We start from the raw sequence: 42,504 nt of genomic DNA on the forward strand, positions 1-42,504 counted from the left end.
ATAAAAAGGATTAAAGACAAGTAGAACGTTACCAAATAGCATTTAGGACGTAGTTGTGTTGAATTTTTGCAAGAAAGGGAATTAAAACTTAAAATCTAAAAAACAATCCGTTGGTAATGACCATTTCCTTACTAAATAGCTTTTTTACACAGTTATTACTATACCACGGATTAAAAGACAAATCGAAAGCTTCAGTTGCTAAAAACTTAGGAGTAAACCCGTATTTTGTGGACGACTACGTAAACGCAGCTCGTAACTACCCGATGCGAAAAGTATCTCAAATTATTGCTTTATTACGTGATGCCGATGTAAAAAGCAAAGGAGTAGGAGCCAACCAAACCCATGCCGATATTTTAAAAGAATTATTGTTTAAGATGTTGCATTAACGGTCTCGGCTATGGGTAGTCGCGTGAGTTAGTACTTAACTTCGTAAGTATAACCAAACTGAAAATCCTCGTGGATTTTCAGTTGTATGTCAGTGTAAGCAATTACTTATAGCCATTGTTATGCTTTCGGTTTTTACGCATCAAGTTTATTTACCATTATTTGATATAAATTTAAAAATTCGTCTTCATTTCCGTCATCCCAAGTTAGTTTTAATTCGTCAAATGTTAAATTGGGATATTGTTTTTCAGCTACACTTTTCCCTCCAAGTCTCGCTCTAATTTGAGAATCTGGATGATTTTTACATAAATTTTTAGCGTGTTCAAAATCTCCATAGGCTAATGCACTACCAGGAACAAGTCTTTCTAAGGCTGTTGGATGAATATAATTTTCCAATAGACGTTTTTTAGTTACCAAAAAATCTACATTGTTAGTTAATCCATAATTTGTTAAAGCTGTATAATTTGGTGATATCTGTGCTGCGCTTTCTTTATCACTATCTAAAAATATAAAGAAAGGTTTCCCTAATTTAGTGAAAAGGTCAAGGTTAACCCAATGCTTAACTTCTCCACAACCACCAATCGGAATTATGTTTATACTTAGCTCTTCGAATGTATTGTCAATAAGATTGTTCTCTTTGTAAAGATTTGCTTGGTGATGCATAGCTATTACATCGCTAATTCCCTCTACAAGAAAAAGTAATCTTGATGTTGAAAATAAAGGTGTGAATGTGTTATCAGGTTTAATTCCCAAGTCAATAGCTAAAGTTTTATAATCGATGTTCGTTTGATTGACTGTGTAAATGTTTTCAGGATTCGAAATATGAATAATATTCTCCTTTTTAGTGTTTCCTACAATTGTTGGTGAGTGTGTTGATGTAATTACTTGATAACCATTCCCAGTAAGGGAATTTAATTTGTCGAATAAGTTTTCTTGTGCTGATGGATGTAGAAATGTTTCAGGCTCTTCGAAACCAAAAATAATTTTTTGACTTTCCACAGTTTTACTTGTTTCTGCTAGGTATTCAAAATATGACATCATTGTGATTCTTCTAAACCCATCACCTCTAGAACTTAAAGGAATTTCGTCGCCTGATGAAGTACTGACAAACGAGGTTTTTATTAATTTACTCCAATCAAAAGATACTTTAGGTTCTACTTTTTCTGTTGATTTAACAACATCATTTATTTTATCTGTTACTTTTTCTAAAACTTTTTCTAATTGAGTTCTTACAGAGGTTTCAATTAAATCGGTGTCAACTTCTTCCTTAATAAGGTTAAAAGCCATATCCTTAAAATAATTCTGTATTGCAGTATCTGTGTCAGATAAAGAAGTGTCAGCTTTAAAATATTGGAAAGATGGCAAAGCTTTTTTTATTGAATCTCCAATTGCCTTGATTTTTGTCTTACCAGAACTTGGTATTTCGATGTATTGGTAGTCAAACTCTACGTTATTTGCTTGATTATATTCTCGAAGTTTTTCTCTTTTTTCTACGTTGTTAAATTCTTCTCCATTTCCTTTTGAAGTATCAATTCCATTAGCATTGCATTGAGCCATTAATTGTGCTTCAGTTTTGAATACAAAATCTGCATCCCCATTATATTGTTTTCGTTTTATAAAAGTTTTGGGTTTAGATATGTTTTCTCCATTTTTCGTCCATACTTTTCGCCATACCAGCAATCCATCCTCATTTGTCAATTCCTCATTTTCAATTGTAGTTAAAATTTCTTCTCCCAATTTGAATTCTTTATATTTACAATCAAATAGTAATTCAATAATTAAGTTGGTTTCTTCTGTTGAAACATTGAAGTCAGAAATTAATAATGTTTTATTATTCAAAGCAGCATCAATAGCTAATAATATTGTTGATTTTCCAGCATCATTTTGTCCTACAATTGCATTGAATAAATCCAAGTCAACACTTGCTGTTCCGTTTATTCCTTTGAAGTTTGATATATTAACTTTCTTTAAAATCATTTGATTGGTTTAAATTGATTGATTATGTTCTTTAAGCTGAAGCATAACTCGTTTTATCTCAAACTTTAGTTCTTTTATCCCAATAAAAACATGGGATACCATAAAGTATAGCAATTTTTATATGCTATCAAATATATCAAAACCAATACTTTACCTAAAATAAAGTTATCAACGAGTTGTTGTTGTTTATTAACGTAACTATAAGAACGATTTGCTCTTACAATTCCTGCGAACCTAAAAAAATACCTATACATATTCTTACGGAATCCCATAAGTTCAATTATTTAGGTAATAAAAGTAGTTTTAGCTATCATAAAAGCTTGAGTGGGTCGCTGGTATCACGGCATGCTCCGAAGACACCACGGCACGGGTCGTTGATATCACGGCGCGCTCCGAAGACACCACGGCATGGGTCGCTGATATCACGGCATGCTCCGAAGACACCACGGCACAGGTCGCTGATATCACGGCATGCTCCGAAGACACCACGGCACAGGTCGCTGATATCACGGCATGCTCCGAAGATACCACGGCACGGGTCGCTACTATTACGGCATGCTCCGAAGACACTAGGGCACGAGTCGCTAATACTACGGCTATAGATAAATGAATAGCACTCGTAAAAAAGTTGACAGCGGTGCTAGCCGTATCCTTAAATCCCAACAGATTTTACAAAACGCTCTCGGAGAAAACATTAAAAAAGGTCAAGAAAAAGCTACCAACCAATGCTTAAAAGTAGAATTTTGTTAGTTGTAGTATGAGTAAGCAGGTGTATATAGTATTGGTTTTTACCTTTAAAGAACACTAGAAAGCGTCATCTCGATTGAAAAGAAGGAACTCATTAAAGTGAGTAACTCCTATTGTTGAGATGTCTCATCATCCATACTTTATGCTATCGACATGACAGCCTATTGATTTTAGTTAATTTATAAAACTCAGGTTATACCAAAATTTTATCAATGGTATACACCATTTTTGTTAATTTCGCCGCTTAAAATTATTTGTATGATTACGGTAGATCAATTAACGGTTGAGTTTAGTGGTAATACCCTGTTTAGCGACGTTTCGTTTGTAATAAACGAAAACGATAAAATTGCCTTAATGGGTAAAAATGGCGCAGGAAAATCCACCATGATGAAAATTATAGCAGGAGTTTCTAAACCTACTAAAGGAGGCGTTCGAAGTCCGAAAGATACCGTAATCGCTTACTTACCGCAGCACTTGTTAATGGAAGACAACTGCACGGTAAAAGAAGAAGCATCCAAAGCATTTGCATCTATTTTTGCTATGAAAGCCGAAATGGACGACCTCAACAAACAATTAGAAACCCGTACCGATTACGAATCGGACGATTATATGAAAATCATTGAGCGTGTATCAGATTTAGGAGAAAAATACTACGCGTTAGAAGAAATAAACTACGAAGCAGAAGTAGAAAAAGCTTTAAAAGGCTTAGGATTTAAACAAGAAGATTTTGAAAGAGCCACCTCAGAGTTTAGTGGAGGTTGGCGTATGCGTATTGAGCTGGCGAAAATCTTACTGCAAAAGCCCGATTTAATTTTGTTAGATGAGCCTACCAACCACGTAGATATCGAATCGGTAATTTGGTTGGAAAACTTTTTATTAAACAAAGCCAAAGCGGTGGTAGTAATTTCGCACGATAAAGCGTTTATTGATAATATTACCAACCGAACCATTGAGGTAACGATGGGAACTATTCACGACTACAAAGCCAACTACTCACACTATTTAGAGTTGCGTAAAGAACGTCGTGCACATCAATTAAAAGCTTACCAAGAACAACAAAAGTTTATTGCTGATACCAAAGCATTTATCGAGCGTTTTAAAGGAACCTATTCAAAAACGAATCAAGTAGCTTCGCGTGAACGAATGTTAGAGAAATTAGTTCCTGTAGAAATAGATGAGGTAGATACTTCAGCCTTAAAACTACGTTTTCCACCATCACCACGTTCGGGAGACTATCCTGTAAAAGTGGAAGGATTAACGAAGCAATACGGAGACTTAACCGTGTTTAAAGACGCAAGTTTCTCGATAGCTCGTGGAGAAAAAGTATCGTTTGTAGGAAGAAACGGAGAAGGAAAATCGACCATGATTAAAGCCATTATGGGAGAAATTGATTTTGAGGGAGAATGCGGGTTGGGACACAACGCCAAAGTAGGATATTTTGCACAGAATCAAGCGTCGTTGTTAGATCCTGAATTAACCATTTTCCAAACCGTAGATGAGGTTGCTGAAGGAGATATCCGAACGCAAATCAAAAATATATTAGGACGTTTTATGTTCTCAGGAGATGATTTAGAAAAGAAAGTAAAAGTACTTTCTGGAGGAGAGAAAACCCGTTTGGCAATGGTAAAGCTATTGTTAGAACCTGTAAACGTGTTGATTTTAGATGAGCCTACCAACCACTTAGATTTAAAATCAAAAGAAGTCATTAAAGAAGCTTTATTACACTTCGACGGAACGTTGATTTTAGTATCACACGACCGTGATTTCTTACAAGGATTGTCTCAAAAAGTATTTGAGTTTAAAGACCAACGTGTTATAGAACACTTTGAAACGATTGATGCGTTTTTAGAGCGTAACAACATCAAAGCGTTAAAGGAAATAGATTTGTAGTCACCCCGACTGAAAGGAGGGAGCTCATTAAAGTGAGTAACTCCCATTGTTGGGAGTTCTCGTCGCTCATAAAATCGCGCTGTCGAAATGACGAGAAGAGGAGAGGTTTAATTAAGCCCGCAACACTTCTTGTATTTCATACCGCTATCACAAGGACAAGGATCGTTTCTGGAAATATCCAGGCGTTTTAAATGCAGGTTCATGTCGTCCATATCTTGTTTAAAGATTTGTTCTAATAAGCGGTAAAGCTCAGGATGCTTTCTAGCTAGTAACTTCGGACGCTCAAAAAAGTATTCGCTTGCTACTGAGAAAAACTCTGCCTTGTTAGTCCCGCCATACGGATTGATATCGGAAGCGTCGTTGTATATTTCTTCAATTTTTTTGTTGATTAAATCTACCCACGGAATGCTGTATTGCTTTTCTAATAATACATGTGGTATACCGTCAATATTACAATCTAACTTGTCAATTAAATGCACAAACTCATGAATGGCAGTATTTTTTTTATCGGTTTCATTTTCAAAACCTAGGTGTAAAGCAGGTTTCGATAAAACCATTTTTCCTTCTAAATACCCGTTACCTACCATTCCTAAAATTCTTCGGTTGTCTCCTTCGGTTTCAAAATGCTCGTTGAACATAGCGGGGTATAAAATGATTTCTTTGATATTAGGATAACGCCATTCAGGAAAATTAAAAACAGGAATTACAGCACTGGAAGCTATCAGTAATTTATCGGTAATTGTAACCGTAACATCAACACCAATAACCTCGTGATTTAACAGGAATTCAAAAACTTTAAACTCAAACAATTCTTTTTCATCAGGAGTGAGTGCGTTGTAAAAAGCGACCTTTTTAGTCAAAATAACTTTCCACTTATTTGGAAAAGGAGTTGTAGGTTGTTTCCATTTAGGTGTTGAGGTGTTTTTTTTGAATACAAGAAAAATACCTACGAGTATAAGTATAGATAAATAAGTCATTTAAAATAGCGTTGCGACGACTAGTAATTTTTTTCAAATATATAAAAATAGGGTAGAGTACAAGCGTCATTGCGAACTTTTCGGCTGTTGTTTAAGACAGATTAAAATGAAGTAATCTGTATATCGTGTAAGGTGCAAAAGATAGTCGTGTCGTTCATTTCGACTTCGCTCAATGAGCTTTCTCGCTATGACATCTCGATTATCGTCATTCCGACGATAGGAGAAACCGTAAGGTTTAGCGGAGCTAAATCTCTTCAAGGTGAGTAACTCCTATTCTTGAGATTTCTCGTCGCTTATAAAATCGCTCTGTTGAAATGACATTTTATTTATCGTTATTGTGAGGGAAACGAAGTAATCTTCTTTAGTAATGATATTTAAGTTTTTGGTTTTAAGTATTTTGTAGTCATTTGTTTGTTTTGTTGGGTGTTTGTTAAAAAACAAGTACTTGTTTTTTGTGAATGTTAAAATTCATGTTGTTTTATTGAATTATTTGTAAATAAGATTTGAAATATATACATTGACAGCAAGATTAATGTATTGTATTTATACATACCCCTTAATTAGTAACCTTAAATTCCCCAATAATATGACTACAAACTTAAATTTTCAGACTGTAGCAAAAGAACAAATCAAGTTCTTAAAATTTCCAAAAGAAGAGGTGTTAAACAAAAAGAAAGCAATGGTAAATCGTTTTTTAGATTTACAGCGAGTTCTGTCTTTAGGAAACTTAGAAAGAGAAAAGGTACAAATATTTTTTATGGATACGGATGGCTTAAAAAAAGTAGAAACTACTGTTTGGGGTATTACTGATACTTCAGTAATACTAAAACAAGCAACCATTATTCCGTTAGAAAGAATTGTAAAAGTAGCATAAAAAAAGCCCTCGAAATTTCGAGGGCTTTCTTGTTGTTTATAGTTAAGCTTCCGCTTCCATATAATCTTCAATAGGATTACAAGAACAAATTAAGTTACGGTCACCAAAAGCATCGTCTACACGGCGTACTGAAGGCCAAAACTTATTGTCTGCAATATAGTCTAAAGGAAATGCTGCTTGTTTACGTGAATATGGTAAGTCCCATTCATCAGCAGTTAACATTTCTTGTGTATGTGGTGCATTTTTAAGCGGGTTGTTAGGGGTTTCCTTACTCGCTTCAGCAATCTCTTTTCTAATAGAGATTAACGCATCACAAAAACGGTCTAATTCAGCTACCCCTTCCGATTCGGTAGGCTCTACCATAATTGTTCCCGCTACAGGGAAAGATACCGTAGGTGCGTGGAATCCGTAGTCCATTAAACGCTTCGCGATATCAGTAACTTCAATTCCGTTTTGTTTAAACTCACGACAATCTAAAATCATTTCGTGAGCTGCACGGTTCATTTCACCTGTATATAAAGTGCTGTAATGTCCGCTTAAACGCTCTTTAATATAATTTGCGTTTAAAATAGCATTCTTAGTAGAATTTGTTAATCCGTCAGCACCTAACATAGTAATGTATCCGTAAGAGATTAAACATACCAATGCAGAACCCCAAGGAGCTGCTGAAATAGCCGTAATGGCATTATCACCACCAGTAGCTACTACTGGATTAGTAGGTAAAAACGGAACTAATTGTGGTGCTACACAAATTGGTCCAACACCTGGTCCACCACCACCGTGAGGAATTGCAAATGTTTTGTGTAAGTTTAAGTGACAAACATCGGCACCAATGGTTGCAGGGTTTGTTAATCCTACCTGCGCGTTCATGTTGGCACCGTCCATATATACTTGTCCGCCATTATCGTGAATAATTTGCGTAACTTCTTTAATAGCCTTTTCATATACCCCGTGAGTAGATGGGTAGGTTACCATTAAAGCAGCCAAATTATCAGCGTGTTTTTCAGCTTTAGCACGTAAATCTTCTACATCGATGTTTCCTTTTTCGTCAGTTTTAGTAACAACCACTTTCATACCTGCCATAACCGCCGATGCAGGGTTCGTTCCGTGAGCTGATGCAGGAATTAAACAGATGTTTCTGTGGGTGTCTCCGTTTGCTTCGTGATAGGCTCTAATAGTCATTAATCCAGCAAATTCACCTTGTGCACCAGAGTTAGGTTGCAATGAAGTACCTGCAAAACCAGTAATCACATTTAATTGATTTTCAAGGTTGCTTAACATGATTTGGTACCCTTCTGCTTGGTTTAATGGAGCAAATGGATGAATGTTTCCCCATTGAGGATTACTCAATGGTAACATTTCAGAAGCAGCATTTAATTTCATGGTACAAGACCCTAAAGAAATCATTGAGTGATTTAATGCTAAATCTTTACGTTCTAATTTTTTGATATAACGCATCATATCAGTTTCAGATTGATACGTGTTGAATATGTCGTTATCTAAGAAAGAAGTTGCCCTTTTTACGTCTGCAGGAATTACATCTGCTGAAGTAAATTCAGTAACTAAAATATCTTTGATATTGAATGCTTGTTCGAAACAGTCAACAATTTCGTTGATTTCTTTTAAACCTACTGTTTCGTTTACAGAGATTGAAACATGCTCTGCATCGATGTAGTTAAAGTTGATTCCGTTTGCTTCAGCTACTGGACGTAACTTGTCTGCTTCAACTTCCACTAAAATTGTATCGAAATAAGCGCTGTTTTTTTGTTTGAAACCTAAATCGTTTAACGCTTTTGCTAAGGTTGTAGTGCTTGTGTGTACACGATCTGCAATGTATTGTAAACCATCTTTACCGTGGTATACAGCATACATACCTGCCATAACCGCTAACAATACTTGTGCAGTACAAATATTTGAAGTTGCTTTTTCACGTTTAATGTGTTGCTCACGTGTTTGTAATGCCATACGTAACGCACGACCACCGTCAACATCTTTGGTAACTCCAATAATACGACCAGGAATACTACGCTTGTATGCTTCTTTAGTAGCAAAATATCCAGCATGAGGGCCTCCGTATCCTAAAGGAATACCAAAACGTTGTGTAGTACCTACAACAACATCAGCACCAAATTCAGCAGGAGCTTTTAACTTTACTAACGATAAAATATCAGCAGCAACCGCTACTTTAATGTTATTTGCGTTACAGTTAGCAACGAAATCGGTATAATCATATACTTGTCCGTGCTTACCAGGGTATTGTACGATAGCACCAAAGAACTCTTCTGAAAAATCAAAATCTTCGTGGTTGCCAACAACTAATTCAATTCCGATAGGAATAGCGCGTGTTTGTAATACCGATAAGGTTTGTGGTAAAATTTCTTCTGAAACAAAGAACTTGTTTACGTTGGCTTTCTTTTGTGCTCTTTCACGAACATCAAATAACAAAGCCATCGCTTCTGCAGCTGCAGTACTTTCATCTAATAATGAAGCGTTAGCTAACTCCATTCCTGTTAAATCACAAATCATAGTTTGGTAATTTAACAAGGCTTCTAAACGTCCCTGTGCTATCTCAGCTTGGTAAGGAGTATACGCAGTGTACCATCCTGGGTTCTCTAAAATATTACGTTGGATAACACTAGGTATAATGGCTTCGTGATATCCTAAACCTATATAGCTTTTAAAAACGTTGTTTTTTGCCCCTAATTCGTTAATGTGATTAAGGTATTCGTACTCGCTCATAGCAGGAGCTAAATCAAGCTCTTGTTGTAAACGAATATCGTCGGGAATAGTTTCGTAAATCAATTGGTCTAAACTCTCAATGCCAATTGTTTGAAGCATTTGATCCTGATCTTTAACACGAGGACCTATATGCCTAAGTTGAAATGAATTTGTGTTCATTATTGTGTTGTTGTTTTTCGTGCCTCAAAAATAGTGAAATTGGTTGATTTGATACTACATATTTTTTTGTTAAAAACAATATTTTATTAACCAAAACAGCTGGTTATAAACAGAAAAGTTATTTTTGTTAGATGAACCTTTTTAAAAAAGTACTCGATTTTTATATAAACTCTAGTATTCATGTAGCCTTAGCAGTGTTTTCTTTGTTTAGAATTACGGAATTATATTTTGGTTTTTCGTATGATGAATCACTTGGTTTTTTTGTGTTTTTTGCGACAATTACTGGATACAATTTTGTTAAATATGCAGGAGTAGCCAAGCTTCATCACCGAAGCTTGACTAAAAACTTGCAAATCATTCAAGTATTTTCGTTAATCTGTTTTTTGCTAATGTGTTATTACGCATACTTATTGCCGCTAAGAACGTTCTTGTTTTTTATACCTCTAGGTGGGTTAACGTTTTTATATGCAGTCCCTTTTTTAAGTGGATTCCAAAAAAACTTACGAAGCATTGGGTATTTAAAGATAATCGTAGTGGCTTTGGTATGGGCAGTAACTACGGTTTTATTACCAGTATATGCTAGCGAAACTTCTTTTACAACTGAGGTGTATTTGTATGTAATACAGCGTTTTTTATTAGTAATAATCTTAATCCTCCCTTTTGAGATTAGAGATGTGCAATACGATGCTATTTCTTTGCAAACAATTCCTAAAAAAATAGGGATAGAAAACACTAAAAAGTTTGGGGTTGTTTTGTTGGGGGTGTGTTTGGTGTTGGAGTTTATGATTAGTCCGAATACTCATTTCCGAACTGTTTTTTTAGTATTGTTTACTGTATTACTATTTCTGTTGATGAGAGCAAAAACAAATCAGTCTAAATACTATAGCTCTTTTTGGGTTGAGGCAATTCCCATTTTTTGGTGGTTGTTTTTGTTGGTTTAAGATTGAAGCTTTTAGTAGGTATTGAAATCTAAAAAGTAATAGCTTATAAGCAGCGTGTTTTTTATAGTTAAAAACTGAAACTTAAGGGGTTTGTAATAGGTGTTTTTAAGAAAACCTTTGTACATTCGTTGGCTTAACAACACAACAACAAAAACACAAATTGAGTAACATGAATTTAGTAAAACGAAATTTCGTTTTCGATTTCGATAGCACACTTACTAGTGTGGAAGCATTAGATGTTTTAGCCGAAATCACCTTAAAAGAGAGTCCGAAAAAAGAGGAGATTATTCAAGAGGTAATCCATATCACGAATCAAGGAATTGATGGGACTATTTCTTTTACTGAGTCCTTAGAAAAACGCATTCAGTTATTAAGTGCTAAAAAGTCCGATTTACCTTTATTAATAGAAGAATTAAAACAAAAAGTATCTCCTTCTATTGAAAGAAATAAAGAATTTTTCGAAAACTTTTCGGAAGATATTTATGTGATTTCAGCAGGGTTTAAAGAATTTATAGATCCCATTGTTGCGGAGTATAACATTCCGTCGGAAAGAGTATATGCCAATACTTTTGAATTTGATAAAGACGGAGTAATTGTTGGGTTTGATACTGAGAACCCATTATCTAAGCACAATGGAAAGATAGATTGCTTACAATCCTTAAATTTAGAAGGCGAAGTACAAGTAATTGGAGATGGTTATAGTGATGCCGTTACCAAAGAAGCAGGTGTTGCTGATACTTTTTTTGCCTACACAGAAAATGTATCGAGAGATAAAACCATAGCAAATGCCGACCATATTATCCCAAATTTAGATGAATTTTTATACGTAAACAAATTGCCTAGAAACCTATCATACCCAAAGAACAGAATTAAGATATTATTATTAGAAAATGTACACCCTGATGCTTTTACAAAGTTAACAGGGGATGGTTTTTCTGTAGAAACTGTTTCAAGAAGTTTGTCGGAAGATGAATTGATTGAAAAACTTACAGACGTCCATGTCTTAGGAATTCGTTCTAAAACACAAGTAACGCGTAAGGTAATTGAAGCTGCTGAAAAATTAATGGTGGTATCTGCTTTTTGTATTGGAACGAAGCAAATTGATTTGGAGGCGTGTAAAGAAAACGGAGTAGTAGTTTTTAATGCGCCATACAGTAATACGCGTTCGGTAGTTGAATTAGCCATTGGTGAAATTATTATGTTAATGCGTAGTGTGTTTCAAAGAAGTACAGAAATTCACAACGGTGAATGGAATAAAACAGCACAAGGTTCAAGAGAAGTGCGTGGTAAAAAGCTAGGAATTGTTGGATACGGAAACATTGGAAAGCAATTATCTGTGTTGGCAGAAGCTTTGGGAATGGACGTATATTATTATGATGTAGAAGACAAATTAGCTTTAGGAAATGCTACAAAACTAGATACTTTAAAAGAGTTATTGAATATTTCAGATGTAGTAACCTTACATGTAGATGATAATTTGGCAAATAAAAACTACATAGGTAAGGAGGAGTTAGCTGAAATGAAAGATGGGGCTCATTTGGTAAATCTTTCTCGCGGATTTGTAGTAGATATCGAAGCATTGGTAGATGCGTTGAAAACTGGCAAGCTTGCAGGGGCTGCTGTAGATGTATATCCTGAAGAGCCAAGAAAAAATGGGGAGTTTTATACTGAGTTAAAAGGTTTAGATAATGTAATTTTAACTCCGCATGTTGGAGGAAGTACAGAAGAAGCGCAAAGAGATATTGCTGATTTTGTTCCGAATAAAATTATGGCATATATCAATTCTGGAAATACGGTAGATGCGGTTAATTTCCCAAATATTCGCTTACCTAAGCATAAAAATGCACATCGTTTTTTACACATTCATAAGAATGTCCCTGGAGTAATGGCGAAAATCAATAAAGTATTGGCAAAATATGAATTGAATATTACTGGGCAGTACTTGTCCACTGACGAAAAAGTAGGATATGTAATTACTGATGTTGATAAAGAGTACAATCAAGAAGTGATTACTAAACTTAAAAAAGTAGAAGGAACTATTAAGTTTAGAGTGCTGTATTAAAAAAAGTATTCTGAGTAATTTATAAAATTCAAGGTCTACATTTTAATGTAGACCTTGTTTTTGTTAGTAATTACTTCTTTAAAGTAAAAAAGTAAACCCAAGCTATAAAAAAGAATTGTAAAGGAATTCTAAACCACAAATAAAAAAGTCCTTTTCCGTTATAAGCACCTGTTTGATAATTCAAGTTTTCTAAACTAGCTTTTATGTTTGCAGGGAGTATCAATAGTAAGAAAAAAATAAGAACCCAAGCAGTTATTTTTTGGTAGTTTGGTAATAGTAAGCCTATAGCTAATACAACTTCTAAAACTCCTGTTAGCAATACCAAAGTAGGTTTTAAAGGAATACAATTCGGAATCATTTTGCTCATACCTTCAGTAAAAAGAAAATGTCCTAAAGCGGTAAATAGTAGCATGGCACACATGGCTATTCTGGCAGAAAGCAGGTAATTGATGTTTTTTAAAATAAGTTTTTGTATTCCTATGGAAATTATAAAAGTTACGAGTAAAATAAATAATGGTTTCATTGCCTAAAAAGTTTATTCAAAATTGAAGAAACTTTTAGATGGAATCAATGAACTTAGGTTAATAAATTCGCTTTCTAATTCTACTTAGTGCTTGGGGAGTTACTCCGATATAAGACGCTATATATTTTAAGGGGATATGTCGAATTAATTCGGGTCTTTCTTGAAAAAGGTTGAGATATCTTTCTTCAGGTGTATTGTTTAATAAGGAAAGCTCTCTTTTCGATTTTAGTAAAAATAAATTCTCCGCGTTTTTCCTTCCTATTTCATTGCCAATGGAGGTGTTTTGATAAATGTCTTCTAAATCATTAAAAGATAATCTCCACAGAATAGCAGGAGTTAGAGTTTCAATGCTATATTCAGAAGGAGTTTGTGTTAAAAAAGAATCATAAGCACTGATAAAACTGTTTTTAAAAACAAACCCAAAAGTTACATCATTTTCAATTTTAGGAATAAATAATCTTAAAATTCCTGTTTCAACAAAAGAAAGATAGTTTTCAGTGGTTCCTTTAACTAATAAGGTTTCCTTTTTCTGAAGTGTCACTTTTTGGAGTTTAGAGCAAAAATAGTTTGAATCCTTTTCAGAGGTGTCAGCAAAAGATTGTAAAAGTGTTTTTATTTGTTCCATATTTTATAAACTATCAAAGTCACTTAAATTCTGTTCTATAATATTGGCGCCTTTTTGTAAAATTTGAATATAACTTGTTACGTTCTCCATTTTAAATCTACTTAAAGGTCCAGAAGCACTGATTCCTGCAATCACTTTTCCTTTGTTATTATAAATTGGTATAGCAATACATACCAAGCCTAATTCTGATTCTTCTATGTCTAAGGCAAATTTTTGTTGTTGAATTTGTGCTAATTCCTTTTTGAATTTTGAAGTAGAGGTGATGGTGTTTTTGGTAAAAGGTCTTAGAGTAACCGAATCTAGAAAGTCTTCTTGTGTTTCTGGTGAAGCAAAAGCTAGTAATAATTTTCCAATAGCACTTCCATTAATGGGAGCATAAGAGCCTATAGAAGTACTTATTTTAAGTCCTTGTAAACTATCAGCCTTATTAATGTGTAGCACTTGCTGCTCTTTTAAAATGCCCAATAAAACCGTTTCTTGAATTTCTAAGGCAACCTTTTGTATAGGTATATTGGTTAAGTGTCTAAGGGATTTGTATATAGAAACACGATTGCCCAACTCAAATAACTTGCTCCCTAGCTGGTATTTTTCATTCTCGTTTTGCAGTACAACATTCAACGAAACTAAAGTACTTAGTAATCGGTATACGGTACTTTTGTTATAGCCTGTTTTAGCAGCCAATTCTCTAACGCCCCATTCTTTTTTGTCATTGGTAAAAGCATCTAAAACAGCAAACGCTTTGATGATAGACTGGTTTAAATTTTTAGAATCTGTATTCATTTTCTTAAAAAAATATTGACTAATATAATAAAAATGGGTAAGTTTATAAAACACCGTTTTAATATGTGAAACACTTTAAGTTTTATTTTGAGATTAAAATAAAGTATCTTTAGTGTTTTTGAAATGGTTTTTAGAAATATAAATAAGTATGTATAAACCAACACTTGATTACGCACAACAGTTAGATAAAGAAGATAAAATAGCGCACTTAAGAGCGCAATTTCATATTCCAAAAGACAAGGATGGAAACGACTGGTTGTATTTTACAGGAAATTCTCTTGGATTACAGCCCAAACAAACGCAACAATACATTCAACAAGAATTAGACGATTGGGCAAAATATGGAGTAGAAGGACATTTTGAAGCTCGAAACCCATGGATGCCATATCACGAATTTTTGACAAATTCGATGGCAAATATAGTAGGAGCAAAACCACTAGAAGTTGTGGTGATGAATACCTTAACAACCAACTTACATTTGTTAATGGTGTCGTTTTATCAACCGACTAAAACAAAGTATAAAATTGTTATAGAAAGCGATGCTTTTCCTTCGGATAGATACGCGGTACAATCACAATTAAAATTTCATGGATTTGATACAGAAGAAGGATTGATAGAATGGAAACCTCGTGAAGGAGAAGAGTTGTTGCGTATTGAAGATTTAGAGAAAATTGTAGATGATCAAGGTGATGAAATTGCTTTGTTGTTGATTGGAGGAGTGAATTATTATACAGGGCAGTATTTAGATATCAAACGTATTGCAGAAATAGGACACGCAAAAAACTGTATGGTAGGGATTGACTTAGCACACGGTGCGGGAAACATTTCGCCAGAATTGCATGATAGCGGAGTAGATTTTGCAGCTTGGTGTACCTATAAATACTTGAATTCGGGTCCGGGAAGTTTAGCAGGGTTATTTGTACATGAAAAGCATGCACATAATAAAGAATTACCACGTTTTGCAGGTTGGTGGAATCATAACAAAGAAACTCGTTTTAACATGCGTCAACCCTTTGATGTGATGCCAGGAGCAGAAGGTTGGCAGTTGTCAAATCCGCCTATTTTATCAATGGCAGCCATTAGAGCTTCGTTAGATATGTTTGAAGAGGTAGGAATGGCAGCATTAAGAGCTAAATCGGAAAAATTAACAGGCTATTTTGAATATCTAATCAATCAGATTGATACCGATAGAATTAAAATAATTACGCCATCTAATCCGAAAGAAAGAGGGTGTCAATTATCTATCCAAGTGCAGCATGCAGATAAAAGTTTACACAAAAAACTAACCGAAAACAATATCATAACCGACTGGAGAGAACCAGATGTAATTCGCTGTGCTCCGGTGCCAATGTATAACAGTTTTAAAGATGTATACAGAATGGTTGAAATTTTAAAAACATTATTATAAATGAAAAAAGTACTTATTGTTTTCTTAGTTCTATGTAGCTTTAGTAGTATAGCTCAAACCAAGTATCAAAAAGATTTTGATTATCTGTGGAGTATGTTTGATAGCTTCTATGCTTACTTTGATCAAAAACAAACAAATTGGGATGAGGTAAAAAAGATTTATCAAAAAGAGGTAAAAAATGTTTCGGATGATTCTCAGTTTATTAGATTGATAGAGAATATAACGTACGAACTATACGACCCTCATACTGGTATTAATCGAAATTTAAAATCTTCATTCCGACTAATTCCAACATCAACCGATGCATGGATAAACATAAAAGATGGGAAGTATTATATAGCTGATATTAGATCGGGTTTTGAAATTGAAGAAACAGGATTGAAAGTTGGAGATGAATTACTTAGTATTAACAACCGTAAAATTGAAGATTTAGTAGAAGAGGTACTGCCAAAATCTTTTAAAAACCCAAAAGACGATGTAAAAGAGTTTTTTGCCAATTTGTGGTTTGCTGGAAAGCATAATGAAGAAAGGGTGGTTTTAGTGCTAGAAAATGGAAAAGAAAAACAATATAAACTAAACAAACCTACAGCTTTAAAAAAAGAAAACGGAACTTTAAGTTCAAGAATTATAAAAGGAAATATAGGATATATAAAGCTAAATAATTCTTTAGGGAACAATGAGGTAATTAAAGCTTTTCCTAACAAGGTAGATGAGTTTAGAGATACCAAAGCGATAATTGTAGATTTAAGAGATACACCAAGTGGAGGTAATACTGAAGTAGCTAAAAGTATTATGGGAAAGTTTATATCGGAAACAATTCCATATCAAAAACATGAAAAAGTAAGTTTAGAAAGAGAATTTGGTATAAAAAGAAGTTGGATAGAGTTGTTAACACCTTTAAAAAACCCGTATAAAAAACCAGTTATTGTATTGGTAGGAAAATGGACAGGAAGTGTAGGAGAAGCAATAGCACAAGGTTTTGATAACATAGAGTCTGCAACAGTAGTGGGAACTGAGATGGCAAAATTGTTAGGAGCTATTGAATGTGATAGGTTAACAAATACGAAGATTAATATATGTTTTCCTGTTGAAAAACTGTTTCATACAAACGGTACGCCAAGAGAGAAATTTATTCCTGAAGTTCATACGAAAACAAGTGAAGAAACATATAAAAAAGCGATTCAAATACTAAATGAGTAAAAAAGACAACATAGTAATTATAGGTGCTGGTTTATGCGGAAGTTTATTAGCACTTCGTTTAGCACAAAGAGGTTATAAGGTAACAATGTATGAAAGTCGTCCAGACCTACGAGTTACCGATATTTCGGCAGGACGCTCTATTAACTTAGCATTATCTGATCGCGGATTTAAAGCGTTGCGTTTATGTGGTGTGGAAGAAAAAGCACGTGAAATTTGTATTCCCATGTATGGGCGCTTAATGCACGATAGAGAAGGGAATACGTTTGCTTCTAATTACTCAGGTAGAGAAGGAGAGTACATCAATTCTATTTCAAGAGGAGACTTAAATGGGATTTTACTAACCGAAGCGGAAAAACACGAAAATGTAACCATACATTTTAATACAGAATGTACTTCGGTAGCTATTGAAAATACAGTAGCACATTTTAAAAATTACCATACAAAGGAAGAGTTTTCTGTAGATGGAGATGTGATTTTTGGAACGGACGGAGCAGGATCTGCATTGAGAAAAAGCTACTATTTAGAAAGAAAATTCTTGTTTAGTTATTCACAAAACTTCCTTACGCACGGATACAAAGAGTTAGAAATTCCTGCTGATAAATTAGGAAATCATCAAATAAGTAAAGATCATTTGCATATTTGGCCTCGAGGAGAGTATATGTTAATTGCGTTACCAAACTTAGATGGAAGTTTTACCGTAACCTTGTTTTTAAGTTATGATGAAGGAGAATACAATTTTAATAACTTAACTACTGAAGAAAAGATAACTGAGTTTTTTGAAAAAGAATTTTCAGATGCCTTAACGTTGATACCGAGTATTAAAGATGAGTTTATTAACAATCCGACTGGAGCTTTAGGGACTGTAAAATGCTCGCCTTGGCATTATCAAAATAAAACTTTGTTACTAGGAGATGCGGCACATGCGATTGTTCCGTTTTACGGACAAGGAATGAATGCGTCGTTTGAAGATGTAATGGTATTTGATAGGGTTTTAGATACACATGAAGGAGATTGGCAAGCGACTTTTAAAGCGTATGAAAAAGCACGTAAAGAAGATACCGATGCGATTGCTGATTTAGCCATTGACAATTTTTATGAAATGCGAGATCATGTAGCAAATCCATTATTTAAGCAAAAGAGAAAGTTAGAAATGGATTTAGAAAAGACGTTCCCAACAGAATATTTTTCAAAGTACTCTATGGTAACTTTTAATGAAGAGATTCCGTATGCAGAAGCGATGAAAAAAGGACGTGCGCAAGATAAAGCCTTGTTAAATATGGTAGCTCATCACGATTTAGATGCAATCACTGATTTGAATGAGGTGTTAAAAAAGGTGCAAGAAGAAACCAATGAGATTTTAGAAGAGGATAAAATTGCTGGATTTAGATAGTTGTTTACTGTAGCTCTCTTTTTAGTTTTAAAAGTTCTTGTTCTAAAAAAGAAAGTTTGTTTTCTATAGAGGTATTAAGGTCGGGAATTCTGTTAAAAAATACATATTGTATTTTCCATAATTCTTTAATATCTGTAATGGAGAATGTTTTATCGGGGATGTTTTTATGATTTGCACGTAAAGCTACAGAGTCGTTATCTATGTATAGCTTGCGTAGAATCAATTCGCTTTTAACAAGGGTAAGAGTGAGTTCTCCATTTTTTAAGTTCTTTATGGTGTTGTTTGGTGTAAACTCACCTATTACTATGTCGTTAGGGTATAATCCGTTATTGTGATTAGCCATTTCTAAATTAGAAACGGTATAAGCTCTGAGTTTTTTTTGAGAGTTAATAGGGAGTTGAATGTTGGGTAGATCATCAATAAAAGAAGTTTTGTTGTGGTGTTTTATATACTCTGTAATTGTCTTTTCGGTTACGCAGGGTATAGTGGTGAAGGTTTCTTTTGATAGTTTTTCGGTTTCTAGGGTTAAATCCTCTTTAAACTGAAGTAAGTTATTAACTGTGAGTTCTGAAGTTAGTAAGTTGTCTATAGGGATGCTAAAATAATTAGCAATTTTTATAATAGTGTCAATTTTTGGCTCGCTTCTACCTTCTTCATAAGCGCCTAATGTAGCTCTTTTAAGGTTGAAGAGTTCTGCAAAAGCTTGTTGGCTTAAGCGCTTAACACTTCTGATTTTTTTTATGTTTTTACCAAAAAATGACATATTTTGCTAATTTTATTTGCTAAATGTTTTTGTTTTTGTATATTTGAGCAAACAATATTAGCTAATTATTTTTGTTTTTGCTAATTTTTTTAGTTTAAAAATTAGTGGAGTAACCTTTAAGATTAAAAATTATTGAATTTATATTGCTAATAATATTATGTTGAGTGTCTTTGATTCTAGAAACTTTTTGTAATATTATCGCTTAAAAAGAATGCTATATTAACTAATCAAACTACTTAAAAATGAATACACATTTTAGTAAGGTAAAAGGATTTTTACTGGGGTTGAATTTCAATATAATAAAAGAAAATCAGGAAGAAGGTATTTTTGTTGTAGAGAAAGAAAACGAAGGAATTAAAAATTTAATTATAGGAGTTGCAAATCCAATTATAATTTTTGAACAATATATTTTTAAGATTAAAGAGCCTAATCATGAGGTTTTTAGGAGCTTGTTACAAAAGAATAGAGATATAATCCACGGAGCTTTTGTCTTGGATGAAAGTGGGGAACGTGTTATTTTTAGAGATACACTTCAACTAGAAAACTTGGATGCTAATGAGTTTGAAGCGACTTTGAATTCACTTAGTTTACTCTTAAGTGAATACTCAGATCACATTATTAATTTTTCAAAATATTAAAAAAAAATAGAGATGAATTTTTTTAAAAGACTTTTTAAAATAGGGCAATCAGAAGCAAATTCTGCAATAGATAAAATGGAAGACCCTATTAAAATGACAGAACAAGGAATTAGAGATTTAAAGCTGAATTTAGAAAAAAGTTTAGAATCCTTAGCGCAAGTAAAAGCGTTGGCCATTCGAGCTAAAAACGATGTGGAAGAGTTAACATTTAAAAGCCAAGATTATGAGCAAAAAGCAGTGCTAATTTTGAAGAAAGGGCAAAATGGAGGTATAGAAGTGTCTGAAGCAGATCGATTAGCAAAGGAAGCTTTGATGAAAAAAGAAGAAACCAATCATAAAATAGGATTGGTAAAAAAAGAAGAGGCTCAATTTAATGATTCAGTAAGTAAATTAGAACACAATATTCAGGAGATTAAGCAGAATATTAGCAAATGGGAAAATGAATTGAAAACATTAAAGGCAAGAGTGAAGGTTTCTAAAGCAACTAAGAATTTGAATAAACAAATGGCTGATATTGATAGTGCGAGTACTGTTGCTATGTTAGAACGTATGAAGGAAAAAGTACAACAAGAAGAAGCTTTGGCTGAAGCTTATGGGGAAATAGCAAAATCTTCTAAATCAATAGATCAGGAATTGTCTGAGGCAGCTGATGTTACTGAAACTACAGCAGAGGAAAGCTTGTTAAAATTGAAAGAAAAGTTAGGGTTAAACGATAAAGACGCATAGAATTGAACACTTTTACCGATATTATATTTTCATCAGTAAATTTACCTCTAACAATATTAGTAATTATACTATTACTATATTGGATAGTAACAATGATTTCTGGAATAGATTTCGATTTAGATGTAGACGTAGATATTGATGCAGATTTCGATATAGATACAGATTCAGGTATTGAAGGAGGAAATGCAGATTTTCATGATGTTTCAAATGCAGAAGTAAATAAAGAAGATGTATTAGGGAAGAAAAGAAAACCACTAAAATGGTGGCAAATATTTCTTATTTATTTCAACTTTGTTGGGTTGCCTTTTATGTTCACTTTCACTTACTGGATTTTTATTTGGTGGATTTGTACAGCATTTTCTACAGTTTTAACGGATAGTATAAATAATAGCTTTGGATTTGTGCTAATGTTAATAGGTTTTTTACCGTCACTATTCATCAACAAAATTTTTACAACACCGTTTAAAAGTTTTTTTAAGAACTTAAATCAGCACGGAGATTTACCGATAGATATAGTAGGTAGGGTAGGGATTTCTTTATCGAATATCAAAGAAAAAAAATTAGGTTCAGCTGAAGTAAAAGCAGCAGGAACTCATTTATCAATAAATATTAAGTCATTGGACGGGAGTCCAATACACTACAGAGAGCAAATTTTGATTATCAAACAGAGTCAAGACAAGTCTTTTTATTACGCACAATCATATATAAATTAAAAACAAAAACTTTTTAAAAAAAGAACTATGACAAACAGTTTATTACAAGTTATTGGAGTAGGAGTAGGTTTAATTCTATTCCTTATCATTCTATACTTTGCTATCATAGCAATGTTTTACAAAAAGGTACCACAAGGGCAAGCTTTGATACGTACAGGTTTTGGAGGAACCAAAGTAGCTACAGACAAAGGAATGTACGTAATACCGGTATTTCACAGAGTAGAAATTATGGATATTTCTGTAAAAAAAATCCAAATAGAACGTCTGGGAAATGACGGATTGCTTTGTAAAGATAACATGCGGGCAGATATAAAAGTAGCCTTTTTTGTGAGGGTGAATAATGAAGTAGATTTTATTAAAAAAGTAGCACAAACTATAGGTTGTGATAGAGCATCAGATATTTCAACACTAGAAGATTTATTTGAAGCTAAATTTTCGGAAGCCTTAAAAACGGTAGGGAAAAAATTTGAATTTACTGAGCTGTATGAGGCTCGTAGAGAATTCAGGGACGAAATTGTAGATATTATTGGAACCGATTTAAATGGATACACACTAGAAGATTGTGCAATTGATTACTTAGAACAAACATCAGTATCTTATTTAAAAGCAGACAATATTTTAGATGCCGAAGGGATTAAAAAAATTACTGAATTAACGGCTGCCCAGAATATCAAAGCAAATTTGATTAAAAGAGAAGAAGAAAAAACTATTCGAAAGCAAGATGTAGAGGCTCGTGAAGCTATTTTAGAGTTGGATAAACAATTAGCAGAAAAAGAGGAACAGCAAAAACGAGAAATAGCTAATGTTAAAGCTAGAGAAGAAGCTGAAATCTTAAAAGTAAATCAAGAAGAACTGTTAAAGTCAGAATCGGCAAGAATAGCAACAGAAGAAAAAGTACAAGTTGCTGAAGAAAACAAACAACGACAAGTTATTGTAGCAGCTAAGAATAAGTTACGTACAGATGTAGTTGAAACGGAAAGAGTAGAGAAAGACAGAATGTTAGAAGCTACCGAACGTGAAAGAATTGTTACATTGGCTCAAATAGAAAAAGAAAAAGTAGTTGAAGTAGAGAAGAAAAATATACAAGATGTTATTCGAGATCGTGTTACTTTAGAAAAAGGAGTTGTGGAAGAACAAGAGAATATGAAAGATATTCAGGCGTTTAAAACAGCAGAAAGAGAAAAGCAAGTTACCATTACATTAGCAGAAGCCAAAGCCCAAGAAGATTTAATTAAAACAATTAAAGAAGCCGAGGCACAAAAAGAAGCTGCAAAACAAAAAGCAGAAGAAATTAACATTGAAGCACAAGCACATAAAGAAGCTAGTGAAAAAGAAGCAGACGCTCGTAAAACATTAGCAGATGCAAAAGCAAAAGAAGAGGCTACTTTAGGAATGTCTGAAGCCCAAGTAATGCATGCTAAAGCAGATGCTAGCGAACGATTTGGTACTATGGAGGCACTTATTATTGAGAAGAAAGCAAAAGCAGAGGCTGTAGGAATTGAAGCAAAAGCGGAAGCGTTGAGAAAAGAAGGAATGGCTGAGGCGGAAATTATAAGAGAAAAAGCCTTAGCAGATGCAGCAGGAATTGAAGAGAAAGCAGCAGCAATGAAAAAATTAGATGGTGTAGGTAAAGAACATGAAGAATTCAAGTTGCGTCTAGAAAAAGATTTAAAAGTAGATTTAGCACATATTAACATCCAAAAAGATATTGCAGATGCGCAAGCTGATGTTATTGGGCAAGCTCTAAAATCTGCTAAGATTGATATAGTTGGTGGAGAAACGATGTTCTTTGAGCAAATAATGGGACAAATTACCAAGGCTAAAGGACTGGATAAGATGATTGAAAATAGTAGTAATTTACAAGAGGTAAAGGATGCTATTTTAAGTAGTGATGATGTGAAAGGTAACTTAATGGAACGCGTAAGAGATTTTGCTGTAAAATACGGGATTTCTTCTGATGATATTAAAAACTTAACAATCGCTAACTTGTTAATGACTCTAAAAGATAGAGCAACATCTGATGATGATCAAACACTTTTAGGAAATCTTTTTAGCCTGGCAAAAGGACTGGATATTTCTAATAAAAAAATGAGTTAGAATAGCACTTATCCGAGTATTGATTTTTCAATGCTCGGAATTTATTTTAAGTGTTTTAATATGAATTTTTAACTCGTAATTTTTTGTATGAAAGATCAACAACTTGATGGCGGAACATATGAGATTATTCAGAGTCGTCTTCAAAAACAAAAAAAAGAGCTATTAGCTAGGTTACAAAGATTAAATGACGCTAGAAAGCATGTGTTTGGTACGATTGAAACAAAGCTTATAGCAAATGATAGAATTAATACAGAAAACAACTGTATAGCTAGAGATATTGTTTCCTTAGGAAACACTTCCATTTTCGGGTACAATGTTCATTTCGGACTAAGAACAGACATTAAATTATCGGATGTTTTTAGTGCTTATGAGTTTAAAGACAATCGTTTTCAACCAAAATCACTAGACTTTCTTTACAACGAAATTTTTATAACCGACTTTACTAACTTATACAAATATTATAGAAATACCATTTTTGCAAAATTTGCAATTATCGATAATTACCTTCATATGGTTTTTCAGTTAAGTGAAAACAAAACTGATATAAAAACGTTTAAGTGGCTAATAAAGGAAAATGAATTAGTGTATGTTGACAATAGAAGTGAGCACGAATATAGGTTTCCAAAACAACACGAGTTTAATTGGCAAGAGGTAACCAGAGATATGCATCGTTATGGTACCCATTCTCATATTGCTATTTTAGATAAAGTTTTTGTAGAAACTATTGGAGGTGACTTAACTATTAAGATAGAAGATAATACAGATGAAGGAAAAGGAATTCTTGAAGAGCCAGTAGAACATATTGATCAAACATTGGATGACGGTCAGTTTCGCTATGCCGATTTAGGTAACCTTATTTTACTGGAGATAAAACCATTTCAGGAAGAAGCCCGTTATTTTATTTATAACCATAAGCTACAAGAAGTTCAAAAAGTAAATAGCGTTAAAGATTGTGCAGTATTATTACCAGATCATCAAGGACTTATTTTTCCAGATGGATATTACTTACAAACAGGTCAGTATAAACTTTTTGAAAATAACACTAAAGATGTAAAGTTTCAAGAGAAAATAGTTTCTCCCAACGGAGAAGACTTTTTATATGTGTTTTATGCTACAATAAGAGGGCTGTACATATTAATGTCTTATAACATTATTGAGCAAGAGGTAAAAACACCTATTGTTTGCAATGGTTTTACAATTTTAGAGAATGGAGAATTGTGTTACTTCAAAACTGAAAATGAGCAAACAAAACACCATGTTGTTCAGATTTGGCAAACCCCCTATGTAAAAACAGATGCTATTCCATCATTACATGAAGATACCTTACTTTATAAGATTGGTAATAAAGATATTGTAAAAGCAATGGCAGAATGCCATGAATTAATAACACTTTTAAATAAAGAAGATAGTTATGCTGGGTTATATAGTGATATAGCTAAGAAATCTAATGATATTAATAGTAGTTATTACTGGATAAATGAGCTAGCAACAGAACAGTTAAGCGTACCTGTTGCAGAAATTAACGATGCAGCAAATGCTGCTATTGATGAATTTGAAAAGGTAACTCAATTAAAGCAACAAGCAGCTAAAGAAGGCAAAATTATTCAAGAAAAATCTAATGAACTTTTAAGTAAGATTAAAAGTACTTCTTTTAAGACCATAGAAGATTTTGTTGAATTATTAAATCAATTACGAGTACTAAGAGGGCAGGTTATTAGCTTAAAAGAAGTTCGTTATATAGCTATTGATCTATTAGAAAAAATTGAAAATTCAATTGAAGAACAAAGTGCTATCATATCAAAAAGATGTGTAGCGTTTTTATTGAATGATCAAGCGTTAAAACCCTATCATAAACGCGTTCAAGAAAAACAAGATGACTTAGCAGCTATAAAAAAGGTAGTTGAAGCTAAAAAACTTGAAAAAGAAGTAGATCAAATAACAACAGATTTAGAGCTTTTAATAGAAATTGTCACAAATTTAGAAATAGAAGACACCTCTCAATCCACTAGAATTATTGATAATATTTCTTTAATCTTTGCTACATTAAACCAATTAAAAGCAGGGATTAAAAATACGATTAAGACTTTAGGAAGTAAAGAAGCTAAGGCTGATTTTTCTGCTCAGTTAAAGCTTATAGATCAAAGTATCATCAATTATATTGATATGGCTACCACGCCAGAAAAATGTGATGAGTTCCTAACAAAAATAGCAATTCAGTTAGAGGAAATTGAAGGCAAGTTTGCCGATTTTGAAGAGTTTATTTCTCTAATTATAGAGAAGAGAGAAGAGGTTAACAATGCTTTTGATGCTCGAAAGAATACCATACTAGAAAAAAGAAATAAGAAAATAGAAGCATTAAGCGCTGCTTCTGAAAGAATTTTAAAAAGTATAGCAAAAAAGGCACAAAGTTACCCTTCAGTTGAAGATATTAACGGGTATTTTGCGGCAGATTTAATGATTAACAAAATTAGAGATATTGTTAGTCAATTAACAAAATTAGAATCAGTTGGTAAAGCTGAAGCTATAGCAACACAACTTAAAGTAGCTAAAGAAGATGCGTTAAGAAAGTTAAAAGATAAACAAGAATTATACGAAGATGGGGAGAATGTAATTCGCTTAGGAAAACATAAGTTTGGGGTAAATAAACAACCGTTGGATCTATCAATAGTTTACAAAGATCAAACCCTACATTATCATTTAACAGGAACAAATTTTTATCAAGAAGTTGAAAATGAAATTTTACTTAAATCTGAAAAGTATTGGAATCAAGAACTAGTTTCTGAGAATAATTTAGTGTATAGATCTTCTTACTTGGCGTATAAATTATTTACTTCGTATTCAACAGATGAATTGGTAAAGCTAAACGAAGAAGATGTATTAGCGTTAGTTCAAAATGAAAGTGGAAGCTTGTTTGCGGAAGGATATGTAAAAGGGGTACATGATGTTGATGCGTTTAAAATATTATATGCACTAGTGCATAAACATTACGAATTAGGGTTGTTAACATATGCTTCAAATAGTAGAGCATACGCTCAATATTTTTGGAATTCTTTGCCTAAAGAGCGTCAAGATTACTATAACTTTTCTATAAAAGCATCTGGAGATGTCTTGCGATTCTTCCCTGAAAGTAAAGAATACGATTTTTTAATAAATAAGTTACAAGAGGAAATAATTGCTTTCTCAGAAGAAACGTTGCTGTTCTCTAAAGAGTTAGGAACTACTATAGCCAATTATTTGTTTAATCAATTAAGAACGACCAATTCATTTATAATTAGTGCTGTGGCGTTGGGTATTCAAGAAGAATTTATAAAATACCTGACAAAGCAAGATGCATTACAGGTGTTTAAAAGCAATCTTGAAAAAACTACAAATTACCAAGCGAAAATTCAGTTGACCAAACAATGGGTAAGCTCCTTTATAGCATCGATTGAAGGAAATGAAAATTACACAGAAGAAGTAATCTCATTATTGTTATTTAACTATGAACCTAGTGCCGTATTACATGCAAATCCTGAAGAAACCATTAAAGGGCTAAGAGGAGAACACGATACTATTGTTGAAGGAAATTTTGAATTTAATTATCATAAGTTTATTGAAAAATTAGAGGTTTTTTCAACAAAAGATGTGCCTAACTTTTTAGCATACAAAGAGGCTAAACACCTACTAGTAGAAAATTTAAAAGAGACATTAAAGTTAAATGAATTCAGACCAAGAGTATTGTCTTCCTTTGTTAGGAATAAACTAATAGACGAGGTTTACTTTCCCTTGATAGGAGATAACTTATCTAAGCAGTTAGGAACGGTTGGAGATAATAAACGTACAGACAGAATGGGGATGTTACTTTTAATATCACCCCCAGGTTATGGAAAAACTACTTTGATGGAGTACTTAGCCAATAGGTTAGGATTGATCTTTATGAAAATTAACGGACCTGCCATTGGTCATGAGGTAACCTCAGTCGACCCAGAAGCAGCAACAAATTCAGCCTCTAGAGAAGAACTCAAAAAGTTAAACCTAGCATTCGAAATGGGAGACAACGTAATGTTATACTTAGATGACATTCAGCATTGTAATCCTGAGTTTTTACAAAAGTTCATTTCTCTTTCTGATGGAACAAGAAAAATAGAAGGAGTATATAACGGAAAGCCAAAAACATATGATTTAAGAGGGAAGAAGTTTTGTGTAATTATGGCTGGAAATCCCTATACTGAGAGTGGAGATAAGTTTCAAATACCTGATATGTTAGCAAACCGAGCTGATATATATAACTTAGGAGATATTATAGGAGATACGGATCATTTATTTAAACTTAGTTTAATAGAAAATTCATTAACATCAAACCCGATACTACACCAACTAAGTAGTAAGTATTTTGAAGATGTTTACGCGCTGATAGATAGAATTGAAAATAACACTCAAGAAGGTGAGTTGAAAGGAAATCATACAAAACAAGAAATTCAAGATTATATTTCGGTATTAGAAAAAGTAATAACTATAAGGAATACCATCTTAAAAGTAAATAAAGCATATATCGAGTCTGCTGCAAAAGAGGATGAGTATAGAACAGAACCCTCTTTTAAGTTACAAGGTTCCTATCGGGATATGAATAAGCTAGTGGCTAAAGTAGTACCGATAATGAATGATAAGGAGTTAAAAAGATTGGTATTATCTCATTATGAAAGTGAATCTCAAACATTAACATCTTCTGCTGAAGCAAATTTATTGAAGTATAAAGAATTGATAGGAAATATATCAGAGAACGAAGCAAACCGATGGAGTGATATAAAAGAAATTTTTGTTAAGAATAATAAGCTAAAAGGTTTGGGGAATAAAAATGAAATGGCTCAAATATTAAACCAAATGATGTCATTTTCAGATAATTTAGAAGGGATTAAAGAGGTTTTAAGAAAAGGATTGCAAGGATAAAATGAACACAATAATTATTTTGTTAAGAGGGATTAATGTTTCAGGGAAAAATAAAATTCCGATGCAAGAATTAAAAACACTGTTAGAAGAACTGGGATATAGTACTATAAAAACCTATATCCAAAGTGGCAATATTGTGTTAAAAACTAGAGAAGACTCAAAAGAGGTAGAAAAGAATATTCATACAAAAATTAAAGAAAAATATGATTATGATGTTCTTGTTCTAGCAAAAGAAGTAAGAGAAATAAAAGAGATTCTTCAAAACAACCCTTATAGTAATTTAAACGAAAAACAAATATATTTTACTTTCTTATTCAATGAAACTACAATAAAAGAAATAGAAGTAGAAGCGAAAGAAGATGAATACACAATCTTAAAAGATGTGGTTTATGTAAATGCAGCAGGAGGATACGGGAAAACAAAACTGACGAATAATTTTTTTGAAAGAAAGTTAAAAGTTTCAGCAACTACTCGTAACTTTAAAACCACGAATAAATTAATAGAGTTAGCCAGTTCGTAAAATGTCATTTCTATCAAAGGGAGAAATCTCATGAAAAATGCGTTTGGAATTAAAAAATATAAAATATGGACAGTAAAGTAATCAAAGGAAAAGCGATACCAAGAGGAAAGTTTCCACATGTAAAACAAGTAGGAGATTTTATTTATGTATCTGGAACCAGTTCACGTAGACCTGATAATTCTTTTGAAGGTGTTGCCGTAGATGAATTCGGAACGACCAACTTAGATATTAAAAAACAAACCCGAGCGGTAATAGAAAATATTCGGGATATTTTAAACGAAGTCGGTGCTGATTTATCTGATATTGTTGATGTAACTTCATTCTTGGTAAATATGAATGATTTTGGAGGCTATAATGAAGTATACGCTGAATACTTTGACTATAACGGGCCAACCAGAACTACCGTTGCTGTACATCAATTACCACACCCACATTTATTGATTGAAATTAAAGTGGTGGCGTACAAAAAACAAGAATAAAGAACCAAGAACCAAGATAAAAGAAGTCTCTTTTCTTTTCTCTTTTTTCTTTAATCTGTGAATGAAATGAATATTAAAAACTACATAAACGGAGAACTGGTAGCACCAGTAGCAAATAATTATATAGATAATTACAACCCGTCTATTGGAGAAGTGTACGGTCAAATTCCAAATTCTACTACAAAAGATGTAGAAAAAGCATATCAAAGCGCCAAAGTTGCTTTTAAGCAGTGGTCGAATACTACCTTAAACGAACGTAGCCATATTCTTTCTAAAATAGCACAGTTAATTCAACAAAGATTACCTGAATTGGCAAAAGCAGAAGCTAAGGATAATGGAAAGCCATTAAGTTTAGCTACAGCGATAGATATTCCGAGAGCATCATCTAATTTTCAATATTTTGCAGATGCAATTACACAATTTTCATCAGAAGCTCATGAAAGTGTTGGTTTAGGAGCAATGAATTTTACGTTACGTCAACCCATTGGTGTAGTGGGATGTATTTCTCCATGGAATTTACCATTGTATTTATTCACGTGGAAGATTGCTCCGGCAATAGCCGCAGGAAACTGTGTCGTAGCAAAACCAAGCGAAGTAACGCCCATGACAGCCTATTTATTAGGAGAAATTTGTAATGAAGCAGGTTTACCAAAAGGGGTGTTAAACATAGTTCACGGATTGGGAACTACCACAGGACAAGCCATTATTGAACATCCTGATATCAAAGCGATTTCATTTACCGGAGGAACCGCTACAGGAGCACATATAGCTCGTACAGCAGCGCCAATGTTTAAGAAGTTATCGTTGGAGTTAGGAGGTAAAAATCCAAACATCATTTTCGCGGATTGTGATTATGAAAATATGTTGGCAACTACAGTTCGTTCTTCATTTGCGAATCAAGGTCAGATATGCTTATGTGGAAGTAGAATTTTTGTTGAAGAAAGTATCTATGAACAATTCAAAAAAGACTTTGTTCAAAAAGTGTCAGAGTTAAAAATAGGAAATCCTTTTGATGCAGATACCAACATAGGAGCTTTAGTATCAAAACCACATTTAGATAAGGTAAAATCATATATAGATATTGCAGAACAAGAAGGAGGGAAGATTTTATACGGAGGCGACAGAGTCACTGTCAAGAATTGTGAGAACGGTTACTATTTACAACCGACAATTATTGAAGTTTCCAGTAACAAATGTAGATTAAATCAAGAAGAGATTTTTGGGCCTGTAGTTACTTTAATGTCTTTTAAAACAGAAGAAGAAGCTTTACAGTTAGCTAATGACGTGGTATATGGACTATCATCAACATTGTGGACAAACAATTTGACAAGAACCATGTGTATGTCTAAAGAATTACACACAGGAATTGTTTGGGTGAATACTTGGTTGTTACGTGATTTAAGAACACCTTTTGGAGGTCAAAAAGCGAGTGGAGTAGGGCGTGAAGGAGGTTTTGAAGCATTACGCTTTTTTACAGAACCCAAAAATGTATGTATAAAATATGAATAAGGAAATAAAGGAAAAAATAATTGCTGTTTGTGAAGAAAAGATTGCTAAAAAAGGAGAAAATGTAGGGCTTTCGTTTTATGCATTTTTCAAAAATAAAAATGACAATCCGAAAGTACTGATGGAAGTGGCTACTTGGTGGATTCAAACACACCAATTAGATCATTTTGAGAAAGCAGTTAAGATTAAACAAATGATTCAGAATAACGAATAAGATGAATTTAGAGATACAACATAAAAACGCCTTGGTATGTGGTAGTACACAAGGAATAGGAAAAGCAGCAGCAATACAATTAGCTCAAGAAGGAGTAAATGTAACGTTGGTAGCTCGTAGTGAAGAAAAACTAAAAGCGGTGCTACAGGACTTGAATGCGGTGTCTGAGCGTAGTCGAAGACACAGTTATATTGTGGCTGATTTTACCAATCCAGCAGATTTAAAGAAAAAGTTAGCAGCAACGAATTTACAGTTCCATATTTTGGTAAACAATACAGGAGGGCCAGCAGGAGGACCAGTATTCAATGCGAAATTAGAAGAGTTTGAACGTGCTTTTACCATGCATTTAAAATGTAATCATGTGTTAGTACAAGCGGTAGTTCCATTTATGAAAGAACAAAATTATGGTAGGATTATTAATGTAATTTCTACTTCTGTAAAACAGCCATTAGATGGCTTAGGTGTTTCAAATACGATTCGTGGTGCTGTTGCTAATTGGAGTAAAACGTTGGCGAATGAATTAGGTCAATTCGGGATTACCGTGAATAATGTATTACCAGGAGCAACAGCTACAGAGCGTTTGACAGAAATTATCAATAATAAAGCAGCTAAAACAGGTAAATCGATAGAAGAGGTTGCAGAAATGATGAAAAATGCTTCGCCAGCAAAACGTTTTGCTAAACCTGAAGAGGTAGCCAATGCGATTGTGTTTTTAGCAAGCGAAAGAGCAAGTTTTATCAACGGAATTAACGTTCCTGTTGACGGAGGTAGAACAAAATCATTATAAAAGAATCAAGAATAAAGACTTTTAGAAACGAGACTATTTAAGTATCTTTAAAAATGAATAAATAATAACTCCAATACGCCCAATTATGAGTTCCTTCCCTTTGGGGAGGTTAGGAGGGGCTTAAAAGATGAGCAAGTTAGTACAACCTTTAAATTTCAAAAAGTGGATTGATGAAAACCGTCATTTACTAAAACCACCAGTAGGAAATAAACAGGTTTGGGATAATGGCGAATATATCGTAATGGTTGTTGGAGGGCCTAACAATCGTAAAGATTATCACTATAACGAAACACCAGAGTTTTTCTATCAGTTAGAAGGAGATATGGTGCTAAAAATTATTGATGATAATGGAGAAATGATCGATGTTGAAATTAATGAAGGAGATATTTATTTGTTACCAGGAAAGGTACCGCACTCACCACAACGTAAAGCAAATACGGTAGGGTTAGTTATCGAATATCCACGTGAAGAAGGTATGATGGATGCTTTAGAGTGGTATTGTGAAAACTGCGGACATCAATTATACCGAGAAGAATTTGCTCTAGACAATATTGAAACAGATATGCCAATAATTTTTGATAAGTACTATTCTGACAAAGAAAAATGTACCTGTGATAAATGTGGTACTGTGATGGAAGCACCAAACAAAGCATAAATTTTGCAATAGAAACCAAAATGAAAAAACGCAAACTACGAATAAACGGACATTCACATTTACTGCCTTACCCAGAGCAAATTCCACAGTTTATGAAAGACAAAGGAATTTTTTGGGTTGATAAGGACCGAAAGTTCATGCTACAAAAAGATTGGAGTCGACCAGTAACAGATTCTAGTTTCTTTTTAGATGAAAAATTAGCATGGATGGAGCATTTTAAAATCGATCATGCAGTTGTTTTGAACTTGTCTCAATTATATGGGAATGGTTTACGCTTGGAAGAAATGAAGCAAGCGTTACGTTTTCAAAATGATTTTAATGCCCGTGTACAGCATGAAAATCCATCGAAATTCACAACTGGTTTTGTGGTGCATCCAGGGTTTGTCCGTGGTGCTTTATGGGAAATAGAACGTTGTGTTGAGGTATTGGGAATGCGTTTGTTGTGTTTACCAACGCACTATATGGATACTATTGGTACTTGGCGTTGTATTTTTGATGAAGAGAACGAACCTATTTTTGAGTTAGCTGATAAATACAATTTAGCGGTAGAAATTCATCCGTATGATGGAGAGAAATTCATCAAACTGCAAAATACCAGTTGGCGTTTCCATTTAATTTGGATGCTGGCGCAATGTGCAGACGCCTATCACTTCTTAACGTTAAACGGGTATTATGAAAAGTATCCTAATATGCGTGTGTGTTTTGCGCATGGAGGTCAGTTGGCACAAATGAACTTAGGGCGTCGTATTCAAGGATTTGATGGTAGACCTGATTTGTTTGAAGGAAAACAACACCCTCGTAAAGCTGTAGGGCATAAAAACATCTTCTTTGATACATTGGTTCACGATACTGGCTCGTTAGATTTGTTGATTAAAAATCAAGGATCAAAACAAGTGTTAATAGGACTGGATGATCCGTATCCATTAGGAGAAATGGAAAGCGAAATCCAATCGTCATATCCAGGAAAAATCCTAGATTTAGCTATCGAAAGAAACATTATTAACGAGCAAGAAAAAGATGAAATGTGGGAAGATAATGTATTGCAATGGTTATTTGGAAATGATCAAAAAGCAAAAAAAGATTTAGTTTCTAAAATCTTACAATAAATGACTGAAGTAACACAGTTTCATAATCTATTACATACGTGTATTTCTTTTATTGGAGCTGTGTTATTATTAGCAATCTACTATAATATTACAAAGCGATTTAAAGAAGTTTTAGAAGAAGGAAATTCAATAAAAAGAGTTGATAAAGGGTTATTGTATTTCAGCTTTGGAATGTTGGTTTGGGTGGTTTCTGGTATCTGGGCACTTTCGGCAAGTTATTTCACTTTTGAAAAAACAACAATTCATCAAATAGGAATAAACATCCTGTCTACAATCAATAACTTATTTTGGTTAATGGCGCTGTATTATGTGCATGATGCGCCTAAGTTTATTTACAGAAATGAAAAGAATGTTAAGATCATAGCCATTATCATTATTGTTGTTGCCTCCATAACTGTATCACTTTCATTTTTCTATGGGAATGATTTTTATGACGGAATAAAGTTAGCAGCACTTCCAGATGTTTTACTAACAACTTTTTTATGTGTTTTAATGGGAGTTTCTTTTTACAGGACTTTTATGTATAGAGATTTAAAACTGGTAGCTTTGATATCGGTTGTAGCAATCGTATTGTTATTCGTTTCTCAATTATCTGATGTGTTAATTGGTTTTGATAATGAATTTACCAACCAATTAATTAGGGTTATAGCCAAAACATCGTTGATATCGGTATTTTTAGTGTTGGCAACAAGCTGGGTAATACAGTTGGCTCATACACCAAAACCTAACGAAATGAAAATTCAGTTTTTAGATTGGTCACTAATAAAACTCACGATTCCATCTAAAGGAATAGTCAATGCTAAAATAGATTTTGGCTCAAAAACAACACAGTACAAAAACCTACTAACATTTGCTTATAGAAGAAAGTTTTTAGAGGCAGAAAAACAATCAATTATCGTAAGTTCAGGAGGCGATATTAAAAGTCAAACATACGTTACTAGAATTATTGATAATATAAATTCAATTCTGAATGTTGAAGAAGAAAAATTAGAGCGTAAAGACCTCATTACATTCATAGGTGAAAGTAAATATCGTTTGCGAATTCTTCCAGAACATATAATCATTGATGAAGCCTTGTTAGAAGAGTATAAACAACAATTATAAACTATTTAATTTACCTAATAATTTTACAAGCTTGCCTTTTGTTTTAGCGTATTCGTACTCGTTTTTAATTTCTTTCAATTTACTTTCTATTAATTTTACTTCTCTGTAGTTAATTAGAAAAATAGAGCTTTCTCCCAAAGAAAATTTACGTTCTTCACTTTTTACAATTGTATGATAATCGTTTACAAGATTTTTTAAAATATCATTTTGTTTTTTGTACGATGTAATTTCTTGCTCGGTAGCCGTTATTTTGTTTTGTAAAGAGACTTTAGTTGACGCAATTTCAAAATCGATATCTTGTAGTTTTAGCTTAGCAAGTTTTAAATCTCCTCTAGATTTACGAAGAAAAAGTGGAATACTAACCTGAAGAGAGTTTTTATAATTAGCCGTGCTAAACGCATCAAAATTATCTACTTTTGATGCAAGGAAGTTATACTGAAAATCTACTTTAGGTAATAGGTTGTTTACTTTTAATTGCTTATTTATTTCTAGGGTTCTTTTCTTTAACTCCAGTAACTTTAACTTAGGATGGTTTTCAAACTCATTATCAAGTAAAGTGGTTACTGAAGTGTTTAGGATTATATCAATATTAGAAAAAGTCGTGTTATCAGGAACTATTTCCTCTTGTATTTCCATAGGAATGTTGTCACCAATCCATAAATAATTAGAAAGTTCTAACTTAGATTTAATGTATTTAATATGTGCTTTTTCGAGGTCTAACATTCTGTTTTTTAAATTGATGTTAGCCTCTAAAGTGTCTATAGCTGGTTTATCGCCAGCTTTAAAGCTCTTCTTTATGTTTTTTAGCCTAGTATCAGCATTCGTGTAATAATCTTTGTAAACATTATAGCTCTGGTAGTATTGTAACCAATTTAAGTATGTGTTAATAGCTTCAAATAAAATATCATTAACCAATAGCTGTTGTTCTAATTTTCCTTGTTGCGTATAGAGTTTAGCTTGTTTTAAGGTAGCCATCCTTTTGTTGATAAATAGGTTTTTAGCCAAAGAAACAGATATTCCAACGTTATATAAACCATTTTCAGGGGTGTTGTGTTCAGGGTTTACATACTGACCAGAATTATTTTCATAACTCCCTTTTAACTCTATTCCATACCAAGTCGGAATTTTAAAGGTTGAATTTAGTTTTTTGTAATAGTCCTTACCTTTAAATTCTTTTCTGTCGTAGTCTACTTCTATTTTAGGATCAAAACCCCCTCTGGCTTTTAATAATTTAGCTTCATTGGTACTTGTAATAAGTTCAGCTTGTTTAATAACAGGATGATACTTTTTTACATAGCCTAAATATTCTTCTAAACTAAGTTGAGTACTTAAATTATTCTGTGCTGTAGCTATAAAGCTTAGTAACAAAAAAAGGATGTTTAACCTTTTCATCTATTTGTTTTTTATTGTTTTATTAAGTGTTTTTTAGGCTTCTTTTTTTGACTTTTTACCACTCTCTTTATTCTTTGGTTGATAGAAGTTAGGAGGGAAGCTGTTAATTTGCCTCCATAACTCAAACCAAATAGGGACATTTTCCAATAAGGCGATGGTTTTTGCACCTGAACCTACCCTTATGGCTTCTGGCCATGGTTCTTGTTTGTTGTTAGGAACAATTAAAACACGGTATTTTCCATTGCTACTAATAAAGTTTTCAATAGCAACAATTTTAGCACCGTAAGTTCCGTATGACACATTGGGCCAACCACTAAAAACCATTGCGGGCCAACCGTCAAATTGAACGCGAACTTCTTCACCAATGTGAATCAACGGTAAATCGATAGGCTGTATGTACATTTCAACAGCTAAATCGTAATGAGCAGGCATAATGTTTACTAATTGCTCCCCTTCTTTAAAAGTTTCACCAATACCAGACTTTATAGCTTTATTAATGTACCCGTCTTGGGGGGCGGTAATAAACAATAAAGAGTTTCGTTTGCTATAATTGGCTAAACTCGTTTCCAGTTTTGAAACTTGAACTTCTGCTTCATAGGCACCAGATTGTGCACTATACAAGCTGCTCTCTGTTTTTGACAATTTATCAGCGTAAGAAGCCTGTGTGCTGCTAATTGCTAATTGAGCATTGATAATATTGTTTTTAGAAGTAAAGAACTTATTTTCTTGAGAAATTAATTTAGCTGATAACTCTTGAAGTTTTGCTCTCTTTTCTTCAACATCTTTAACAGCTTTTAAACCTTCTTCTTCTAAGGTAACGGTTCTATCAAATTGTGTTTGAGCAATTTTTTGCTTTATTTTAATAGCTTCAAAATCGATGCTATCACTTTTAGCTTTTAAATAAGCTTGTTTCAACTTATTTTTTGCTTGTTCTAGTTTTAATTTGCGTTCTTTTTTAATTGCCCCAAGCTGATTTTTTAAAGCACCAATTTTATGAGTATACGCTTTAGCAGACAAGGTTTTCGAGTTTAACTGTTTACCGGTTCTCTCGGCAAGTTTTGTGTCGAAATAACCGCTTTTTATTTCTGAAATTCTTAAAACAGTGTCTCCTTTCTTTACGAAATCTCCTTCTTGCACAAACCATTCTTCTATACGACCAGGTATTTGAGATTGAAGTGTTTGCGGACGTTGATTAGGTTTAAGAGTGGTAACACGTCCTTCACTAGACACGTTTTGGGTCCAAGGTAAAAACAAGACGATTACTAAGATTACAGAAAAAACTAGTAAAAATCGTTTAAATAATTTGTGATACTCTTTTGTGAAAATATCTTTACCAGACTTAAATTTAGTAATATCTATTTGGTCTGAAATGGTGTTTTTTGATATGTTTAACATGCTTACCTACGATTTAAAGTTAGTTAGACTACCTTTTTTAAGGGTAATTTGTTTGTTACACTTCTCTTTCCAATGTTCATTACGGCTTACAATAATTAAACTCCATGGTTGAGAAGTGTCTGTAATGAAATCAATAATCTTCTCAGCTTCGTTTTTTTCAAATTGATCAAGAGGATCTTCTAAAATTAATAATTTAGGTTTCTTGATTATTGCTCTAGAAAGAATAATTTTTTTGGCTACTGTATAGGCAATGAGCTTTCCTTCAGGTTTTAAATAAGTGTCCAAACCTTTTGGTTGTTGTTTTAGAAATTCTGTTAATCCAGTAATTTTAAAAATAGTATATATTTCTTCATCAGTTATAGTACTGTCTCCAAAAGTTATGTTTTCTCTAATGGTTCCTTTAAAAGGGGTTTCTTCAGAGAGAGACAAACCTAAGTTTGCTCTGTAATTGTTGATAAAAATACTTTTTAGAGATAAATCGTTTACAAAAATATGCCCTGAGGTTGGCTCGATTAAACCAGAAATTAATTGAATTAAACTAGACTTTCCAGAATTACTACTTCCTTGAAGTAAAATTCTATCAGTAGGATTAATTTCAAGCGAAACATTGTTAATTACGGGATTTGGTCTGTTGTTCACAAGATAGGAAACATTTTGAAGTTCAATTTTAAAAGGTTTATCTCTATTAATACTGCTGCCTTTTTGTAGCTCTATAGGTTTGTCGATAACCTCTCCTAGTTTTTCTATAGAGGTTAGTACATCGTAAAAAGATTCAAGCCCTAAAATCAATTTTTCTACAGAATTCATAATTAGGATGATAATAATTTCAGCAGCGACAAATTGGCCAATATTCATTTGTTGGGTGAGCACTAAAAAACCACCGATAAGTAATAAGCCAGCAGTAATAATTACTTTAAAACTAATCATTTGAATATACTGCATGACGAGTACTTTAAAGTGACTCTCTCTAGACTTTAGATAATCATCTACCAGAAGATCACTTTTTTCAAGTGCTAGTTTTGTTTTTCCAGATAATTTAAAACTTATAATAGTTCTTGCAACTTCTTGTAACCAGTGAGCTACTTTATATTTGTTTTTAGACTCTTTTAAACTCGTTTCTAACCCTTTTTCTGCGGTGTACTTAAAAACAACATAGATTAATAGTAAAACTAACAATCCGAAAATGATAAAAAATGGATGGTAAAATGACAGGAGTAATAACGCAAAAATAATTTGTAACAGAGCAGAAGGGGCATCTATCAATATTTTTGAAATACCTTTTTGAATGGTTAATGTATCAAAAAAACGATTGGCAAGTTCTGGTGGATAATAATTTCGTAGTTCTATCATTTTAATTTTTGGAAAGCGATAGCTAAGCTCTATAGATGCTCTGGTAAAAATTCGTTGTTGAATGGTTTCAATAATTCTAAATTGCATGAGCTTTAATAGGCCACTAAAAGCAACACCAGCAGTTACTAATATAACTAATACAATCCAAGAAGCAGAAACCTGTGCCGCTTGTAGTAAGTTGATAATGGCTTGTACTCCTAAAGGTAATGATAGAGCAACAATCCCCTCAAAAATAGCGTAATATGCAATTTGTAACGTGTCTTTTTTTTCTAGGTTAATTAAACCTAGAAATCGCTGCCATGGTGTGAGCTTATTTTTCTTCTTCATTGGAAAGTACATTTAAAATTAGTTCGATAAAAAAGGAGGTAGTAGTGGTGTTTTCATCACAGTTAGTAAGTGATTTAAAATGTAGTTTTATAAATTGCTGGTGTAAAATACCTTCAATAATAGTGCTAGCAAGTGTAAGTGGGTGCTTATACGAGTTATTGTAATTACTAATTATTTCAGCAAAACGTTTTACCACTTCTTTGTACAATTTAAAAAAACCTTCTTTATTTTCTATATCAACTTCTTTTGTTGAGTATGATTTTGAGTTCTCATTAATGACAATTAAGTTAAGTAAGGCTTCATTAATATGCATAAAATTATTGTCCTGCTCAGCTTTTCTAGCAAGAACTTCAACAGCTTTAATTAACTTCTCCTTTGGGTTGCTAATGCTATAAGTTTCAATTACCAATAAGTATTGAATCCATCCCCAGTACCAAGATGTTAGGTAAACCAAGAGTTTATGCTTACTTTCAAAATAACGATAAATAGAACTTTCGTTAGAACCTATTACTTTACCTAGCTTTTTAAAATTAAAGTTTTCAAAACCAATTTCTTCAATTAATAGGATGCTGTTTTCTATTATTCTTTTACCCAAATCTGAGGTCTCAGGATCTTTAATATAAATACCAGAAGGGATTTCTATTTTTATGTTTGATAGTAAATTTCTCATAAATAAAAATTAACAGCGCAAATATAATAGTAAAACTATTATTAAAGCGTTTTTAGTTATTAATAAGATGTTAATTTTTCTCATTAATAGGGTTACAAAAAATTACAAAAGCTTATTTTTTACTACAATTTACTACATGTCTTCTGTTTTTTTTAGTTGAAAAATATATTCGTGAAAACTTAAAAATTATTAAACATATGAATTCAAGAACAGATGTTTTAGGACATCCAAGAGGATTACTGTATTTATTTTTTGCTGAATTATGGGAGCGTTTTTCCTTTTATGGAATGCGAGCATTATTGGTATTGTACATGACCAAGCATTTATTATTTTCTGATGAAATGTCATTCGGAGTGTACGCAGCATATATGTCGTTAGTATATGTAACTCCAATGATTGGAGGAATGCTAGCTGACAAAATTTTAGGATTTAGAAAAGCAATTGTTTTAGGAGGAGTATTAATGGCACTAGGACATTTCTTTTTAACTTTTGAACATCCAGTATTTTTTTATGGATCATTATCCTTAATTATTGTTGGAAATGGTTTTTTTAAACCAAATATATCATCATTTGTAGGTAAACTGTATACAGAAGGAGATAGTAGAAGAGATGCTGGATTTACTATTTTTTATATGGGGATAAATATAGGAGGAGCAGTTGCTCCACTATTATGTGCATGGTTGGCAGAATTATATGGTTGGCACTACGGATTTGTTTTGGCAGGAATTGGTATGTTGTTAGGATTGATTGTTTTCAAAGGAGGTCTTAAAAGAAACGTTTTTGAAAATAAAGGTTTAGTTCCAAATCAAGAATTGTTTGAGGAAAAACAATTTGGGATAAAAAGGGGGAATTTGGTTACAATAGGAGCGCTTTTGTCTGTTCCAGTATTTGCATTGATCGTTTATTATCATGAGTTTGAGCATTACTTAGTTTGGATTGTTTCGCTATTGCTGCTATTGTATTTAGTAAAAATACTACGATCTGTGACTTCAAAAGAGCGCAAAAAACTTTCTGTAGCTATTTTTTTTACAGTTTTATATACTTTGTTTGCAGCAATCTTTGAACAGGCAGGTAGTTCATTGACTTTGTTTGCTGATAGGAATGTAAACCTAATAGGTTTAAATGCAGCTCAAACCAATAGTGTCAATTCAACTTTTATAATTCTAATGGCAATTCCATTTTCAATGCTATGGGGGTATTTACACAGGACACATAAAAACCCGAACTCAGTTATAAAATTTGGATTGGGTTTGTTGTTTTTGGGGGTAGGTTTTATAACTTTTGGCTTGTCAGGTTATCAGGTAGATGATTTAGCAAAAACTCCAATGGTGTATTTAATTCTGGGATATTTTATACTAACTACAGGAGAGTTGTTTTTATCTCCAATAGGATTGTCTAAAATGACAGAGTTATCACCTGTAAAATATATTGCTTTTATAATGGGGGTATGGTTTTCGGCTAATTTTTATGGACATTTTTTTGCGGGAAAAATAGCTAAGTTAACCACTGTTGTTAATGGTAGTTTAGGGGTGTTTTCAAAAGGTTTTTTTGGAAAGGTAACAGAATTGTTCACTGGTTTGTCATCAAAAACTGTTATGGAACAATCAGAAGTTTTTCATCAATTGTACTCGTATGTTTCTGTGTATGCCAATTTAGGTGTTATTTCAGCAATTATAGGCTTGCTGGTCATTGTTGCTTACAAGCCTGTAAAAAAATGGATGTTTGAAGTACATTAAAAATAAAAGCCTCAGAGTAATTTCTGAGGCTTTTAAAAATATGTGTTGGTCTGTTTTTATTTAAAAACAGAGGTAATGTTTAAAGCTACTTCATCCCATGTTTTAGAAACACCATCTGCACCTTTATGTAAATCTTTACAAGCAGTGTTTAAAGAGTCTAAAGCATTTTCAGCTTGCCAATCGGTAATCTTCATCGTAGCATTTAAACTGAATTCTTTTCCGTTTAAAGTATATTTAAAAGGAAGCTTTTTAGTTACTCCATTCATGGTTAAGTTGGCATGACCAATAGAATCATTTTCCAACACTAATTTACCAGAAAGTAATTCAGTGTTATCCATTACTCCGAAGAAAAACTTTTTAATTTTAAAATCTCTACTAGTATCTTTTGTAAAAATACTACTTACAGGAATAGAAAACTCGGCATTGTTAATAGCGTCTTTAGCTGTGTCAGCTTCACCACCAGCAGTAATGTTTACTTTTTGAAATTGCCCATTTACAGGAACCTTTTCAGTCGTTTTATAAGCGGTCCAGTTTATTAGGTTGTCAGCATCTTGCAATACAAATGCAGCCTTTTTTTCTGTTTTAATTTCTTCCTTTGTGGTCTCTGTTTCTTTTTTTGCTTCTGATTTACAAGATGTCATTTGAAAAACTGTAAAACAGATAACTAAAGAATAAACGATTTTTTTCATGAGGTTTATTTTATGATTGAATTTACTAATTTAAT

33 protein-coding genes and 1 pseudogene are annotated in these 42,504 nt (G+C 33.0%); 22 read left to right on the top strand and 12 right to left on the bottom strand.

Annotation, left to right across the window (positions count from 1 at the left end; genetic code table 11):
• Positions 1-92 precede the first annotated feature (92 nt).
• A pseudogene (locus tag ACN0WY_RS14735) lies at positions 93-386 on the top strand (DNA polymerase III subunit delta); the annotation flags it as partial.
• A gap of 133 nt (positions 387-519) precedes the next feature.
• Here the strand turns inward: ACN0WY_RS14735 and ACN0WY_RS14740 are convergent.
• Positions 520-2,361 carry an ATP-dependent nuclease gene (locus ACN0WY_RS14740; protein WP_417800851.1) on the bottom strand — a complete coding sequence of 614 codons (1,842 nt, stop codon included), beginning with the start codon at positions 2,359-2,361 and terminating at the stop codon, positions 520-522.
• A 1,005-nt stretch (positions 2,362-3,366) separates the two neighbouring features.
• Between ACN0WY_RS14740 and ACN0WY_RS14745 the strand changes: the two genes are divergently transcribed.
• On the top strand, positions 3,367-4,998 hold the full coding sequence (locus ACN0WY_RS14745) for an ABC-F family ATP-binding cassette domain-containing protein (protein WP_073181369.1): 1,632 nt from the start codon (positions 3,367-3,369) through the stop codon (positions 4,996-4,998).
• 107 nt (positions 4,999-5,105) lie between these two features.
• Here the strand turns inward: ACN0WY_RS14745 and ACN0WY_RS14750 are convergent, their stop codons facing one another.
• Complete coding sequence (locus tag ACN0WY_RS14750; protein WP_417800852.1) at positions 5,106-5,975, bottom strand: zinc-dependent peptidase; 870 nt, start codon at positions 5,973-5,975, stop codon at positions 5,106-5,108.
• Between the two features lie 586 nt (positions 5,976-6,561).
• Here ACN0WY_RS14750 and ACN0WY_RS14755 point away from each other — a divergent pair.
• Positions 6,562-6,849, top strand: a complete 288-nt coding sequence (locus ACN0WY_RS14755) for a hypothetical protein (RefSeq protein ID WP_417800853.1) — start codon at positions 6,562-6,564, stop codon at positions 6,847-6,849.
• Between the two features lie 42 nt (positions 6,850-6,891).
• Here ACN0WY_RS14755 and gcvP read toward each other — a convergent pair whose 3' ends face one another.
• Positions 6,892-9,747 (bottom strand): aminomethyl-transferring glycine dehydrogenase, encoded by a 2,856-nt coding sequence (gcvP, locus tag ACN0WY_RS14760; protein ID WP_417800854.1) that lies wholly within the window; start codon positions 9,745-9,747, stop codon positions 6,892-6,894.
• Between the two features lie 131 nt (positions 9,748-9,878).
• Here gcvP and ACN0WY_RS14765 point away from each other — a divergent pair, with 131 nt between their 5' ends.
• The gene (locus tag ACN0WY_RS14765) at positions 9,879-10,688 is read left to right on the top strand and encodes a hypothetical protein (protein ID WP_417800855.1); all 810 of its coding nucleotides are present in this window, start codon (positions 9,879-9,881) and stop codon (positions 10,686-10,688) included.
• Between the two features lie 169 nt (positions 10,689-10,857).
• A complete protein-coding gene (gene serA, locus ACN0WY_RS14770; protein WP_417800856.1) occupies positions 10,858-12,750 on the top strand; it encodes a phosphoglycerate dehydrogenase in 1,893 nt (630 codons plus the stop codon).
• Between the two features lie 70 nt (positions 12,751-12,820).
• On the opposite strand, the gene ACN0WY_RS14775 is transcribed toward serA, so the two are convergent.
• The 3 genes from ACN0WY_RS14775 to ACN0WY_RS14785 are packed head-to-tail and all read right to left on the bottom strand — an operon-like array spanning position 12,821 to position 14,678.
• Positions 12,821-13,273, bottom strand: a complete 453-nt coding sequence (locus ACN0WY_RS14775; RefSeq protein WP_417800857.1) for a hypothetical protein — start codon at positions 13,271-13,273, stop codon at positions 12,821-12,823.
• A gap of 58 nt (positions 13,274-13,331) precedes the next feature.
• Positions 13,332-13,898: a Crp/Fnr family transcriptional regulator gene (locus tag ACN0WY_RS14780; protein ID WP_330487291.1), complete on the bottom strand. Its 567-nt coding sequence runs from the start codon at positions 13,896-13,898 to the stop codon at positions 13,332-13,334.
• A gap of 3 nt (positions 13,899-13,901) precedes the next feature.
• Entirely contained in the window at positions 13,902-14,678 is a 777-nt protein-coding gene (locus tag ACN0WY_RS14785; protein ID WP_417800858.1) for an IclR family transcriptional regulator, read from the bottom strand.
• Between the two features lie 148 nt (positions 14,679-14,826).
• On the opposite strand from ACN0WY_RS14785, the gene kynU reads away from it, so the two are divergent.
• Genes kynU through ACN0WY_RS14800 form a run of 3 tightly spaced genes read left to right on the top strand, consistent with a single transcriptional unit; the run spans position 14,827 to position 18,676 of the window.
• Entirely contained in the window at positions 14,827-16,086 is a 1,260-nt protein-coding gene (gene kynU / locus ACN0WY_RS14790) for a kynureninase (RefSeq protein WP_417800859.1), read from the top strand.
• Positions 16,087-17,286, top strand: a complete 1,200-nt coding sequence (locus ACN0WY_RS14795; protein ID WP_417800860.1) for a S41 family peptidase — start codon at positions 16,087-16,089, stop codon at positions 17,284-17,286.
• The gene (locus ACN0WY_RS14800) at positions 17,279-18,676 is read left to right on the top strand and encodes an FAD-dependent monooxygenase (protein WP_417800861.1); all 1,398 of its coding nucleotides are present in this window, start codon (positions 17,279-17,281) and stop codon (positions 18,674-18,676) included. The genes ACN0WY_RS14795 and ACN0WY_RS14800 overlap by 8 nt, the downstream gene beginning before the upstream one ends.
• A gap of 4 nt (positions 18,677-18,680) precedes the next feature.
• Here the strand turns inward: ACN0WY_RS14800 and ACN0WY_RS14805 are convergent, their stop codons facing one another.
• Positions 18,681-19,439 carry a helix-turn-helix domain-containing protein gene (locus ACN0WY_RS14805; RefSeq protein ID WP_417800862.1) on the bottom strand — a complete coding sequence of 253 codons (759 nt, stop codon included), beginning with the start codon at positions 19,437-19,439 and terminating at the stop codon, positions 18,681-18,683.
• Between the two features lie 242 nt (positions 19,440-19,681).
• Between ACN0WY_RS14805 and ACN0WY_RS14810 the strand changes: the two genes are divergently transcribed.
• The 13 genes from ACN0WY_RS14810 (at position 19,682) to ACN0WY_RS14870 (ending at position 34,910) form a co-directional block, all read left to right on the top strand.
• The gene (locus ACN0WY_RS14810) at positions 19,682-20,077 is read left to right on the top strand and encodes a molecular chaperone Tir (protein WP_417800863.1); all 396 of its coding nucleotides are present in this window, start codon (positions 19,682-19,684) and stop codon (positions 20,075-20,077) included.
• Positions 20,078-20,089: 12 nt separating this feature from the next.
• Positions 20,090-20,803, top strand: a complete 714-nt coding sequence (locus ACN0WY_RS14815; RefSeq protein ID WP_330487284.1) for a PspA/IM30 family protein — start codon at positions 20,090-20,092, stop codon at positions 20,801-20,803.
• A 92-nt stretch (positions 20,804-20,895) separates the two neighbouring features.
• Entirely contained in the window at positions 20,896-21,516 is a 621-nt protein-coding gene (locus ACN0WY_RS14820; RefSeq protein ID WP_417800864.1) for a hypothetical protein, read from the top strand.
• A gap of 27 nt (positions 21,517-21,543) precedes the next feature.
• Positions 21,544-23,613, top strand: coding sequence for a flotillin family protein (locus ACN0WY_RS14825; RefSeq protein ID WP_330487282.1), 2,070 nt, complete (start codon positions 21,544-21,546; stop codon positions 23,611-23,613).
• An 87-nt stretch (positions 23,614-23,700) separates the two neighbouring features.
• Complete coding sequence (locus tag ACN0WY_RS14830) at positions 23,701-28,539, top strand: DNA repair ATPase (protein ID WP_417800865.1); 4,839 nt, start codon at positions 23,701-23,703, stop codon at positions 28,537-28,539.
• A 1-nt stretch (position 28,540) separates the two neighbouring features.
• The gene (locus ACN0WY_RS14835) at positions 28,541-29,059 is read left to right on the top strand and encodes a DUF1697 domain-containing protein (RefSeq protein ID WP_330487280.1); all 519 of its coding nucleotides are present in this window, start codon (positions 28,541-28,543) and stop codon (positions 29,057-29,059) included.
• A gap of 65 nt (positions 29,060-29,124) precedes the next feature.
• Positions 29,125-29,538 carry a RidA family protein gene (locus tag ACN0WY_RS14840; RefSeq protein ID WP_330487279.1) on the top strand — a complete coding sequence of 138 codons (414 nt, stop codon included), beginning with the start codon at positions 29,125-29,127 and terminating at the stop codon, positions 29,536-29,538.
• Positions 29,539-29,604: 66 nt separating this feature from the next.
• The gene (locus tag ACN0WY_RS14845) at positions 29,605-31,047 is read left to right on the top strand and encodes an aldehyde dehydrogenase (protein WP_417800866.1); all 1,443 of its coding nucleotides are present in this window, start codon (positions 29,605-29,607) and stop codon (positions 31,045-31,047) included.
• Positions 31,040-31,258, top strand: a complete 219-nt coding sequence (locus ACN0WY_RS14850) for a DUF6500 family protein (RefSeq protein WP_120187375.1) — start codon at positions 31,040-31,042, stop codon at positions 31,256-31,258. Before ACN0WY_RS14845 ends, ACN0WY_RS14850 begins: the two co-directional genes overlap by 8 nt.
• A 1-nt stretch (position 31,259) precedes the next feature.
• Positions 31,260-32,045: an SDR family oxidoreductase gene (locus ACN0WY_RS14855; RefSeq protein WP_417800867.1), complete on the top strand. Its 786-nt coding sequence runs from the start codon at positions 31,260-31,262 to the stop codon at positions 32,043-32,045.
• 127 nt (positions 32,046-32,172) lie between these two features.
• Complete coding sequence (locus ACN0WY_RS14860; RefSeq protein WP_330487276.1) at positions 32,173-32,700, top strand: 3-hydroxyanthranilate 3,4-dioxygenase; 528 nt, start codon at positions 32,173-32,175, stop codon at positions 32,698-32,700.
• 20 nt (positions 32,701-32,720) lie between these two features.
• Positions 32,721-33,806, top strand: a complete 1,086-nt coding sequence (locus ACN0WY_RS14865) for an amidohydrolase family protein (protein ID WP_330487275.1) — start codon at positions 32,721-32,723, stop codon at positions 33,804-33,806.
• On the top strand, positions 33,807-34,910 hold the full coding sequence (locus ACN0WY_RS14870) for a hypothetical protein (RefSeq protein WP_417800868.1): 1,104 nt from the start codon (positions 33,807-33,809) through the stop codon (positions 34,908-34,910).
• On the opposite strand, the gene ACN0WY_RS14875 is transcribed toward ACN0WY_RS14870, so the two are convergent.
• From ACN0WY_RS14875 to ACN0WY_RS14890, 4 genes are read right to left on the bottom strand one after another with little or no spacing between them, the layout of a single operon-like run.
• Positions 34,905-36,302, bottom strand: coding sequence for a TolC family protein (locus ACN0WY_RS14875; protein WP_417800869.1), 1,398 nt, complete (start codon positions 36,300-36,302; stop codon positions 34,905-34,907). The two genes, ACN0WY_RS14870 and ACN0WY_RS14875, sit on opposite strands and share 6 nt — an antisense overlap.
• Before the next feature lie 33 nt (positions 36,303-36,335).
• Entirely contained in the window at positions 36,336-37,697 is a 1,362-nt protein-coding gene (locus ACN0WY_RS14880) for an HlyD family secretion protein (RefSeq protein WP_417800870.1), read from the bottom strand.
• A 6-nt stretch (positions 37,698-37,703) separates the two neighbouring features.
• A complete protein-coding gene (locus ACN0WY_RS14885; RefSeq protein ID WP_417800871.1) occupies positions 37,704-39,374 on the bottom strand; it encodes a peptidase domain-containing ABC transporter in 1,671 nt (556 codons plus the stop codon).
• Entirely contained in the window at positions 39,358-40,044 is a 687-nt protein-coding gene (locus ACN0WY_RS14890) for a TetR/AcrR family transcriptional regulator (protein ID WP_330487270.1), read from the bottom strand. The genes ACN0WY_RS14885 and ACN0WY_RS14890 overlap by 17 nt, the downstream gene beginning before the upstream one ends.
• A gap of 197 nt (positions 40,045-40,241) precedes the next feature.
• Between ACN0WY_RS14890 and ACN0WY_RS14895 the strand changes: the two genes are divergently transcribed.
• Positions 40,242-41,780: an oligopeptide:H+ symporter gene (locus ACN0WY_RS14895; RefSeq protein ID WP_330487269.1), complete on the top strand. Its 1,539-nt coding sequence runs from the start codon at positions 40,242-40,244 to the stop codon at positions 41,778-41,780.
• 56 nt (positions 41,781-41,836) lie between these two features.
• Here the strand turns inward: ACN0WY_RS14895 and ACN0WY_RS14900 are convergent, their stop codons facing one another.
• Positions 41,837-42,469: a YceI family protein gene (locus ACN0WY_RS14900; protein WP_330487268.1), complete on the bottom strand. Its 633-nt coding sequence runs from the start codon at positions 42,467-42,469 to the stop codon at positions 41,837-41,839.
• Positions 42,470-42,504: the final 35 nt, after the last annotated feature.

Source organism: Tenacibaculum sp. (assembly GCF_048269885.1).
GTDB lineage: Bacteria > Bacteroidota > Bacteroidia > Flavobacteriales > Flavobacteriaceae > Polaribacter.

Excerpts from the sequence above, each read along its gene's own strand:
- ACN0WY_RS14740 (WP_417800851.1), bottom strand. The coding sequence starts at position 2,361 with ATGATTTTAAAGAAAGTTAATATATCAAACTTCAAAGGAATAAACGGA.
- ACN0WY_RS14745 (WP_073181369.1), top strand. The coding sequence starts at position 3,367 with ATGATTACGGTAGATCAATTAACGGTTGAGTTTAGTGGTAATACCCTG.
- ACN0WY_RS14750 (WP_417800852.1), bottom strand. The coding sequence starts at position 5,975 with ATGACTTATTTATCTATACTTATACTCGTAGGTATTTTTCTTGTATTC.
- ACN0WY_RS14755 (WP_417800853.1), top strand. The coding sequence starts at position 6,562 with ATGACTACAAACTTAAATTTTCAGACTGTAGCAAAAGAACAAATCAAG.
- gcvP (WP_417800854.1), bottom strand. The coding sequence starts at position 9,747 with ATGAACACAAATTCATTTCAACTTAGGCATATAGGTCCTCGTGTTAAA.
- ACN0WY_RS14765 (WP_417800855.1), top strand. The coding sequence starts at position 9,879 with ATGAACCTTTTTAAAAAAGTACTCGATTTTTATATAAACTCTAGTATT.
- serA (WP_417800856.1), top strand. The coding sequence starts at position 10,858 with ATGAATTTAGTAAAACGAAATTTCGTTTTCGATTTCGATAGCACACTT.
- ACN0WY_RS14775 (WP_417800857.1), bottom strand. The coding sequence starts at position 13,273 with ATGAAACCATTATTTATTTTACTCGTAACTTTTATAATTTCCATAGGA.
- ACN0WY_RS14780 (WP_330487291.1), bottom strand. The coding sequence starts at position 13,898 with ATGGAACAAATAAAAACACTTTTACAATCTTTTGCTGACACCTCTGAA.
- ACN0WY_RS14785 (WP_417800858.1), bottom strand. The coding sequence starts at position 14,678 with ATGAATACAGATTCTAAAAATTTAAACCAGTCTATCATCAAAGCGTTT.
- kynU (WP_417800859.1), top strand. The coding sequence starts at position 14,827 with ATGTATAAACCAACACTTGATTACGCACAACAGTTAGATAAAGAAGAT.
- ACN0WY_RS14795 (WP_417800860.1), top strand. The coding sequence starts at position 16,087 with ATGAAAAAAGTACTTATTGTTTTCTTAGTTCTATGTAGCTTTAGTAGT.
- ACN0WY_RS14800 (WP_417800861.1), top strand. The coding sequence starts at position 17,279 with ATGAGTAAAAAAGACAACATAGTAATTATAGGTGCTGGTTTATGCGGA.
- ACN0WY_RS14805 (WP_417800862.1), bottom strand. The coding sequence starts at position 19,439 with ATGTCATTTTTTGGTAAAAACATAAAAAAAATCAGAAGTGTTAAGCGC.
- ACN0WY_RS14810 (WP_417800863.1), top strand. The coding sequence starts at position 19,682 with ATGAATACACATTTTAGTAAGGTAAAAGGATTTTTACTGGGGTTGAAT.
- ACN0WY_RS14815 (WP_330487284.1), top strand. The coding sequence starts at position 20,090 with ATGAATTTTTTTAAAAGACTTTTTAAAATAGGGCAATCAGAAGCAAAT.
- ACN0WY_RS14820 (WP_417800864.1), top strand. The coding sequence starts at position 20,896 with ATGATTTCTGGAATAGATTTCGATTTAGATGTAGACGTAGATATTGAT.
- ACN0WY_RS14825 (WP_330487282.1), top strand. The coding sequence starts at position 21,544 with ATGACAAACAGTTTATTACAAGTTATTGGAGTAGGAGTAGGTTTAATT.
- ACN0WY_RS14830 (WP_417800865.1), top strand. The coding sequence starts at position 23,701 with ATGAAAGATCAACAACTTGATGGCGGAACATATGAGATTATTCAGAGT.
- ACN0WY_RS14835 (WP_330487280.1), top strand. The coding sequence starts at position 28,541 with ATGAACACAATAATTATTTTGTTAAGAGGGATTAATGTTTCAGGGAAA.
- ACN0WY_RS14840 (WP_330487279.1), top strand. The coding sequence starts at position 29,125 with ATGGACAGTAAAGTAATCAAAGGAAAAGCGATACCAAGAGGAAAGTTT.
- ACN0WY_RS14845 (WP_417800866.1), top strand. The coding sequence starts at position 29,605 with ATGAATATTAAAAACTACATAAACGGAGAACTGGTAGCACCAGTAGCA.
- ACN0WY_RS14850 (WP_120187375.1), top strand. The coding sequence starts at position 31,040 with ATGAATAAGGAAATAAAGGAAAAAATAATTGCTGTTTGTGAAGAAAAG.
- ACN0WY_RS14855 (WP_417800867.1), top strand. The coding sequence starts at position 31,260 with ATGAATTTAGAGATACAACATAAAAACGCCTTGGTATGTGGTAGTACA.
- ACN0WY_RS14860 (WP_330487276.1), top strand. The coding sequence starts at position 32,173 with ATGAGCAAGTTAGTACAACCTTTAAATTTCAAAAAGTGGATTGATGAA.
- ACN0WY_RS14865 (WP_330487275.1), top strand. The coding sequence starts at position 32,721 with ATGAAAAAACGCAAACTACGAATAAACGGACATTCACATTTACTGCCT.
- ACN0WY_RS14870 (WP_417800868.1), top strand. The coding sequence starts at position 33,807 with ATGACTGAAGTAACACAGTTTCATAATCTATTACATACGTGTATTTCT.
- ACN0WY_RS14875 (WP_417800869.1), bottom strand. The coding sequence starts at position 36,302 with ATGAAAAGGTTAAACATCCTTTTTTTGTTACTAAGCTTTATAGCTACA.
- ACN0WY_RS14880 (WP_417800870.1), bottom strand. The coding sequence starts at position 37,697 with ATGTTAAACATATCAAAAAACACCATTTCAGACCAAATAGATATTACT.
- ACN0WY_RS14885 (WP_417800871.1), bottom strand. The coding sequence starts at position 39,374 with ATGAAGAAGAAAAATAAGCTCACACCATGGCAGCGATTTCTAGGTTTA.
- ACN0WY_RS14890 (WP_330487270.1), bottom strand. The coding sequence starts at position 40,044 with ATGAGAAATTTACTATCAAACATAAAAATAGAAATCCCTTCTGGTATT.
- ACN0WY_RS14895 (WP_330487269.1), top strand. The coding sequence starts at position 40,242 with ATGAATTCAAGAACAGATGTTTTAGGACATCCAAGAGGATTACTGTAT.
- ACN0WY_RS14900 (WP_330487268.1), bottom strand. The coding sequence starts at position 42,469 with ATGAAAAAAATCGTTTATTCTTTAGTTATCTGTTTTACAGTTTTTCAA.